Source organism: Pseudomonas sp. 2(2015) (assembly GCF_000955865.1).
GTDB lineage: Bacteria > Pseudomonadota > Gammaproteobacteria > Pseudomonadales > Pseudomonadaceae > Aquipseudomonas.
Window position 1 is genome coordinate 57,672 of record NZ_JYOF01000002.1, and the last position, 57,671, is coordinate 115,342.

General features: G+C 62.7%; 48 protein-coding genes and 1 riboswitch (2 of these 49 cut by a window edge). Of the genes, 24 read left to right on the forward strand and 24 right to left on the reverse strand.

From position 1 onward, the window contains the following. The 4 genes in view from UB48_RS01885 to UB48_RS01900 are tightly spaced (each overlapping or abutting the next) and all read right to left on the reverse strand, a layout consistent with a single transcriptional unit that may run on beyond the window. Positions 1–209: the start of a PIG-L deacetylase family protein gene (locus UB48_RS01885; RefSeq protein WP_045193783.1), read on the reverse strand. Its footprint begins 1,192 nt before the window's first position; 209 of the gene's 1,401 nt are visible here — the first part of the coding sequence; the start codon lies at positions 207–209; its stop codon lies off the left edge, out of view. Then, positions 206–1,102: an antimicrobial resistance protein Mig-14 gene (locus UB48_RS01890; RefSeq protein WP_045193784.1), complete on the reverse strand. Its 897-nt coding sequence runs from the start codon at positions 1,100–1,102 to the stop codon at positions 206–208. The genes UB48_RS01885 and UB48_RS01890 overlap by 4 nt, the downstream gene beginning before the upstream one ends. After that, positions 1,102–2,232, reverse strand: coding sequence for a glycosyltransferase (locus UB48_RS01895; protein WP_045193785.1), 1,131 nt, complete (start codon positions 2,230–2,232; stop codon positions 1,102–1,104). The genes UB48_RS01890 and UB48_RS01895 overlap by 1 nt, the downstream gene beginning before the upstream one ends. Beyond that, entirely contained in the window at positions 2,216–3,973 is a 1,758-nt protein-coding gene (locus UB48_RS01900) for a carbamoyltransferase (protein ID WP_038997493.1), read from the reverse strand. The genes UB48_RS01895 and UB48_RS01900 overlap by 17 nt, the downstream gene beginning before the upstream one ends. 125 nt (positions 3,974–4,098) lie before the next feature. Here UB48_RS01900 and UB48_RS28145 point away from each other — a divergent pair, with 125 nt between their 5' ends. Together UB48_RS28145 and UB48_RS27175 are read left to right on the forward strand one after the other, a co-directional pair. Then, positions 4,099–4,227 (forward strand): hypothetical protein, encoded by a 129-nt coding sequence (locus UB48_RS28145; RefSeq protein ID WP_275558623.1) that lies wholly within the window; start codon positions 4,099–4,101, stop codon positions 4,225–4,227. Between the two features lie 81 nt (positions 4,228–4,308). Beyond that, a complete protein-coding gene (locus tag UB48_RS27175; RefSeq protein ID WP_082075371.1) occupies positions 4,309–5,136 on the forward strand; it encodes a lipid II-degrading bacteriocin in 828 nt (275 codons plus the stop codon). A gap of 468 nt (positions 5,137–5,604) precedes the next feature. Here the strand turns inward: UB48_RS27175 and UB48_RS01905 are convergent, their stop codons facing one another. Together UB48_RS01905 and putP are read right to left on the reverse strand one after the other, a co-directional pair. Then, on the reverse strand, positions 5,605–6,441 hold the full coding sequence (locus tag UB48_RS01905) for a 23S rRNA (adenine(2030)-N(6))-methyltransferase RlmJ (protein WP_045193787.1): 837 nt from the start codon (positions 6,439–6,441) through the stop codon (positions 5,605–5,607). 262 nt (positions 6,442–6,703) lie between these two features. After that, positions 6,704–8,188: a sodium/proline symporter PutP gene (gene putP / locus UB48_RS01910; protein WP_045193789.1), complete on the reverse strand. Its 1,485-nt coding sequence runs from the start codon at positions 8,186–8,188 to the stop codon at positions 6,704–6,706. 352 nt (positions 8,189–8,540) lie between these two features. On the opposite strand from putP, the gene putA reads away from it, so the two are divergent. Continuing rightward, positions 8,541–12,494 (forward strand): trifunctional transcriptional regulator/proline dehydrogenase/L-glutamate gamma-semialdehyde dehydrogenase, encoded by a 3,954-nt coding sequence (putA, locus tag UB48_RS01915; RefSeq protein WP_045193790.1) that lies wholly within the window; start codon positions 8,541–8,543, stop codon positions 12,492–12,494. A 280-nt stretch (positions 12,495–12,774) separates the two neighbouring features. Here the strand turns inward: putA and UB48_RS01920 are convergent, their stop codons facing one another. Continuing rightward, positions 12,775–13,374, reverse strand: a complete 600-nt coding sequence (locus UB48_RS01920; protein WP_156160158.1) for a hypothetical protein — start codon at positions 13,372–13,374, stop codon at positions 12,775–12,777. A gap of 189 nt (positions 13,375–13,563) precedes the next feature. On the opposite strand from UB48_RS01920, the gene UB48_RS01925 reads away from it, so the two are divergent. The 7 genes from UB48_RS01925 to yccS all read left to right on the forward strand — a co-directional run bounded on the left by UB48_RS01925 (position 13,564) and on the right by yccS (position 24,731). Then, the gene (locus UB48_RS01925) at positions 13,564–15,366 is read left to right on the forward strand and encodes an acyl-CoA dehydrogenase (protein WP_045193791.1); all 1,803 of its coding nucleotides are present in this window, start codon (positions 13,564–13,566) and stop codon (positions 15,364–15,366) included. 32 nt (positions 15,367–15,398) lie between these two features. Continuing rightward, positions 15,399–16,841 carry a TldD/PmbA family protein gene (locus UB48_RS01930; protein WP_045193792.1) on the forward strand — a complete coding sequence of 481 codons (1,443 nt, stop codon included), beginning with the start codon at positions 15,399–15,401 and terminating at the stop codon, positions 16,839–16,841. Continuing rightward, the gene (locus UB48_RS01935; protein ID WP_045193793.1) at positions 16,841–18,172 is read left to right on the forward strand and encodes a TldD/PmbA family protein; all 1,332 of its coding nucleotides are present in this window, start codon (positions 16,841–16,843) and stop codon (positions 18,170–18,172) included. The genes UB48_RS01930 and UB48_RS01935 overlap by 1 nt, the downstream gene beginning before the upstream one ends. A gap of 105 nt (positions 18,173–18,277) precedes the next feature. Beyond that, positions 18,278–19,705: a multidrug transporter subunit MdtD gene (gene mdtD, locus UB48_RS01940; RefSeq protein ID WP_045193794.1), complete on the forward strand. Its 1,428-nt coding sequence runs from the start codon at positions 18,278–18,280 to the stop codon at positions 19,703–19,705. 105 nt (positions 19,706–19,810) lie between these two features. Then, positions 19,811–21,148 (forward strand): ATP-dependent RNA helicase DbpA, encoded by a 1,338-nt coding sequence (gene dbpA / locus UB48_RS01945; protein ID WP_249744453.1) that lies wholly within the window; start codon positions 19,811–19,813, stop codon positions 21,146–21,148. Between the two features lie 99 nt (positions 21,149–21,247). Beyond that, positions 21,248–22,429, forward strand: a complete 1,182-nt coding sequence (locus UB48_RS01950) for an NAD(P)/FAD-dependent oxidoreductase (RefSeq protein WP_045193795.1) — start codon at positions 21,248–21,250, stop codon at positions 22,427–22,429. 118 nt (positions 22,430–22,547) lie between these two features. Next, positions 22,548–24,731: a YccS family putative transporter gene (gene yccS / locus UB48_RS01955; RefSeq protein WP_045193797.1), complete on the forward strand. Its 2,184-nt coding sequence runs from the start codon at positions 22,548–22,550 to the stop codon at positions 24,729–24,731. Here the strand turns inward: yccS and UB48_RS01960 are convergent, their stop codons facing one another. Next, complete coding sequence (locus UB48_RS01960; protein ID WP_045193799.1) at positions 24,732–25,472, reverse strand: ABC transporter substrate-binding protein; 741 nt, start codon at positions 25,470–25,472, stop codon at positions 24,732–24,734. A 232-nt stretch (positions 25,473–25,704) separates the two neighbouring features. Between UB48_RS01960 and UB48_RS01965 the strand changes: the two genes are divergently transcribed. Then, positions 25,705–26,157, forward strand: a complete 453-nt coding sequence (locus UB48_RS01965) for a GNAT family N-acetyltransferase (protein ID WP_045193801.1) — start codon at positions 25,705–25,707, stop codon at positions 26,155–26,157. A gap of 95 nt (positions 26,158–26,252) precedes the next feature. Here the strand turns inward: UB48_RS01965 and UB48_RS01970 are convergent, their stop codons facing one another. From UB48_RS01970 to tkt, 9 genes are all read right to left on the reverse strand, one after another. Beyond that, positions 26,253–26,549, reverse strand: a complete 297-nt coding sequence (locus UB48_RS01970; protein ID WP_045193802.1) for a helix-turn-helix domain-containing protein — start codon at positions 26,547–26,549, stop codon at positions 26,253–26,255. Positions 26,550–26,566: 17 nt separating this feature from the next. Next, positions 26,567–27,067, reverse strand: a complete 501-nt coding sequence (locus UB48_RS01975) for a YgjP-like metallopeptidase domain-containing protein (protein ID WP_045193804.1) — start codon at positions 27,065–27,067, stop codon at positions 26,567–26,569. Positions 27,068–27,106: 39 nt separating this feature from the next. Continuing rightward, on the reverse strand, positions 27,107–29,227 hold the full coding sequence (locus UB48_RS01980) for a bifunctional diguanylate cyclase/phosphodiesterase (RefSeq protein WP_045193807.1): 2,121 nt from the start codon (positions 29,225–29,227) through the stop codon (positions 27,107–27,109). Between the two features lie 213 nt (positions 29,228–29,440). Continuing rightward, the gene (fba, locus tag UB48_RS01985; RefSeq protein ID WP_043863595.1) at positions 29,441–30,505 is read right to left on the reverse strand and encodes a class II fructose-bisphosphate aldolase; all 1,065 of its coding nucleotides are present in this window, start codon (positions 30,503–30,505) and stop codon (positions 29,441–29,443) included. 95 nt (positions 30,506–30,600) lie between these two features. Then, positions 30,601–30,927 (reverse strand): MliC family protein, encoded by a 327-nt coding sequence (locus UB48_RS01990; protein ID WP_045193810.1) that lies wholly within the window; start codon positions 30,925–30,927, stop codon positions 30,601–30,603. A 51-nt stretch (positions 30,928–30,978) separates the two neighbouring features. Continuing rightward, complete coding sequence (locus tag UB48_RS01995; protein ID WP_045193812.1) at positions 30,979–31,197, reverse strand: hypothetical protein; 219 nt, start codon at positions 31,195–31,197, stop codon at positions 30,979–30,981. A gap of 31 nt (positions 31,198–31,228) precedes the next feature. Further along, positions 31,229–32,392, reverse strand: a complete 1,164-nt coding sequence (locus tag UB48_RS02000) for a phosphoglycerate kinase (RefSeq protein WP_045193813.1) — start codon at positions 32,390–32,392, stop codon at positions 31,229–31,231. 12 nt (positions 32,393–32,404) lie between these two features. Next, the gene (gene epd / locus UB48_RS02005; RefSeq protein WP_045193814.1) at positions 32,405–33,472 is read right to left on the reverse strand and encodes an erythrose-4-phosphate dehydrogenase; all 1,068 of its coding nucleotides are present in this window, start codon (positions 33,470–33,472) and stop codon (positions 32,405–32,407) included. 154 nt (positions 33,473–33,626) lie between these two features. Continuing rightward, entirely contained in the window at positions 33,627–35,624 is a 1,998-nt protein-coding gene (gene tkt, locus UB48_RS02010) for a transketolase (RefSeq protein WP_045193816.1), read from the reverse strand. A 259-nt stretch (positions 35,625–35,883) separates the two neighbouring features. Between tkt and UB48_RS02015 the strand changes: the two genes are divergently transcribed. From UB48_RS02015 to UB48_RS02030, 4 genes are all read left to right on the forward strand, one after another. Further along, positions 35,884–36,885, forward strand: coding sequence for a metalloregulator ArsR/SmtB family transcription factor (locus UB48_RS02015; RefSeq protein ID WP_045193817.1), 1,002 nt, complete (start codon positions 35,884–35,886; stop codon positions 36,883–36,885). 12 nt (positions 36,886–36,897) lie between these two features. Continuing rightward, positions 36,898–38,088, forward strand: a complete 1,191-nt coding sequence (gene metK, locus UB48_RS02020; protein WP_038997515.1) for a methionine adenosyltransferase — start codon at positions 36,898–36,900, stop codon at positions 38,086–38,088. A gap of 170 nt (positions 38,089–38,258) precedes the next feature. Beyond that, on the forward strand, positions 38,259–39,938 hold the full coding sequence (ligB, locus tag UB48_RS02025; RefSeq protein ID WP_082075372.1) for an NAD-dependent DNA ligase LigB: 1,680 nt from the start codon (positions 38,259–38,261) through the stop codon (positions 39,936–39,938). A 59-nt stretch (positions 39,939–39,997) separates the two neighbouring features. Continuing rightward, complete coding sequence (locus UB48_RS02030) at positions 39,998–40,393, forward strand: DUF1090 domain-containing protein (RefSeq protein ID WP_045193820.1); 396 nt, start codon at positions 39,998–40,000, stop codon at positions 40,391–40,393. A 46-nt stretch (positions 40,394–40,439) separates the two neighbouring features. On the opposite strand, the gene UB48_RS02035 is transcribed toward UB48_RS02030, so the two are convergent. Next, positions 40,440–40,886, reverse strand: coding sequence for a cytochrome c (locus UB48_RS02035; protein WP_045193982.1), 447 nt, complete (start codon positions 40,884–40,886; stop codon positions 40,440–40,442). Positions 40,887–41,016: 130 nt separating this feature from the next. Between UB48_RS02035 and UB48_RS02040 the strand changes: the two genes are divergently transcribed. Beyond that, positions 41,017–42,168, forward strand: coding sequence for a murein transglycosylase A (locus UB48_RS02040; protein WP_045193821.1), 1,152 nt, complete (start codon positions 41,017–41,019; stop codon positions 42,166–42,168). A gap of 6 nt (positions 42,169–42,174) precedes the next feature. On the opposite strand, the gene UB48_RS02045 is transcribed toward UB48_RS02040, so the two are convergent. Beyond that, entirely contained in the window at positions 42,175–42,561 is a 387-nt protein-coding gene (locus tag UB48_RS02045) for an MAPEG family protein (RefSeq protein WP_045193822.1), read from the reverse strand. Positions 42,562–42,586: 25 nt separating this feature from the next. Beyond that, positions 42,587–43,420, reverse strand: coding sequence for an EamA family transporter (locus UB48_RS02050; RefSeq protein WP_045193824.1), 834 nt, complete (start codon positions 43,418–43,420; stop codon positions 42,587–42,589). 200 nt (positions 43,421–43,620) lie between these two features. Between UB48_RS02050 and UB48_RS02055 the strand changes: the two genes are divergently transcribed. Continuing rightward, positions 43,621–44,856: a sodium:proton antiporter gene (locus UB48_RS02055; protein WP_045193825.1), complete on the forward strand. Its 1,236-nt coding sequence runs from the start codon at positions 43,621–43,623 to the stop codon at positions 44,854–44,856. A 66-nt stretch (positions 44,857–44,922) separates the two neighbouring features. On the opposite strand, the gene UB48_RS02060 is transcribed toward UB48_RS02055, so the two are convergent. Next, positions 44,923–45,321, reverse strand: coding sequence for an acyl-CoA thioesterase (locus UB48_RS02060; protein WP_010221517.1), 399 nt, complete (start codon positions 45,319–45,321; stop codon positions 44,923–44,925). Between the two features lie 182 nt (positions 45,322–45,503). After that, positions 45,504–45,608, forward strand: a riboswitch (S-adenosyl-L-homocysteine riboswitch). 21 nt (positions 45,609–45,629) lie between these two features. Between UB48_RS02060 and ahcY the strand changes: the two genes are divergently transcribed. The 5 genes from ahcY (at position 45,630) to UB48_RS02085 (ending at position 52,126) form a co-directional block, all read left to right on the forward strand. Next, positions 45,630–47,039: an adenosylhomocysteinase gene (gene ahcY / locus UB48_RS02065; RefSeq protein ID WP_045193826.1), complete on the forward strand. Its 1,410-nt coding sequence runs from the start codon at positions 45,630–45,632 to the stop codon at positions 47,037–47,039. A gap of 93 nt (positions 47,040–47,132) precedes the next feature. After that, positions 47,133–47,978, forward strand: coding sequence for a methylenetetrahydrofolate reductase [NAD(P)H] (gene metF / locus UB48_RS02070; RefSeq protein WP_045193827.1), 846 nt, complete (start codon positions 47,133–47,135; stop codon positions 47,976–47,978). 109 nt (positions 47,979–48,087) lie between these two features. After that, on the forward strand, positions 48,088–49,170 hold the full coding sequence (locus UB48_RS02075) for a hypothetical protein (RefSeq protein WP_045193829.1): 1,083 nt from the start codon (positions 48,088–48,090) through the stop codon (positions 49,168–49,170). Positions 49,171–49,235: 65 nt separating this feature from the next. Next, entirely contained in the window at positions 49,236–50,021 is a 786-nt protein-coding gene (locus tag UB48_RS02080) for an ABC transporter substrate-binding protein (protein ID WP_045193830.1), read from the forward strand. A 221-nt stretch (positions 50,022–50,242) separates the two neighbouring features. Next, the gene (locus UB48_RS02085) at positions 50,243–52,126 is read left to right on the forward strand and encodes a DEAD/DEAH box helicase (RefSeq protein ID WP_045193831.1); all 1,884 of its coding nucleotides are present in this window, start codon (positions 50,243–50,245) and stop codon (positions 52,124–52,126) included. A 64-nt stretch (positions 52,127–52,190) separates the two neighbouring features. Here UB48_RS02085 and UB48_RS02090 read toward each other — a convergent pair whose 3' ends face one another. From UB48_RS02090 to UB48_RS02100, 3 genes are all read right to left on the reverse strand, one after another. After that, complete coding sequence (locus UB48_RS02090) at positions 52,191–52,769, reverse strand: YceI family protein (protein ID WP_045193832.1); 579 nt, start codon at positions 52,767–52,769, stop codon at positions 52,191–52,193. 34 nt (positions 52,770–52,803) lie between these two features. After that, a complete protein-coding gene (locus UB48_RS02095) occupies positions 52,804–53,355 on the reverse strand; it encodes a cytochrome b (RefSeq protein ID WP_045193834.1) in 552 nt (183 codons plus the stop codon). Positions 53,356–53,617: 262 nt separating this feature from the next. Then, positions 53,618–55,474: a flavin monoamine oxidase family protein gene (locus tag UB48_RS02100; protein WP_045193836.1), complete on the reverse strand. Its 1,857-nt coding sequence runs from the start codon at positions 55,472–55,474 to the stop codon at positions 53,618–53,620. A gap of 190 nt (positions 55,475–55,664) precedes the next feature. Here UB48_RS02100 and UB48_RS02105 point away from each other — a divergent pair, with 190 nt between their 5' ends. Continuing rightward, positions 55,665–57,071, forward strand: a complete 1,407-nt coding sequence (locus tag UB48_RS02105) for an adenosylmethionine--8-amino-7-oxononanoate transaminase (protein WP_045193839.1) — start codon at positions 55,665–55,667, stop codon at positions 57,069–57,071. A 112-nt stretch (positions 57,072–57,183) separates the two neighbouring features. Next, positions 57,184–57,671, forward strand: partial view of a 16S rRNA (uracil(1498)-N(3))-methyltransferase gene (locus UB48_RS02110; RefSeq protein ID WP_045193840.1) — the 5' portion only. The gene runs 232 nt beyond the window's last position; the window shows 488 of its 720 coding nt (coding positions 1–488); it begins with the start codon at positions 57,184–57,186; its stop codon lies off the right edge, out of view.

A 57,671-nucleotide genomic window follows, 5' to 3' on the forward strand; every position in this document is an offset into this window, starting at 1 on the left:
GGGAACTGATACTGATAGTCTTCAGCTGGTGAATAGAACAGGTGGTCGGCAAACCACGCCTCATGGGCCACCCACAACAACGGCACCAGCAGCAGCGGCAGCCACCACTGGACAAAAACGCCCAGGGCGAGCAGCACCAGCAGGCCAATCAGCAGCCCCAGGCGCTTATTGCGCCGGTGGCGCTTGAGCAACTGCTGCTTGCGGCTCACACCTGAAACACCGGCACGGGGTTGCACCAACGGTCCTTGTACTCGCGATCGGCACGGCCGAAGGAGAACCGCAGCGGTTTGTTACGCGCACGGGCATCTTCCCAGGCAGCCTGGGTATTGAGGAAGCTCAGCACGCTGCCCGGGCTGAAGGCTTTGGTTTGTGGGTCAACACCACCGTTGATGTATTCAACGCTGATCCACTCCGGCGCTTCGACCCGGTAAACCAGCTGGATGGCAATCGGCGCATCGTCGAGAAACAGCACCGAACCGATCAACAGCTCGCGCAGGCGCTCGATCACCTCGGCCATGCGCTCGGCTCCGGTGGCCGGGAACTCCCAGCGGCGCTGGAACAGGTCGCAGTAGATCGCCGCAAGTTCGCTACTGGAAAAATCCGTGACCGGCCGCACCTGGCCGCCCGCCTCTTCCAGCAGGCGCAGTTCGCGTCGCTGGTTGTAGCGAAACTTCTTCGACAGGTCTTCCGGCGTACGGGCCATGGCCAGCGATTCGGCCTGCGCCTTGAGGTTGGCAAAACGGCCCTGGTTGAGCTCGGACAGATAACGCCCGGCATGACGCAGCGGCGCCTGGGCATCGGTAGCGGCGGGCAGAATCAGCTCGGCATTGCCCAGGTCGTACAGGCCTTTTTTGCCCTGACGCTTAAGCACATCTTTGGACAGCGCCAGGTAGCGACCCCAGGTGGGAATCGCAGCCTTGAGCTCGCCGTTTTGCTCCCAGCCCAGGTAACGCACCGGGATCTGCGCCAGGTCAGCCAGCTGTTCAACAACCAGTGGATGGGTGGCGACACTGCCGCCAAATTTTTCCCAGGCCTGGGCGTAGGTTGGCGCATCGATCTGCGTCCAGCCGCGCTCGCGCCAGCCTTGAATATGGTTGAGCATCAAGCCTCCGCTGTCAGGGCACGAACGTGCGGCAGTTGCCAGAAGGCCTCGCGCACTGCGGCATCGGAGAAGCGCTCACGCAAACGCTCAAGCATGCGCCCGGCGCACTCCTGGCGCTGCCCGGCATCCAGTGCGGCCAGGTGCTGCAAACCTTGCCCAAGACGCTCGGCGTCGCCCAGCGGGAAGAGGATGCCGACACCCTCGACCACCTCGACCGCACCGCCGCAGGCCGTAGCCAGTAGCGGCACGCCGGCGACCATGGCTTCGAGCAGGACCATGCCGAACGGCTCATGGTCGGAGCTCAAGGCGAAGGCGTCAAAAGCACGAAAGTAGCGACGAGCGTCAGGCACCTGACCGAGAAAATCCACGTGCGCGGCGATTCCCAGTTCGGCGGCCTGCTCTTTGAGTTGCTGCTCCAGGCGACCCTTGCCAAGAATGGCCAGGCGAGCGCCGGCCGGCAGTTGCGGCAAGGCCTGGGCGAAACCACGCAGCAAGGTGGCCTGGTCTTTGTCTGGATGCAGGCGGCCGACGTTGCCGACGATCCACGCTTGCGGGTCCAGGCCCAGGGCCTCGCGCGCCTGCGCGGCGGACACCTGGCTGGCCTGCAGCGCCTCGATGTCGATGCGGTTATAGAGGGTCTGGATACGCTCGGCCGGCCACTTGCGCAGGCATTTGCGCATGTCGTCGCGCACTGCGTCAGAAACACCGAGCAGGCTCAAGCGTTTGCTGAACAAGTTGGCGAACAGCTGGCGGCTGCCACGCAGGTAGTCACCGAAGGCGTGGTGCACGCCAATCACCGGCAAGTTGCTGCCGAGCAAGGCGATATAGATCGGCTTGAAGCGGTGCGCGATGCAGAAGCTGAACTGGCGGCTGGCGACGATCCGCCGCAAGGCGCGGATCGCCCCCAGCTTAAGGCCACGAATGGCCTTGGAGCTGAACTCGAGGAAGATCACCTCGTCCGAGGCGCAGCCGGCCGCGACCTGAGGGTCGGCAGCGCCGGTCAGGAACACCGTGGTGACCTTGTAGCCGCTACCGTCGAACAGGCTGGCGTACTGGCGCGCACAGTCCAGGAACGGACCGTCATAACCATGACAGAACTGCAGGACGCGTTTTTCAGCCCTGGACGTCATAAGTGTCCGCGCCGTCCTTGACCACCAGGATGTCTTCCATGATCAGGTACTGCAGGTCCGAGCCGAAGAACATGTTCAGCGCATCGGTCGGCGAGCAGATCATCGGCTCGCCACGACGGTTGAGCGAAGTATTCAGCGACACGCCGTTGCCAGTCAGGGTCTCCAGCGCCTTCATCATGTCGTAGTAGCGCGGGTTGTACTCGCGCTTGAGCACCTGGGCGCGCGAGGTGCCGTCTTCGTGGACGACTTCCGGCACGCGGGTCTTCCACTCTTCAGCCACTTCGAAGGTGAAGGTCATGAACGGCGCCGGGTGATCGATCTTGATCATCTGCGGCGCGACGGTGTCGAGCATCGACGGGCAGAAAGGCCTCCAGCGCTCGCGGAACTTGATCTGGTGGTTGATGCGGTCGGCAACGCCTTCCACGCTCGGGCAACCGATGATCGAACGACCGCCGAGGGCACGCGGGCCGAACTCCATGCGGCCCTGGAACCAGGCCACCGGGTTGCCGTCGACCATGATCTTGGCGATCTGCTCGGGCATGTTCTCCAGCTTGCGCCATTTTGGCTGGCTCGGATGACGGGCACAGGCGGCGATCACGTCTTCGTTGGAGTACGCAGGGCCGAGGTAGACGTGCTCCATCTTCTCGACCGGTACACCACGGGCGTGGGACACATAAGCAGCAGCTCCGACCGCGGTGCCGGCGTCGCCGGAAGCCGGCTGGACGAACAGTTCCTTGAGGTCAGGGCGGGCAATGATCTTCTGGTTGAGCTTGACGTTCAGCGCGCAGCCGCCAGCGAAGGCCAGTTTGCCGGTCTCCTTGAGGATGTCGCCCAGGTAGTGGTCGATCATCTGCAGGGCGAGCTTCTCAAACAGCGCCTGCATGCTCGCGGCGTAGTGGATGTACGGCTCGTCGGCGATGTCGCCTTCGCGTTTCGGGCCCAGCCACTCGATCAGTTTTGGCGAGAAGTAGAAACCCTTGCCCTTCTCTTTATAACGACGCAGGCCGATGACATTGGCGTAGTCGGTGTTGATCACCAGCTCGCCGTTTTCGAACGAGGCCAGGCGCGAGAAATCGTACTTGCTGGCGTCGCCGTAAGGCGCCATGCCCATGACCTTGAACTCGCCATCGAGCATTTCGAAACCGAGGAACTCGGTGATCGCGCCGTACAGGCCACCGAGGGAGTCCGGATCGAAGAATTCCTTGATCTTGTGGATCTTGCCGTTTTCGCCGTAGCCAAAGAAGGTCGTGGCGTATTCGCCCTTACCGTCGATACCGAGGATCGCGGTTTTCTCTTTGAAACCGGAGCAGTGGTAGGCACTGGAGGCGTGGGCCAGGTGGTGCTCGACCGGCTCGATCTTGACCTTTTTCGGGTCGAAGCCCAGTTGCTCCAGGCACCAGACGATCTTCTTGCGGTAGCGCTTGTAGCGACGGTTGCCCATCAGGATCGCGTCAAGGGCGCGGTCCGGGGCGTACCAGTAACGCTTGGCGTAGTGCCAGCGAGCCTCGCCGAACAGGCTGATCGGGGCGAACGGAATCGCCACCACATCAACGTCGGACGGCTTGATACCGGCCTGTTCCAGGCAGAACTTCGCCGATTCGTAGGGCATGCGGTTCTTTGCATGTTTATCGCGCACGAAGCGCTCTTCTTCAGCGGCGGCAATCAGCTTGCCGTCGATGTACAGGGCCGCGGAAGGGTCATGACTAAGGGCGCCGGACAGGCCAAGAATCGTCAATGCCAAGGGTCTAGCCTCTTCAATCTGTAAAAGTGCGCCTCGGCCCGGAGGGCGGATGGCAGCGAAAGGGCGGGATTATAGCGCATTCACCTGCAACGCGGCACCGGGTGGAATTGGACAGATCGCAGGTGATGAATGAAGGCACCGCGCGGTCATTGCCCGAACGAAAGCCCCACAACGGCATGCACTCATACGACTTCAGCGAAAAGAAAAAGAAAAAGAAAAAGAAAAAGAAAAAGAAACAACTTACATTGCCGTGAGAAGTTTCTATATATACACAAAAGCCCGATAAGAATTAGATAGTCAACACCAGACGACCATCAACAAACAAGGGCACACACATGCAAATTGAACTTGCACCCACAATTGTTTACCCAGATGACTATGGAACCCCTACTTCAAAAGGCGGACAAACACCGCCAGGGCACCCCCTGGTTATTGCCAGAATGTGGAGCCAGCGAAACGAGGCTTATCTATCTGGCAATTGGTGGTCAATGCTTTGCCTCGACCTAAAAAGAGCGCAATACAACAAGCCTCCTTTCTCCCCCGGCCTAATGACCCTGGATCTTATTTGCGCCCACCACGCCGACCAACTAAAAGCGCTCGACCCGACACTAGAAAACAAAGTGGCATGGCATAAGGGGCGCATCAGGGCTAATACTTACGGAGCAGACAAATCACCATCCCTGACAACCGAAGTGCAATTTTCCGGAGGAATTTTTACCGCCACAAAAGCCATCGCGCATGCCATCTATGGCAAAGGGGCAAAAGCCACAGTCTCACTGAAAGACATCGGAATCTCTCCCAGCGTCGAAAAAATCCCAGAACTCAAGAGTCTAATCGAGGCTGCAGAAATCGGCTCAACACAAATTGACATCAATGTACCGTATTACACAGGCCAAGACTCGTTCGCAGCCAGGACCTATCTCGGCAATATAACATTGCGAATTATTGGCACAATAACTCGAGACAGCGAGGGAAACGTCAGCTTCTCGGGACAGGCAAAAGCGTACAACGATCTATACGATGCAGAAGCAAGCGATCACAGAATACCTCTCGACGAATCAGCTACTACGGCATTGAGAAGCATGTTCAAAGTCACCAATGCAGTGAGCTACGAAATTGAAATGCCGGGCTCATTGCCAATCAACTATTCAACGACCCCATGAAAGCGCCAACCCTTATAACGACGGCAACTCTACTTCTACCCTCATTACTTCTGACACTAGCATGGATCAGCCTTACATTGGCCGTTCAAGGCATCCCTGAAAACCTGGACGATCCACTCGACACCAGAGGGGTGCCGGCCTCCGCAATCTGGACGGTTATTATCGCCATGCTTGGAGCACCTAGCATCGCGCTCTCAAGCATTGCAAATTTTTTAGCCAATAAGACAAGACACAAAGAGATAGGCCGATCAGTGAGCCTGCTGGCAAACCTTCCGACAATAGCGACTTCATTACTTGGGTTATTTGTTACGACAAGCTATGGCAGCGTGTCTATCGCCACAATACTTCCCGGAGCCTTGTTCCTGGCAAGCGCTGCAGCATCGAGCATCCTGATCCGGGCCCGCTTCAAAGCACCTAGCCAGTAACTGTGGGCAATCAAAGTCTGATTGCCTACCGCCCCTGCCGCGCTTATTCGGCGATCAGCCAATCCATCCGCCAGCTGCCCTGAGTCTGCGCCAGCACCTGCGACAGCCATGGCAACAGCGTGCGCAGTTCTTCTTCCAGGCCCCATGGCGGGTTGGCGATGGCCAGGCCCGAGCCGTTGAGGCCCTGCGGGCTGTCCTGCGGGTGCACATACAGCTCGACCCGCAGCAGTTTAGGCGCGCCGGTGCTGGTCAGGTCCTGGTAGAAGCGCACCAGCTGGCGCTGGTCCTTGATCGGGTACCAGATGGCCGCGACAGTCTGGCGCATGCGACTGATGGTCTCTTTCATCGCCTGGGTGCAACGCTTGAGCTCGTCGGCCTGCTCGAACGGCGGGTCGATCAGCATCACCGCACGCTTTTCCTGCACCGGCAGCAAGGCCCGCGGCACATGCCAGCCCTCGCCCAGGTGCACGGCAACGCGCGGGTCCTTCTTCATGTTGTCTTTGAGCAGGCGACCGTCTTCGGGGTGCTTCTCGTTGAGCAGCACGCGATCCTGCTGACGGGCCAGGCGTCGGGCCAGTTCCGGGGAGCCCGGGTAATAGCGCAGCTCGCCATCGGGGTTCATCTTGCGCAGGATGCGCAGGTAGTCCGCGGTGATTTCCGGCAGGTCGTCGCGCCCCCAGAGGCGGCCGATACCTTCCAGCCACTCGCCGGTACGTGTCGCCTGATCGCCCTGCAGGTCGTAAAGACCCAGGCCTGCGTGGGTGTCGAGGTAGGCAAACGGCTGTTCCTTGCGCGACATCAAGGCGATGAGGCGGGTCAGCACAAGGTGTTTGAAGACGTCGGCGTGGTTGCCGGCGTGGAAGGCGTGACGATAGTTCATGGCAACTCCTGCAAGACCGCGCAGTTTACCTTGTCATGCACAACAGGGGGAGCGGCGATGCGCAGATGCGGCTTGACCCGCGATGTCAGCCATCGCGGGTCAAGCCCAGTGGGGGCGGGCTTGCCCCGCGATGAGACCAATGCCGCCAGCCCACCTGCTGCTACCTGAATTGCGACCGCTTCGCGCTCGATCGCGGGACAAGGCCCGCTCCCACAAGACTCTTGCGAGGCCGGGCCGTGGTCAGGCGAAGCTCAACAGTCGATCAATGACCGGCCTTGAACGCCTCGTCGGCGGCTTCGAAGCGCGAAACCATCGCCTTCGACGGGCTGCCGGCCCGGCTGACGAAGTAGATCGCCAGGGCGCCGAGGATGAAGCCCGGGATGATTTCGTACAGGCCCCAGATGGAGAAGTGCTTCCACACCACCACGGTGATCGCACCGACCAGGATACCGGCCAGTGCGCCGTCACGGGTCATGCCTTTCCACAGTACCGAGATCAGTACCACCGGACCGAAGGCAGCACCGAAGCCGGCCCAGGCGTAGCTGACCAGGCCCAGCACGCGGTTCTCAGGATTGGAGGCGATCAGGATGGCGACCACGGCCACCAGCAGCACCATGGCGCGACCGACCCAGACCAGCTCCAGCTGCGAGGCACCCTTGCGCAGGAAGGTCTTGTAGAAGTCTTCGGTCAGGGCGCTGGAGCACACCAGCAGCTGGCAGCTCAGGGTACTCATGACAGCCGCCAGGATGGCCGACAGCAGGACACCGGCAATCCATGGGTTGAAGAGGATCTTGGCCAGCTCGATGAACACACGCTCGTGGTTCTCGGTGACCGGGCCTGCGACTTCAGGGTGCGCCGAGAAGTAGGCGATACCGAAGAAGCCCACAGCGCAAGTACCTACCAGGCAGAGGATCATCCAGGTCATGGAGATGCGACGGGCCTTGGCGATCGACTTGACCGAGTCAGCGGCCATGAAGCGCGCCAGGATGTGCGGCTGGCCGAAGTAGCCCAGACCCCAGCCCATCAGCGAGATAATGCCGATGAAAGTGGTGCCCTTGAGCATGTCGAAGTTGCCCGCGTCCTTCAGCTCGATGGCAGCGAAGGTGGTGTCAAGACCGCCGGTTGCGATCAACACGATAACCGGGGTCAGGATCAGGGCGAAGATCATCAGCGTAGCCTGGACGGTGTCGGTCCAGCTCACTGCCAGGAAACCACCAACGAAGGTGTAGGCAATGGTTGCCGCCGCACCAGCCCACAGCGCTGTCTCGTAGGACATGCCGAAGGTGCTTTCGAACAGACGGGCGCCGGCAACGATGCCGGAGGCGCAATAGATGGTGAAGAACACCAGGATCACCACGGCGGAGATGATCCGCAGCAGCCCGCTGTTATCTTCGAAGCGGCTGGAGAAGTAATCCGGCAGGGTCAGCGCATCACCGTTGTGCTCGGTCTGCACCCGCAGGCGGCCGGCAACAAACAGCCAGTTCAGATAGGCACCGATGATCAGGCCGATGGCGATCCAGCTTTCCGACAGGCCCGACATGTAGATAGCGCCCGGCAGGCCCATCAACAGCCAGCCACTCATGTCCGAAGCACCGGCCGAAAGCGCGGTAACCACGCTGCCGAGGCTGCGACCGCCAAGAATATAGTCGGAAAGGTTGTTGGTAGAGCGATAGGCCATGAAGCCGATCAGCACCATTGCCGCGATATAGATCACGAACGTGATCAAGGTTGGATTGCTTACACTCATTGTTGCGCCCTGGCGTTTGTTTTTATGTAGCGACAGCCTCGAAGAGGTTGCACCCAGGCCGCGAATCCTATGCAACAACGCAAAGAGGGTGCAACCTGTTTTTACAATCAAGTTGCACCTCGTCGGAAATTTTGCGTAACAGCGGGTTTTTGCTCCCTTTTGGAGCAAGAAGACCTGTTTTCAGAAGAAAACGCACCACAAACAGCCATTTTTGCTGTGTGGTTTTACCCTCCGGACGAGTAGCACTTTTTTCCTGCATATTTTGGGTTGCACTAGGTTGCACCCAAAATCGCGCACGGCTAATCTTGGCGCCAGCTTAAGCCACAGCCTGTGGCAATAATGAGGATAAGAAATGGCGACGACCACCCTTGGGGTCAAACTCGACGACCCTACCCGTGAGCGACTCAAAGCAGCTGCGACCTCTATCGATCGCACGCCGCACTGGTTGATCAAACAAGCGATCTTCAATTACCTGGAGAAGCTCGAGGGTGGCGCCACCCTGACCGAACTCAACGGTCAGCCCGGCATTCATGCCGACGATGCCGGTGAAGTACAGGCCGACCACGCCCACCAGTGCTTCCTCGAATTTGCCGAAAGCATCCTGCCGCAATCGGTCTTGCGCTCGGCCATCACCGCCGCCTACCGCCGCCCTGAGCCGGAAGTGGTACCGATGCTGCTGGAGCAGGCGCGCCTGCCGGCCGCCATGGCCGAGGCCACCAACAAGCTGGCCGCCGGCATCGCCGAAAAACTGCGTAACCAGAAGAGCGCTGGCGGCCGTGCCGGCATCGTTCAGGGCCTGCTGCAGGAATTCTCCCTGTCGTCGCAGGAAGGCGTGGCGCTGATGTGCCTGGCCGAAGCCCTGCTGCGCATCCCCGACAAAGGCACCCGCGACGCCCTGATCCGCGACAAGATCAGCACCGGCAACTGGCAGCCGCACCTGGGCAACAGCCCGTCGCTGTTCGTCAACGCCGCCACCTGGGGCTTGCTGCTGACCGGCAAGCTGGTCTCGACCCACAACGAATCCGGCCTCACCTCTTCGCTCAGCCGCATCATCGGCAAGAGCGGCGAGCCGATGATCCGCAAGGGCGTCGACATGGCCATGCGCCTGATGGGCGAGCAGTTCGTGACCGGCGAAACCATCGCCGAAGCCCTGGCCAACGCCAGCAAGTTCGAAGCCAAAGGCTTCCGTTATTCCTACGACATGCTCGGCGAAGCGGCGCTGACCGAACATGACGCGCAGAAATACCTGGCGTCCTACGAGCAGGCTATCCATTCGATCGGCAAGGCTTCCCACGGTCGCGGCATCTATGAAGGCCCGGGCATCTCGATCAAGCTCTCGGCCCTGCACCCACGCTACAGCCGCGCCCAGTACGAGCGCGTCATGGATGAGCTGTACCCGCGCCTGCTGTCGCTGACCCTGCTGGCCAAGCAATACGACATCGGCCTGAACATCGACGCCGAGGAAGCCGACCGCCTGGAGCTGTCCCTGGACCTGCTCGAGCGCCTGTGCTTCGAGCCGCAACTGACCGGCTGGAACGGTATCGGTTTCGTCATCCAGGCTTACCAGAAGCGCTGCCCGTATGTGATCGACTACGTCATCGACCTGGCCCGCCGCAGCCGCCATCGCCTGATGATCCGCCTGGTAAAAGGTGCTTACTGGGACAGCGAGATCAAGCGCGCCCAGGTCGAAGGCCTGGAAGGCTACCCGGTGTATACCCGCAAGGTGTACACCGACGTTTCCTACATTGCTTGTGCACGCAAACTGCTGTCGGTGCCGGAAGTCATCTACCCGCAGTTCGCCACCCACAACGCCCACACCCTGTCGGCCATCTACCATATCGCCGGCCAGAACTATTACCCGGGCCAGTACGAATTCCAGTGCCTGCACGGTATGGGCGAGCCGCTGTACGAGCAGGTTGTCGGCAAGGTCGCCGATGGCAAGCTGAACCGTCCGTGCCGCGTGTATGCCCCGGTCGGTACCCACGAAACCCTGCTGGCCTACCTGGTTCGCCGCCTGCTGGAAAACGGCGCCAACACCTCGTTCGTCAACCGTATTGCCGACCAGTCGATCTCGATCCAGGAACTGGTCGCCGACCCGGTCGCCACCATCGAGCAAATGGCCACCCAGGAAGGCAATACCGGCCTGCCGCACCCGCGCATTCCGCTGCCGCGTGACCTGTATGGCACCGAGCGGGCCAACTCCGCCGGTATCGACCTGGCCAACGAACACCGCCTGGCTTCGCTGTCCTGCGCCCTGCTGGCCAGCGCCCACAACGACTGGAAAGCCGCGCCGATGCTCGGTTGCGCTTCCAGCACCGAAGCAGCTGCGCCGGTGCTGAACCCGGCTGACCTGCGCGATGTGGTGGGTCATGTCCAGGAAGCCAACGTCACTGACGTCGACAACGCCATCCAGTGCGCGCTCAATGCCGCGCCGATCTGGCAGGCCACCCCGCCGGCCGAACGCGCCGCGATCCTGGAGCGTGCCGCCGACCTGATGGAAGCCGAGATCCAGCCGCTGATGGGCCTGCTCGCCCGCGAAGCCGGCAAGACCTTCGCCAACGCCATCGCCGAAGTGCGTGAAGCCGTCGACTTCCTGCGTTACTACGCCGTCCAGGCGCGCAACGATTTCAGCAACGACGCTCACCGCCCGCTGGGTCCGGTAGTGTGCATCAGCCCATGGAACTTCCCCCTGGCGATCTTCAGTGGCCAGGTTGCCGCGGCACTTGCCGCCGGTAACTCGGTGCTGGCCAAGCCGGCCGAACAGACCCCGCTGGTTGCCGCCCAGGCCGTGCGCCTGCTGCTCGAAGCCGGTATCCCCGAAGGCGTAGTGCAACTGCTGCCGGGCCGCGGCGAAACCGTCGGCGCCCGTCTGGTCGGTGACGATCGGGTCAAAGGCGTGATGTTTACCGGTTCTACCGAAGTCGCCCGCCTGCTGCAACGCAACATCGCCGGCCGCCTGGATGCCCAGGGCCGTCCGATCCCGCTGATCGCCGAAACCGGCGGCCAGAACGCGATGATCGTCGACTCCTCGGCGCTCACCGAACAGGTGGTCATCGACGTCGTATCTTCTGCCTTCGACAGCGCTGGCCAGCGTTGCTCGGCCCTGCGCGTACTGTGCCTGCAGGAAGATTCTGCCGACCGCGTCATCGAAATGCTCAAGGGCGCCATGGCAGAAAGCCGCCTGGGCAACCCCGAGCGCCTGGCCGTGGACATTGGCCCGGTGATCGACGCCGAAGCCAAGGCCGGTATCGAGAAACACATCCAGGGTATGCGCGACAAAGGCCGTACCGTGTACCAGATGGCAATCGCCGATGGTGAAGAGATCAAGCGCGGCACCTTCGTGATGCCAACCTTGATCGAACTGGAAAGCTTCGACGAACTGCAGCGCGAGATCTTCGGCCCGGTACTGCACGTGGTGCGCTACAACCGCAAGAACCTCGACCAGCTGATCGAGCAGATCAACGCCTCCGGCTACGGCCTGACCCTGGGTGTCCACACCCGGATCGACGAAACCATTGCCAAGGTCATCGACAACGTCAATGCCGGTAACGTCTACGTCAACCGCAACATCGTCGGCGCCGTGGTCGGCGTGCAGCCATTCGGCGGTGAAGGCCTGTCCGGTACCGGCCCGAAAGCCGGTGGCCCGCTATACCTGTACCGCCTGCTGTCGACCCGCCCGGCGGGCGCCATCGAGCAGTCGTTCCAGCGCACCGATGGCGAAAACGCCCCGGACACCCGCCTGCGCGACAGCCTGAGCAAACCGCTGCAAGCCCTCAAAGCCTGGGCGGCGAGCAATCAGCTGAACGACCTGAGCGGCCTGTGCGAGCAGTTCGCCCAGCAATCGCAAAGCGGTATCAGCCGCCTGCTGGCGGGCCCGACCGGCGAGCGCAACAGCTACACCATCCTGCCGCGCGAGCACGTGCTGTGCCTGGCCGAGGTCGAAGCTGACCTGCTGACCCAACTGGCGGCGGTACTGGCCGTGGGCAGCTCGGCGGTGTGGCCGGAAGGCGAGCTGAGCAAGACCCTGCGCAATCGCCTGCCGAAGGAAGTGCAAGCGCGCATCCAACTGGTGGCCGACTGGAACAAGGATGACGTGATATTCGACGCCGTCCTCCACCATGGCGACTCCGACCAACTGCGCGCCGTGTGCGAGCAGGTGGCCAAGCGCGCCGGCGCCATCGTCGGTGTTCACGGCCTGTCGTCGGGTGAAACCGCGATTGCCCTGGAGCGCCTGGTAATCGAGCGCGCACTGAGCGTCAACACTGCTGCTGCCGGTGGTAACGCGAGCCTGATGACTATCGGCTGATAGCCAGCAGCGCCTCTATCGCGGGTCAAGCCCGCTCCTACAGCGTAGGAGCGGGCTTGACCCGCGATGCTTTCTAGCCCAGAAACTTCGCACGTTGATGACGCACCAGCCACCCCAGGCTACCCGCCTTCACGACCTCGGAAGCAATGACGAAAACCAGGGGATCTGACCGCCACGAATACTACCCTGGACATAAAAGACTATAAAAAATGCATCCATCCCACCCCACCAAAACCGGGTCATACGTGGGAGCTGATTCATAGGCTGACGACCGAAGGCCTCAGACATCAACAAAGATCCCGATGAAAAAACCTGCCAGCAAAACCACGAGAAAAGACACCAGCACTATCCAAACCAGAATCCCGACCGACATCCAGGCCCAATTCAGGAGTGACAAGCGGGAATTAGACTGGCCTTTCGGGTCGCCTACGCAGGTGTTTATCGCCCTCTGAATCCTGGCCATTACCCAAAGAATCACGACATCCATAGCCAATACCGCACTCAACAACGGCAGCGGCGCCAGCTCCATCATCTGGTTTGCCCACAACGAGAGCGCTGTCAGCAGGATCAAGGCGCATACCAACCAGAACGGTGACCACCTGTAGCTACGACCAGACAGGTGTAATTGCCGATCGACCCTGCTCAGCAGGCTGTAAAGAAACAGAATGCCGAAGATGCTTCTTACCAGCGGTAACACTCGCTCCCCGGTTTCCCGCCGGTAGAGCGCCCAGCTTTGGTAATGGCAAAAAGCCCAATAAAAGCCAAAGGTGAACAGGTTCATCACGATCATCTTTCTGATCGATACGACGAAGAACATTGGCCCCCTGCCTGGAACATCAGAGAGATCAGGGCTCATCGAAGCGGTGCTGTTAGTGGTCATGGCTACGGCCTTCGGTAATGGGCCGACTATCTAAGCCTGCTCGTGCATCACAGATCTGCCCTCTGGCTCCGAAGCAAGGGTACGAACATTCCCAAACGCCTTGTGCCTTGCCATCACCCGCATCTATTTCACTGTGCAGTAGCAACGTCACTACCTAGACTCGGCCCATCCCCAGACAGGAATGCCGCCATGTCCGAGACTCTGCTCAGTGCCCGCAACCTGGCCTTCGAACTCTACGAAGTGCTCGATGCCGAGGCCCTGACCCAACGCCCGCGCTTTGCCGAGCACAACCGCGAAACCTTCGATGCCGCTCTGAGCACTGCGCGGACCATCGCCGAGAAGTATTTCGCCCCGCATAATCGCAAGGGCGATGAGCACGAGCCACGCTATGAAAATGGCGAAGCGCTGTTGATCCCCGAGGTCAAGCCTGCGGTCGATGCCTTCCTTGAAGCCGGCTTTCTCAACGCCAGCCGCGACTTCGAAGCCGGTGGCATGCAGTTGCCGACCTTGCTCTCGCAAGCCTGTTTCGCCCACTTCCAGGCAGCCAACGCCGGTACCACGGCCTATCCGTTCCTGACCATGGGCGCCGCCAACCTGATTGAGAGCTTTGGCAGCGACGAGCAGAAGCGCCTGTTCCTGCAACCGATGATCGAAGGCCGCTTCTTCGGCACCATGGCCTTGACCGAGCCGCACGCTGGCTCGTCCCTGGCCGATATTCGCAGCCGCGCCGAGCCAGCCGGCGATGGCAGCTATCGGCTGCGCGGCAACAAGATATTCATTTCCGGCGGCGACCATCCATTGTCGGAGAACATCGTGCATATGGTCCTGGCCAAGCTGCCCGATGCGCCGCCCGGGGTGAAGGGCATTTCGCTGTTTATCGTGCCCAAGTTCCTGGTCAACGCCGACGGCAGCCTCGGCCCGCGCAACGATGTGTTGCTGGCCGGGTTGTTCCACAAGATGGGCTGGCGCGGCACCACCTCGACGGCGCTGAACTTCGGCGACAACGGCCAGTGCGTCGGCTACCTGGTGGGCAAGCCACACCAGGGCCTGGCCTGCATGTTCCAGATGATGAACGAGGCGCGTATCGGCGTCGGCATGGGCGCGGTGATGCTTGGTTATGCCGGCTATCTGTACTCGCTGGAGTACGCCCGCCAGCGTCCGCAAGGGCGCCTGCCAGACAACAAGGATCCGGCCACCGCTGCCGTGCCGATCATCAATCACAGCGACGTCAAGCGCATGCTGCTGACCCAGAAGGCCTACGTCGAAGGCGCCTTCGACCTGGGCCTGTACGCCGCGCGGCTGTTCGATGACACCCAGAGCGGCGAAAGCGATACGGTTTGCCAGCAGGCCCATGAACTGCTCGACCTGCTGACGCCGATCGTCAAGTCCTGGCCTTCGGAGTTTTGCCTCAAGGCCAACGAGCTGGCCATCCAGATTCTCGGCGGTCATGGCTACACCCGCGAGTACCCGGTCGAACAGTACTACCGCGACAACCGCCTGAATCCGATTCACGAAGGCACCCACGGCATCCAGTCGCTGGACCTGCTCGGGCGCAAGCTGGCGCAGAACGGTGGTGCCGGGCTCAAGCAACTGGTCCGCCTGATCGCCAGCACCTGCGCGCAAGCCCATCCGCACAGCAGCCTGGATCGTCTGCGGGTACCGCTGGAGCAATTGCTCAATCGCCTGCAGGAAGTGACCCTCGGCCTGCTCGGCGATCTGGCCCAGGGCCAGGTCAATGCCGCCCTGGCCAACTCGGCGCTGTATCTAAAGGCTTTCGGTCACTGCGTGATCGGCTGGCGCTGGCTGGAGCAGGCAATCCACGCCGAACAAGGCCTGGCCCGGGGCAACCCGGCCGATCGCGACTTCTACCTGGGCAAATTGCAGGCCGCGCGTTATTTCCTGACCTGGGAAGTGCCGGGCTGCCATAATGAGCTGGCATTGCTCGCGGCCCGTGACGATACCTGCCTGAGCATGCACGACGAGTGGTTCTGAGGGGGAACCACCGCGCACACGGAGGTTCCCGCATGTTCGAGTTGACCGCATTGCTGCGCCAGCGCTTCGCCGCCCTGCGCAGCAGTGGCGAATTTTTCTCCCTGCGTTATGTGCAACAAAGCCAGCAACACCTGTCGGTGCGCAAGAATATCGCCGAGCCGCCGTTTCTCAGCCGCGACGAAGGCGCGATGCTCACCGTGCGCGTCAATGGCGTAGAAACCTACGCCGCCACCGCCGACCTCTCGCAAGCCGGCTTGCAGCGTGCCTTGGAGCAGGCTGAGGCACTGGCCCGGCAAATCGCCGGGCGCGCCCTGCTCGACCTGCGCGAGCAACCACTGGCCACCGGCCGCGCCGATTACTGCTCGCCCAACCTTGAGCAAGCCTTCCCGTCCCTGGCCGACTGCTACGCCCTGCTTGCCCAGGAATCTGCCAGCGTGCCGGACGACAGCCGCCTGGTGAACTGGCAGGCAAGCCTTGGCATCAGCACTATCGAGCAGATCTACCTGAACACCGCCGGCGCCGAACTGCGCCAGGCCCAGCGCTTTATCTACCCGGGCTTCAGCACCACCGCCTTCGACGGCCAGGACAGCCAGACCCGCACCCTGGGCCGGGAGAACTTCGGCCAGCAGGGCGGCCTCGACGTCATCGAGCGCTGCGGCCTGGTGGGTGCCGGGGCCAAAGTCGCCGAGCAGGCCCTGCAACTGCTGCTGGCGCCGAACACCCCCAGTGGTGTGCGCGACCTGCTGCTGATGCCCGACCAGATGATGCTGCAGATCCACGAATCGATCGGCCACCCGCTGGAAATGGACCGTATCCTCGGCGACGAGCGTAATTACGCCGGCACCAGCTTTGTCAAAGCCAGCGACTTCGGCAGCCTGCAGTACGGCTCGAAATTGCTCAACGTGACCTTCGACCCGTCGATCCGCGAAGAGCTTGCCAGCTACAGCCACGACGATGACGGCAGCGCTGCGCACAAGCAGTACCTGATCAAGGACGGTTTGCTGGTCCGCCCGCTCGGTGGTGCCCTGTCGCAGTTCCGTTCCGGCCTTGAAGGGGTGGCCAACAGCCGCGCCTGCGGCTGGAACCGCGCACCGATCGACCGCATGGCCAACCTCAACATCGAGCCGGGGGACAAGACCCTGGCGCAACTGATCGGCGGTATCGAGCAGGGCATCCTGATGCGCACCAACCGCTCGTGGTCGATTGATGATGCGCGCAACAAGTTCCAGTTCGGCTGCGAATGGGGCCAACTGATCGAAAACGGCGAGCTCAAGGGCGTGGTCAAGAACCCCAACTACCGCGGCATCTCCGCCCGGTTCTGGGGCAATCTCAGCGCCGTCGGTGACGCCAGCACCTTGCAGGTACTGGGCACGCCAAACTGCGGCAAGGGCGAGCCGAACCAGGTGGTACGCGTGGGCCACGCCTCCCCCGCCTGCGTATTCAGCCAGATCGACGTATTCGGAGGAGACGCCTGATGGCTGCCACCCCACTGCAAAGTTTCCAGCACCTGGTCGCCAGCCTGCGCGACGCGGTGTGCGCGCCAGAGCATTTCACCTTGAGCTACAGCGGCGAGCACTCGCAGTTCATCCGCTTCAACCACGCCAGGGTGCGCCAGGCCGGCGAAGTGCAACAGGCCAGTTGCGTGCTCAAGCTGGTCGCCGACGGGCGCCAGGCCGAGCTGCAGTTCACCCTCGGCAACGACGCCGAGGTCGATCAGTTGCGCCTGCAACAAGCCCTGGAGCAACTGCGCCAGACCCTGCCGCTGCTTGAGCCCGATCCTTACCTGCAACTCAACGACAGCGCCTGGCACAGCCACAGCGTGCAGGATCAAGTGCTGCCGGACAGCGCTGCGGTGCTGGCGCAGATCGAACAAGGCGCGGGTGATCTGGACCTGGTTGGCATCTACGCCGCGGGCCCGATCTGCCGGGGTTTTGCCAGCTCGTTCGGGGCCTTTGGCTGGCACCAGGCCAACAGTTTCAACTTCGACTGGAGCCTGTTCCACAGCAACGGCGAGGCGGTCAAAGCCAACTATGCCGGCCAGTCCTGGGACGGCGAAGCCTTCGCCCTGCGCCTGCAGCAGGCCCGCGAACAGCTCGACTACCTCGGCCGCCCGCTGAAAAAACTCGCCCCCGGCCAATACCGCGCCTACCTGGCACCGGCAGCGCTGGACGAGATCATGGGCATGCTCTGCTGGGGCGGCTTCTCGGCCCAGGCCATCGCCACCAAGAACAGCCCGCTGCAACGCCTGTCCAGCACCGATGCCAGCCTCAGCCCGATGGTCCACATTAGCGAACAAGTCAGCGGTTCTCTGAGCCCGTCGTTCTCGGACGAGGGCCTGGTGCGCAGCGACCTGCGCCTGATTGACCAGGGCCGGGCCCACGATCGGCTGATCTGCGCCCGTAGCGCCGCCGAGTTCGAACTGACGGCCAACGGTGCCGATAGCTACGAGTCGCCATGCGCGCTGAGCATGGCCGGCGGCGAGCTTGCGCAGAGCGAAGTCCTCGCCCGCCTGGGCACCGGCCTGTACATCAGCAACCTCTGGTACCTGAACTACTCGGACCTGCCCGCTGCGCGCATGACCGGCCTGACCCGCTTCGCCACCTTCTGGGTCGAGAACGGCGAGATCCAGGCACCGGTGAGCACCATGCGCTTTGACGACAGCGTCTACAGTTTGCTGGGTTCGCAACTGGAGGCATTGACGACCGAACGCGAGCTGATTCTGTCGACCAGCACCTACGGCCAGCGCCAGACCAGTTCGAGCCATTTGCCGGGAGCTTTGGTCCAACGCCTGACGTTGACGTTGTGATAACCCCGATCGCTGGCAAGCCAGCTCCCACAAGGGTCTGTGTGAACTTGTCCCTGTGGGAGCCGGCTTGCCGGCGATGAGGCCCTCGACCTTGTAGAGATGCCCATGCCCAACCGCGCCCCGCTGGACCCGACCACCGCCCGCTGGATTCCCTGGGTGGTGGCCATCGCCTTTTTCATGCAGTCGCTCGACGGCACCATCCTCAACACCGCCCTGCCGGCCATGGCCCGCGACCTGGCCGAAGACCCGCTGCGCATGCAGTCGGTGATCATCGCCTACATGCTCACCGTGGCCCTGCTGATCCCGGCCTCGGGCTGGATTGCCGACCGCTTTGGCACCAAGCGCATCTTCTTCGGCGCCATCCTCCTGTTCAGCCTAGGTTCGCTGCTCTGCGCCCTGGCCAGCAGCCTCGGCATGCTGGTAGCGGCACGGGTGATCCAGGGCCTGGGCGGTGCCTTGATGCTGCCGGTCGGGCGCCTGGTGGTGCTGCGTGCCTATCCGCGCTCGGAGCTGGTGCGGATCATGAGCTTCATCACCATCCCCGGCCTGCTCGGGCCGTTGCTGGGCCCGACCATGGGCGGCTGGCTGGTGGAAATTCTCAGCTGGCACTGGATTTTCCTGCTCAACCTGCCGGTTGGCGCCATCGGCTGTTATGCGGTGTGGAAGTTCATCCCCGACCTGCGCGGCTCTGAGCGTACCCGCTTCGACGGCATCGGCTTCGTGCTGTTCGGCGCGGCAATGGTGTTGATCACCATTGCCATGGAAGGCCTGGGCGAGCTGCACCTGCCGCACCTGCGGGTAATGCTGCTGCTATTTGCCGGCATGGCCTGCCTGGCCGCCTACTGGCTGCGCGCCGGCAGCGTCGACAACCCGCTGTTTTCGCCAAAACTGTTCCGCACCCGGACCTTTTCAGTGGGTATCCTCGGCAACCTGTTTGCCCGCCTGGGCAGCGGCGCCCTGCCGTTCCTGGTACCGCTGCTGCTGCAGGTGGCGCTGGGTTACTCACCGTCCCAGGCCGGCATGAGCATGATCCCCCTGGCCGCGGCGGCGATGGTCGCCAAGTCGATTGCCCGGCCGCTGATCGAGCGCTTCGGCTATCGCAACATTCTCACCGGCAATACCCTGCTGCTGGGCCTGCTGCTGGCAAGCCTGGGGCTGGTCGACGAACATACGCCCTACGCCCTGTTGCTGTTGCAGTTAGGCCTGCTCGGCGCGGTCAACTCGATGCAGTTCACGGCAATGAACACCGTGACCCTGATCGATCTCGACGACAACAGCGCCAGCAGCGGCAACAGCCTGCTGTCGGTGGTCGCGCAATTGTCGCTGAGCCTCGGTGTGGCCTGTGCCGGCGCCCTGCTTGGCGGTTTTACCGCAGCGGGCAGTGCCGAAGGCGTCGAGAGCACCCTCGGGGCGTTCCAGCTGACCTTTGTGACCATCGGCCTGATGGCCATGCTGGCGGCGGCGATCTTCATGCAGCTGTCCAGGGCGGACGGAAGGCGTGCCCCTCGTCCGGAACCGGAGATCGAGCCTTAGGGCTAAAGGCCATGAGGCTGGTACACTGCGCGACATTTTGTTTTGCAGGCCAGTCTCGTGACCACCATTGCCACCGCCTTCGCCACTTTGCCGCTGTCCGCCGCCATGCTGGCCAACCTGGACGCCCTCGGCTACGCCCAGATGACCCCGATCCAGGCCCAGAGCCTGCCGGTGATGCTCAAGGGCATGGACTTGATCGCCCAGGCCAAGACCGGCAGCGGCAAGACCGCCGCCTTCGGCATCGGCCTGCTCAACCCGCTCAACCCGCGTTACTTCGGCTGCCAGGCGCTGGTGTTGTGCCCGACCCGCGAGCTGGCCGACCAGGTGGCCAAAGAGCTGCGCCGCCTGGCCCGCAGCGAAGACAACATCAAGATCCTGACCCTCTGCGGTGGCGTTTCCCTGGGCCCGCAGATCGCTTCGCTGGAGCACGGCGCGCACATCATCGTTGGCACCCCGGGCCGCGTGCAGCAGCACCTGAGCAAAGGCACCCTGGTGCTCGATGGCCTCAACACCCTGGTGCTCGATGAGGCCGACCGGATGCTCGACATGGGCTTCTACGACGCCATCGCCGACATCATCGGCCAGACCCCGAAGCGCCGCCAGACCCTGCTGTTCTCCGCCACCTACCCGGCCGGCATCAAGCAACTGGCCTCGGCGTTCATGCGCGACCCGCAAACCGTCAAGGTCGAGTCGCAGCACGCCGACAGCCAGATCGAGCAGCGCTTCTACGAGATCACCCCGGAACAGCGCATGGACGCGGTGAGCAAGCTGCTCGGGCACTTCCGCCCGCAGTCGTGCGTAGCGTTCTGCTTCACCAAGCAGCAGTGCCAGGAGCTGGTCGAGCACCTGCAGGCCAAGGGTATCGCCGCCCAGGCCCTGCATGGCGACCTGGAGCAGCGTGACCGCGACCAGGTCCTGACCCTGTTCGCCAACCGCAGCCTGTCGGTGCTGGTAGCCACCGATGTCGCCGCCCGCGGCCTGGATATCGACGCCCTGGACATGGTCATCAACGTCGAGCTGGCCCGCGATGCCGAGATCCACGTGCACCGCGTCGGCCGTACCGGCCGTGCCGGCGAGAAAGGCCTGGCGGTGAGCCTGGTGGCCCCGGCCGAAGGCCATCGCGCCCAGGCCATCGAAGACATGCAGAAGGCCGCCCTGCGCTGGGAACAGCTGGACAGCCTCAAGGCCCAGAATGGTGCACCGCTGCTGCCGACCATGAGCACCCTGTGCATCGCTGCCGGGCGCAAGGACAAGCTGCGCCCTGGCGACATTCTTGGCGCCCTGACCGGCGATGCCGGACTGCCGGGCACCCAGGTCGGCAAAATTGCCATCTTCGACTTCCAGGCCTTCGTCGCCGTCGAACGCGCGGTGGCCAAGCAGGCGCTGCAGCGACTCAACAGCGGCAAGATCAAGGGCCGCTCGTTGCGGGTGCGGATCGTCTGATTACTTTTTTCGCGGGGCAAGCCCGCTCCTACACACCCTCCCTGTAGGAGCGGGCTTGCCCCGCGATCGCTTCACCACCGAATTCTCGAGGATTTTGCAGTGCGTTCCACCGAAGTGATCATCATCGGCGCTGGCGCCGCCGGCCTGATGTGCGCCCTGAGCGCCGCCAAACGCGGCCGTCAGGTGCTGCTGCTCGACCACGCCAACAAACCGGGCAAGAAGATCCTCATGTCCGGCGGTGGCCGCTGCAACTTCACCAACATGTACACCGAGCCGAGCAATTTCCTCTCGCACAACCCGCACTTCTGCAAATCGGCCCTGGCCCGCTACACCCAGTGGGACTTCATCGAGATGGTCGGCAAGCACGGCGTGCCCTACCACGAGAAAAAGCTCGGCCAACTGTTCTGCGATAACAAGTCCAGCGACATCCTCGGCATGCTTCTGGACGAGTGCGACAACGCTGGCGCCGAGCTGCGCATGGACACCCGCATCGAGCAGATCGAAAAACTCGACAGCGGCTACCTGCTGGAAACCAGCGCCGGCCAGTTCCAGTGCCAGTCGCTGGTCATCGCCACCGGCGGCCTGTCGATCCCGACCCTGGGCGCCACCGGCTTCGGCTACCAGGTGGCCCGCCAGTTCGGTCACACCCTGCTGCCGACCCGTGCAGGCCTTGTGCCGTTCACCATCACCGAGCCGCAGCTCAAGGCGATCTGCACTGAACTGTCGGGCACCTCGGTGGATTGCGTGGCCAGCTGCAACGCCAGCAGCTTCCGCGAAAACCTGCTGTTTACCCACCGCGGCCTGAGCGGCCCGGCGATCCTGCAGATTTCTTCGTTCTGGCAGGCCGGCGACACGGTTGAGATCAACCTGCTGCCCGAGCACGACGCCCTGAGCTGGCTGCAACAGCAGCAAGCCGAGCGCCCCAACAGCGAGCTCAAGACCCTGCTCGGCGAGATCTTCACCAAGAAGATGGCCAACCTGCTGGCCGAGCACTGGTTCGTCTCCAAACCGATGAAGCAGTACACCCCGGCAGAACTGGCCCAGGTCAGCGACAAGCTCGGGGCCTGGCAGGTGGTGCCGGCCGGTACCGAGGGCTACCGCACCGCCGAGGTAACCCTGGGCGGCGTCGATACCCGCGAGGTTTCGTCGAAAACCATGGAGTCGCTGAAAAGCCCGGGGTTGTACTTCATCGGTGAAGTGCTCGACGTCAGCGGCCACCTGGGCGGCTTCAACTTCCAGTGGGCCTGGGCCTCGGCGTACGCGGCCGCGCAGTTCGTCTAACCTTCGCGGTAGAATCAGCGCATCAAGGAACAAATTTTGCTGGTCAGATGGCGGCGGTAACACCGCTGCCATCTGACTGGCTCAATTTCGATCATCGCCCAAGGCCTGCCGACCCGACATGTCATCTTCCTCGTTCAGCCAATCGTTGCGCCGCCTCTGGGCCCTGGACAAGTTCAGCTACGCCATCCGCGTTCTCATCGCCCTGACCGGCAGCATGCTGCTGTGCTGGTACAAGGACGAGATGAGCCTGCTGATCCCGCTGTTTCTGGGGATTATCGCCAGCGCCCTGGCCGAGACCGACGACAGCTGGCAGGGGCGCCTGAATGCCCTGGCGGTGACCCTGGTGTGCTTCACGGTTGCCGCGCTGTCGGTGGAGTTGCTGTTCCCCTACCCGATCATCTTCGGCTGCGCCCTGGCCCTGGCCAGCTTTGCCCTGACCATGCTCGGTGCGCTCGGCGAGCGCTACGGCGCGATTGCCTCGGCGACGCTGATTTTGTCGGTGTACACCATGATCGGCGTCGACCAGCGCGGCGGCGAAGTCACTGACTTCTGGCACGAGCCGTTGCTGTTGGTGGCCGGCGCCGCCTGGTACGGCCTACTTTCAGTGCTATGGCAGGCGCTGTTTTCCAACCAGCCGGTGCAGCAGAGCCTGGCCCGGCTGTTCCGCGAACTGGGTCGCTACCTCAAGCTCAAGGCCACCCTGTTCGAGCCGATCCGCCAGCTGGATGTCGAAGCCCGGCGCCTGGAACTGGCGCAGCAGAACGGCCGGGTGGTGGCCGCACTGAATGCGGCCAAGGAGATCATCCTGCACCGGGTCGGCAATGGCCGGCCTGGCTCGAAGGTCAGCCGCTACCTGAAGCTGTACTTCCTGGCCCAGGACATCCATGAGCGTGCCAGTTCTTCGCACTACCCCTACAACGCCCTGACCGAAGCCTTTTTCCACAGCGACGTGCTGTTCCGCTGCCAGCGCCTGCTGCGCCAGCAGGGCGTTGCGTGCCAGCAGTTGTCCGAATCCATCCAGCTGCGCCAGCCGTTCACCTATGACACCAGCTTCGCCCAGGCCCTGGAAGACCTGCACGCCTCGCTCGAACACCTGCGCATCCAGAGCAACCCGGCCTGGCGTGGCCTGCTGCGTTCGCTGCGGGCGCTGGCGGCAAACCTGGCGACCCTCGACCGCCTGCTCAGCGATGCCAGCAACCCCGACAACCTTGCCGATGCCAGCGACAGCAGCCTGCTCGACCGTTCGCCGCGTAACTTCAAGGACGTCTGGAGCCGCCTGCGTCAGCAACTGACGCCGACCTCGTTGCTGTTTCGCCACGCCCTGCGCCTGCCTCTGGCGCTGTCGATCGGCTATGGCATGGTGCACCTGATTCACCCGACCCAGGGCTACTGGATCATCCTCACCACCCTGTTCGTCTGCCAGCCCAACTACGGCGCCACGCGGCGCAAGCTGGTGCAACGGATCATCGGTACGGGCATCGGCCTGACCGTCGGCTGGGCGTTGTTCGACCTGTTCCCCAGCCCGATCATCCAGTCACTGTTCGCCGTGGCCGCCGGGGTGGTGTTCTTCGTCAACCGCACCACCCGCTACACCCTGGCAACCGCAGCGATCACCCTGATGGTGCTGTTCTGCTTCAACCAGATCGGCGATGGCTACGGGCTGTTCCTGCCGCGCCTGTTCGATACCCTGGTGGGCAGCCTGATCGCCATCCTCGCGGTATTCCTGTTCCTCCCGGACTGGCAGGGCCGGCGCCTGAACAAGGTGCTGGCCAATACCCTGAGCTGCAACAGCACCTACCTGCGCCAGATCATGCAGCAGTACGCCCAGGGCAAGAGCGACGACCTCGCCTACCGCCTGGCCCGGCGCAACGCCCACAACGCCGACGCAGCGCTGTCGACCACCCTGGCCAACATGCTCATGGAACCGGGGCATTTTCGTAAGGAGGCCGACGTCGGTTTCCGTTTTTTGGTGCTGTCGCACACCCTGCTCAGTTATCTGTCGGGCCTCGGCGCGCACCGCGATAGCACGCTGGATGCCGAGGTTCGCCAGCAATTGATCGATGGCGCCGGGGCCAGCCTGGCCAGCAGCCTGGATGAAATCGCCGAAGGCCTGGCCAGCAAGTTGCCGGTGGCGATCCACAGTGATGCCGAAGAGGCCCTGGCCAATGAGCTTGAGCAGATGCCCGAAGAGCTCGACGAAAACCAGCGCCTGGTGCAAACCCAGCTGGCGCTGATCTGCCGGCAACTGGCGCCACTGCGCACCCTCGCCGCACACCTGATCAAGGACAGCGCGCCGGCCTGATTACAGGCCGTGCTGCTTGAGCAGCCGGGCATAACTGCCATCGGCTTTCATCTGGGCAATGGCGCGGTCGAAACCGGCGACGATCTGCTGGTGCTCGGGATTCTTCAGGCTGACGAGGATATGCAGGCTGTTCTCGCTGACCGGCTTGTCGAAGAACTCCACCGCCTCACGCACCTCTTTCGGTTCGCGCTTGAGGTAATAACCGGCAACGAACTCATCCTCCAGCGCCAGGCGTACACGCCCGGCGGCGAGCATGCCGACAGCAACGGAAAAACTGCGCACCGGAACCTTCTGCAACTGGGTGTCGCTGTCGAACTCGGGCGAGTAGGCGTAATCGCGCACCACGGCGACAGGGAACGGATGGAGGTCGCTCAAGGCATTGAAGCGCAGCGCATCGCCTTTGCGCTTGAGCAGGCGGATCCGGTTGGTCAGGTAGCTGGCGGAGAACTGGCCAATTTGTGTACGCGAGTCGTTGTACCAGGCGTTGACCAGCACATCGTAGCGGCCTTCCCCCACCCCCAGCAGCGCCCGGGCCCAGGGCACCTGCTCGTACTGGCTGGTATAGCCGGCACGGGTCAGGGCGGTGGTGACGATGGCCGTGGCCAGGCCGCCGTTGGCCATGCTGGCATCGGTGAACGGTGGCCAGCTGTCGGCCACCAGCCGCAGCCGGGTGGCCTGCGCCGATGTGCTCAGCAGTAGCAGTATTCCCATTGAAGCCAAGACTCGAAGCAATGGCCGCATGCTCAAATCCTTTAGCGAACCCCTGGTTCGCGCCGTTGATTTCAACTGCTTGAGAATGTTCAGTGCCTATCAGCCATCGCAGGTTACACAAAGAAGAAGTAATCGGGCAGAGGCAAATGATATCAAATGGCCTCTATTCCGGTCGACTTCGAGCCTGTATTGACCTGGCGCAATTAGACCCTCGCCGCGCAGTCTGCCATGATCAGGGCTATCAACCGCTTGAGAGACGCCCATGGCCATCGACTGGATCTGCAAACACCACAGTGACATTGGCAAGGAACAACTCTATGCCATTCTGCGACTGCGTACCGAAGTGTTCGTGGTCGAACAGAAATGTGCCTACCAGGAAGTCGATGGCCAGGACCTGGAAGGCGACACCTGCCACCTGATGGCCTGGGAAGGTGACCAGTTGCTGGCGTACCTGCGTTTGCTCGATCCACAGTCCCAGGGCGGTGACGTGGTCATAGGCCGGGTGCTGATCGCCCCCCAGGCACGTGGTCGTGGACTGGGCCATGAACTGATGGAGCATGGGCTCAAGTACGCAGAGCATTACTGGCCTGAAGTGCCGGTGTACCTGTCAGCCCAGGCGCACTTGCAGGGCTACTATGCACGCCATGGTTTCAAGGTGGCGGGAGAGGAATACCTGGAAGACGATATCCCGCATATCGGTATGCGTCGCGGCTGAAATTCAGGGCTGCTGCGCAGCCCATCGCTGGCAAGCCAGCTCCCACAGGAGTCACTCAGAACCTTGTGGGAGCTGGCTTGCCAGCGATGGGGCCCTCAGGGATACCCCAGCACCTCGCGAACACTGCGCAAATGCTGGGTGATCCACTGCTTGTCGATCGCCCCCCAGTCGCGAATCCGGTAGTGCCCGGCATGATTGCGCGCGCCTGCCTGCTGCTCGAACTCACAGACGATGTCCAGGTCGGCCAGGGCGGCAATGGTGTCCTGGGCGGTGCGCCGCGGCATGCCGGTGGCTTCCATCAAGGCCGGGACGGTGCTGGCAGTCTGGCTGTCGATCAGCCAGGCGACATACAGCCGGCGGTAGAAACTGCTCTTGGTCTTGCTCACTTCCATTGGCAAATCCTCAGGGCCTACAGGCTGGCGGGCAGCTCGCGGTAGGTCAGGTAAACGCGCAAGTCGAATTCCAGTTGATGGTAGCCCGGCTGCATATATTCACAGAGCTGGTAGAACGCCTTGTTGTGATCGGACTCTTTCAGGTGCGCCAGTTCGTGCACGACGATCATCTTCAGAAACTGCGGCGCCGCCTCCTTGAACAACGAAGCGATGCGGATTTCCTTCTTGGCCTTGAGCTTGCCGCCCTGCACCCGCGACACCGCCGTGTGCAGGCCGAGCGCGCGGTGGGTGAGGTCAAGGCGGTTGTCGAACAGCACCTTGTCGAGGTTCGGCGCGTTGCGCAGGTGCTCCTGCTTGAGCGCCTGGGCATAGCTGTACAGCGCCTTGTCGCTTTGTACCGCGTGCCGGTCCGGGTAGCGCTGCTGCAAGTAGTCGCCCAGGCGATTGCTGGCAATCAACTGGCGGACCTGGTCTTGCAGGGCGGGCGGATAGGCTTGCAGGTACTTGAGCACGGTCATGGGCAAAACGGCTGACGGTAAAGGCGCCAGTGTACCCAACTACAGCTGCTGCCAGGCAAAAAAGCCCGGAAACGCCCCGGCATCACTGGCAGTCATCGGTCGCGCCACCAAAAAGCCCTGCACATATTCGCAGCCGTTGGCCTGCAGCCAGTGCGCCTGATCGAGGGTTTCGACACCTTCGGCGATCACGCTGATTGCATACTGGCGACACAGGTCGATGACGCAACGCACCAGCGCCGCGTCCGCTTGCGAGCCGGGCAAGCGTGCGACCAGGTGGCGGTCGAGTTTAAGCGTGTCGATTGGCAGGTCGCGCAGCAGCCGCAGCGAACAATCGCCCGCACCAAAATCGTCGAGGGCGATGCGCACGCCCAGCTCGCGCAACTTGTGCAACTGTTTCAAAGCCACGTCGTTATTGACCATCAACGACGTCTCGGCCACCTCGACCTCCAACTGCGCCGGATCAAGGCCCTGGATGGCGATCACCCGGCCCAGTTCCTCGGCCAGGTTGGGCATGGCGAACTGCACGCGACTCAGGCTGATGCCCAGCACCAGTGTCGGCTCGAAGCATTCCTGCCAGTCACGCCGCTGCGCCGCGCCCTGGGCGTATATCCAGCTGGCCAGGCGCGAAATCAGCCGCGCCTCTTCCAGCAAGGGCAGGAACAACCCCGGCGGCACGTCGCCGACACTGGGGTGCTGCCAACGCAGCAGCGCCTCGAAGCCGCGTAGACGGCCGTCGGCAAATGCCACCTGGGGCTGGTAGACCAGGCTGAAATCCTTGTGCTCGATGGCGCTGCGCACCGAATCTTCGAGCATCAGCCGCGAGCGCGCCCGGCCATTGAGGTCCTGGTCGTAGTAGCGATACTGCTGGCGCCCGGCCTGCTTGGCCGCATACATCGCAGCGTCGGCCGCGCGCAGCAGGCCGTCGAGGTTGGCGCCGCAATCGGGGTAGGTGGCAATGCCGATGCTCACGCCGAGGGTCACTTCCATGCCCTCTATCTGCTGGCAGATCGACATGCGCTCGATCACCCCCTCGGCGAAACGCGCCGCCTGCTCGGGGTATTCCAGGGCATCGAACAAGGCGGTGAACTCATCGCCGCCCATGCGCGCCAGGATCGCATTGGCGCCCAGGCAATCCTTGAGCTGCTCGGCGACCCAATGCAGCACTCGGTCGCCGGCCTCATGGCCGAGAAAATCATTGATACGTTTGAAACCGTCCAGGTCCAGGTACATCAGCGCCTGGGTCTTGTCGCTGCGCTCATTACGCACCAGGGCGCTTTCAGCGGCCTGGTAGAAGCCACGGCGGTTGAGCAGCCCGGTCAAGGGGTCGGTAACCGCCTGAAACTCCAGTTGCTGGTGCAGGTGGCGCACCACCGACATGTCCAGCACCGTCACCACCATGGCGCGCTGGCCGTCGGTCAATGGCGAGCACGACAGCGCTACCGGCACCGGCTGGCCGCCGGCGGTACGCAGCAGGGCATCGTGGATACGGAAGATCTGCCGCTCCAGGTAGGCCTGGTAGAACGCCGATTCGGCCCACAAGGTCATCCCCGGCGACTGCACGAAATCCAGCAGGTTGGCACCTTGCAGCAGCTCGACCGGGGCTTGGAGCAATTGCGAAATGGCCGGGTTGGCAAAGCTGATCTCACCCTTTTCGCCCACCACCAGGATGCCTTCGGCGGCATTGTTGAGCACCGAGGCGTTGAACGCCCGCGCCGCTTCCAGGTCGCGGCTCAAGCGCTGCAGCGAGCGCCGGTTGCGCTGCTGCTCGAGCAGGGCCTGAACCTTGGGCTTGAGGATCTGCGGATCGAAGGGTTTGAACAGGTAATCCACCGCACCACTGGCATAGCCCTTGAGCACAGCGGCCTGGGACTGTTCGTTGGCGGTGAGGAAGATGATCGGCGTCAACCGCGTACGCTGGCTACCGCGCATCAGGCGGGCAACCTCGAAACCGTCCATGCCCGGCATCTGCACATCGAGCAGCACCAGGTCCACTTCATGTTCGAGCAGCGCGCTCAGGGCTTCCGTCCCCGAGCTCGCGGTGAGTACTTGCCAGTCCTGGCGGGCCAGCAAGGCCCGCATGCTGATCAGGTTTTCCGGATAATCGTCAACGACCAGCAGTACTGAGCCGCTATCGTGTGACTGAGGTTGCGCGCAATCCATGCTGCTTCTCTTAAGGCACCAATGCCGGGCTTCGGCTGAAATCTGTGCGTAACTCTAGACCCGGCTGCCATAAATCTGAAGTCAGCACATTGCCATCATGGGCGGAATGGCCTGTTAGCCGACTAACGGTCTGTCCGTCCGGGCCATGCGCATTGCCTTCCTGGCGCGCAGGCACAAAAAAGCCCGCATCGCTGCGGGCTTTTCTGTTCAGGCTTAATTGACCTTGGCGGCCAGCTCACCTTTGGCGTAGCGCTGGAACATCGCTTCGAGGGAGATCGGCTTGATCTTCGAGGCGTTACCAGCAGTGCCGAAGGCTTCGTAACGGGCGATGCAGACGTCGCGCATGGCCTTGACGGTTTCGCCGAAGAACTTGCGTGGGTCGAATTCGCTCGGGTTGGTGGCCATCAAGCGACGCATGGCACCGGTGGACGCCAGGCGCAGGTCGGTGTCGATGTTGACCTTGCGCACGCCGTACTTGATGCCTTCGACGATTTCTTCAACCGGCACGCCGTAGGTTTCCTTGATGTCGCCGCCGTACTGGTTGATGATCGCCAGCCACTCTTGCGGTACCGAGGACGAACCGTGCATCACCAGGTGGGTGTTGGGGATGCGCTTGTGGATTTCCTTGATGCGGTCGATCGCCAGCACGTCGCCAGTAGGCGGCTTGGTGAACTTGTAAGCACCGTGGCTGGTACCGATGGCGATGGCCAGGGCATCGACCTGAGTGCGTTTGACGAAGTCGGCAGCTTCTTCCGGATCGGTCAGCATCTGGCTGTGATCCAGTACGCCTTCGGCGCCGATACCGTCTTCTTCACCGGCCATGCCGGTTTCCAGCGAACCCAGGCAGCCCAGCTCGCCTTCAACCGAAACGCCGCAGGCGTGAGCCATGGCAACGGTTTGCTGGGTAACACGGACGTTGTAGTCGTAGTCAGTCGGGGTCTTGCCGTCTTCGCCCAGCGAGCCGTCCATCATCACCGAGCTGAAGCCCAGCTGGATCGAGCGCTGGCAGACGTCAGGGCTGGTGCCGTGGTCCTGGTGCATGCACACCGGGATGTGCGGGAATTCTTCGATCGCAGCCAGGATCAGGTGGCGCAGGAACGGCGCGCCGGCGTATTTGCGGGCACCGGCCGAGGCCTGGACAATCACCGGGGAGTCGGTCTTGTCAGCGGCTTCCATGATGGCGCGCATCTGCTCGAGGTTGTTGACGTTGAAAGCTGGAACGCCGTAGCCGAATTCAGCGGCGTGGTCCAGCATCTGGCGCATGCTAATGAGTGCCATTGTGTATCTCTCTCCCGACAAGCGTCGTTTTTCGTGCAAGCCTGCCGCAGCGGCGGTTGCTATTCAAGTAGTGTGGGCCTTCGAGGCCCGGCCAGTCACGGCGCCTTGCAGCCCCGCCCTATCAAATCGTTGGTGGCGACCCAGTACACCAGGCCTTCGTCACCCTTGCTGTGGAACGCCAGCACTCCATCGCTGTACAACGCACCCGAGCCACTGGGCTCCGGCTTGAGCCGGTAGACCTGGTCGCCGCCACCCAGGCGAACATCCACCTCCTGCTGGCTGCTGTCGGCAAAGCGCCAGAGCACTTCAACCTGGCTGTCGCAGACCCAGCGGGTCCAGTTGTCGGCCGGTGCCGGCGCAGGCTTGAGGCTTGCGCAACCACCGAGTACTGCCAGGGCCATCAAGGCCGCAACCGCTTTCATCCAATATCCTCTAGCAGACCACAAACCGGCCGGTAGGTTGCCGTGAACCGATCAAGGGCAACCCTGGGCCCGGCGCTGATGTTCGTCGTCGTATTTTTCCAGGCCATCCGGGCCCAGCCTTTTGTTGATCACCGGTGCCGTTTCAGCCTGCCATTCAGACTGATAGCAGCCGCCTTTCGGCGCGCCGGGCTTTGCCGGCGCCTGCTCCGGGTTACTGGAGCAAGCGCCGAGCAGACCGGCCAGGATAATCACAGGCAATTGCTTGACCATGCAGGTCGCTCCCTTTGCCAGGCCGAATGGATCAGGCCTTGGCTCGCTGTTCCAGCACTTCAACGGCCGGCAGCACTTTACCTTCGACGAACTCGAGGAAAGCACCGCCACCGGTAGAAATGTAGGAGATTTGCTCGGCAACGCCATATTTGTCGATGGCCGCCAGGGTATCGCCACCACCGGCAATGGAGAACGCCGCGCTCTCGGCGATGGCCTGGGCCAGGACCTTGGTGCCATTACCGAACTGGTCGAATTCAAACACGCCGACCGGGCCGTTCCAGAGGATGGTCTTCGACGACTTCAGCAGCTCGGCGAAGTTGGCCGCGGTTTGCGGGCCGATGTCGAGGATCATGTCGTCTTCGGCAACGTCGGCAACCAGTTTGACGGTCGCGGCGGCGCTTTCGGCGAATTCCTTGGCAACCACGACGTCCACTGGCAGCGGTACGTTGACCTTGGCAGCGATGGCCTTGGCGGTGTCGATCAGGTCAGGCTCGTACAGCGACTTGCCGACCGGGTGACCGGCCGCGGCCAGGAAGGTGTTGGCGATGCCGCCGCCGACGATCAGCAGGTCGCAGATCTGGCTCAGGCTGTTGAGCACGTCCAGCTTGGTCGACACCTTGGAGCCGGCAACGATCGCCGCCATCGGCTTGGCCGGGGCTTTCAGGGCCTTGCCCAGGGCATCCAGCTCGGCCGCCAGCAGCGGGCCGGCAGCAGCGACCTTGGCGAACTTGGCTACGCCGTGGGTCGAGCCTTCGGCGCGGTGAGCGGTACCGAAGGCGTCCATCACGAACACGTCGCACAGGGCAGCGTACTTCTGCGCCAGCTCGTCGGCGTTCTTCTTCTCGCCCTTGTTGAAGCGCACGTTCTCGAACAGGACGATGTCACCGGCCTTGATTTCGACACCGTCGAGGTAGTCGGCAACCAGCGGCACGTCGCGGCCCAGGGCCTTGCTCAGGTACTCGGCGACCGGCTTGAGGCTGTTCTCGGCAGAGAACTCGCCTTCGCTCGGGCGGCCCAGGTGCGAGCAGACCATCACGGCCGCGCCCTTTTCCAGGGCCAGCTTGATGGTCGGCAGCGAAGCGAGGATGCGCGCATCGCTGGCAACCACACCGTCCTTCACAGGCACGTTGAGGTCTTCGCGGATCAGTACGCGCTTACCTTGCAGATCGAGGTCGGTCATCTTCAACACGGTCATGAATGCAGTCCTTCAGGGCTGTTTACAAGTGGAGCGGGTTTGATTGACGACGTGCAGAAAGTGATCGGCAACGTCGAGCATACGGTTGGCAAAACCCCATTCGTTGTCGAACCAGGCCAGCAGGTTGACCAGCCGGGGGCCGGAAACGCGGGTCTGGCTGGCATCGACAATCGCCGAATGCGGGTCATGGTTGAAATCACAACTGGCGTGCGGCAGTTCAGTGTAGGCCAGCAGCCCCTGCAGCGGGCCGCTCAGGGCGGCTTCGCGCAGCACCCGGTTGACCTCGCCGGCGGTGGTGTCGCGGGCGGTCTGCAGGGTGATGTCCAGGCACGACACATTGACGGTCGGCACGCGTACGGCTTTGGCCTGAATTCGCCCGGCAAGTTCCGGCAGCAGCCGTTCGATACCACGGGCAAGGCCCGTGGACACCGGGATCACCGACTGGAACGCCGAACGGGTACGGCGCAAGTCTTCGTGGTGATAGGCGTCGATGACCGGCTGGTCGTTCATCGCCGAGTGGATGGTGGTAATCGACACGTACTCCAGGCCAAAAGCCTGGTCCAGCACCCGCAACAGCGGCACGCCGCAGTTGGTGGTGCAGGAGGCGTTGGACACCAGCTTCTCGCTGCCGTCCAGGCAATCCTGGTTGATTCCGTAGACCACCGTGGCGTCGACATCCGCCTCGCTGGCCATGGGCTGGGAAAACAGCACCCGCGGCGCGCCGGCGTCGAGAAAACGCATGGCATCGGCGCGGGTGTTGTAGGCGCCGGAGCACTCCAGCACCAGGTCGACGCCCAGCGCCGCCCAGTCGATCCCTTCCGGGGTGGCACTGCGCAAGACTTTCACGCAGTCGCCATTGATATGCAGACAATCGCCGTCGACCTTCACCTCTCCGGGGAAACGCCCGTGGGTGGAGTCGAAGCGTGTCAGGTATTCGATACTGGCCTGGTCGGCCAGGTCGTTCAGCGCAACGATCTCGAAGCCCGCCTTCGCCCCCCGCTCAAAGAGTGCGCGCAAGACGCAACGACCAATACGGCCGTAGCCGTTGAGTGCAACTTTGTAAGGACGCGATTGGGGCATGGGATGCTCACGGAACAGAAGCGTTATCTGCAACCTGCGGGAATCGAGTTGACTTCAATCGCTGGCAAGCCAGCTCCCACAGGGATCACCGCAGCCCCTGTGGGAGCTGGCTTGCCAGCGATGAAGCCGACGCCAGTCCCACAGGGAAACGGGATCAGTCTTCCAGCAGCTCTTCAGCAGTACCCAGGATGTTTTCCAGGGTGAAACCGAACTCTTCGAACAGGGCCGACGCAGGTGCCGACTCGCCGTAGGTGGTCATGCCGATGACGCGGCCTTCGAGGCCGACGTACTTGTACCAGAAGTCGGCGTGGGCCGCTTCGATGGCGATCCGCGCGCCGACTTGCAGTGGCAGTACCGACTGCTTGTAGCCAGCATCCTGGGCATCGAACACGCTGGTCGACGGCATCGACACGACGCGGACCTTGCGGCCTTGCTCGGTCAGCTTGTCGAACGCCTGAACCGCCAGGCCGACTTCGGAACCGGTGGCGATCAGGATCAGCTCAGGCTCGCCGGCGCAGTCCTTGAGGACGTAGCCGCCGCGGCTGATGTTGGCGATCTGCCCGGCATCACGCTCTTGGTGCTGCAGGTTCTGACGCGAGAAGATCAGCGCCGACGGGCCGTCTTTACGCTCCAGGGCAAACTTCCAGGAGACCGCCGACTCGACGGCATCGGCTGGGCGCCAGGTGTCCAGGTTCGGGGTGCTGCGCAGGCTGGTCAGTTGCTCGATCGGCTGGTGGGTCGGGCCGTCTTCGCCAAGACCAATGGAGTCGTGGGTGTAGACGTGGATGACCCGCTGTTTCATCAGCGCCGACATGCGCACCGCGTTGCGGGCGTATTCCATGAACATCAGGAAGGTCGCGCCGTAAGGCACCAGGCCGCCGTGCAGGGCGACGCCGTTCATGATCGCGGTCATGCCGAACTCGCGCACGCCGTAGAACATGTAGTTGCCGCTGGCGTCTTCAGCGCTGACGCCTTTGCAGCCTTTCCACAGGGTCAGGTTGGAACCGGCCAGGTCAGCCGAGCCGCCGAGCAGTTCAGGCAGCAGCGGGCCGAAGGCGTTCAAGGCGTTCTGGCTGGCTTTACGGCTGGCGATGGTCTCGCCCTTGGCCGCGACTTCAGCGATGTAGGCTGCTGCTTTCTCGGCGAAATCGGCCGGCAGGTCACCGCTCAGGCGACGCACCAGTTCGTTGGCCAGCTCCGGGTGAGCGGCGGAGTAGGCAGCGAAACGCTGGTCCCACTCGGCTTCAACGGCCTTGCCGGCTTCCTTGGCATCCCACTCGGCGTAGATCTCAGCCGGGACTTCGAACGGGCCGTGGTTCCAGTTCAGCTCTTTGCGCGCCAGGGCGATTTCGTCGTTGCCCAGCGGAGCACCGTGGCAATCTTCCTTGCCCTGCTTGTTCGGCGAGCCGAAACCGATGATGGTCTTGCAGCAGATCAGGGTCGGCTGCTCGCTCTTGCGCGCGGTGTCGATGGCGGTGCGGATTTCGTCGGCGTCATGGCCGTCGACATTGCGGATCACCTGCCAGTTGTAGGCTTCGAAACGCTTAGGGGTGTCATCGGTGAACCAGCCTTCGACTTCGCCGTCGATGGAGATGCCGTTGTCGTCGTAGAAGGCGATCAGCTTGCCCAGGCCCAGGGTACCGGCCAGGGAAGCGACTTCGTGGGAAATACCTTCCATCATGCAACCGTCACCCAGGAACACATAGGTGTGGTGGTCGACGACGTTGTGGCCTGCGCGGTTGAACTGGCCAGCCAGGACTTTTTCCGCCAGGGCGAAACCGACGGCGTTGGCCAGGCCCTGGCCCAGCGGGCCAGTGGTGGTCTCGACGCCCGGGGTGTAACCGAACTCTGGGTGGCCCGGGGTACGGCTGTGCAGTTGACGGAAGCTTTTCAGGTCGTCGATCGACAGGTCGTAGCCAGTCAGGTGCAGCAGCGAGTAGATCAGCATCGAACCGTGGCCGTTGGACAGCACGAAGCGGTCGCGGTCGGCGAAGTTCGGGTTGGTCGGGTTGTGCTTCAGGTAGTCACGCCACAGAACCTCGGCGATATCCGCCATGCCCATAGGGGCACCGGGGTGGCCGCTGTTGGCCTTTTGCACGGCATCCATGCTGAGGGCACGAATGGCGTTGGCACGCTCACGACGGCTGGGCATCGCTTATCTCCTGGGTGTTGAATTAGTTACGAAACGAAAAAAGGCGGCCATTTTCGCCCAGGCACGTGTCCGGGGGCAATGACGGATGGTCGATGCAGCATGATTTTCCTGTGATTGAGCAAAGAATCAGGCGTTAACCCGGGCAAACAGCCGGATCGGTCGCTTGGCCTGCGACGAATTGCCCCGCCTATCGAGCAATATCAAAACTTTTTGATATTGGCCTTGCGAGGCAATCGTTGCCTGACTAGACTGCCGCTCCATGAACCTACCCGTGCCGTCGATCCGCCAAGAGCAAAGCGATGCGCTGGCTGCCCTGTGCAAAGCCGGCGGCGATCCGCTGCGCCTTAACGTATTGCGCGCCCTGGCCAGCGATTCGTTCGGCGTACTGGAACTGGCGCAGATCTTCGCCATTGGCCAGTCGGGCATGAGCCATCACCTCAAGGTGCTGGCCCAGGCAGGCCTGGTCGCGACCCGCCGCGAAGGCAATGCGATCTTTTACCGCCGCGCCCTGCCCGATGGCCTGAGCCTGGGCGGCAAGCTGCATGCGGCATTACTTGAAGAAGTCGACGGGCTGAGTCTGGCCGATGAGGTCCAGGCCCGTATCGCCCAGGTGCAACAACGCCGGGCTGCCACCAGCCAGGACTTTTTCCTGCGTGTCGAAGAGAAATTTCGCGCCCAGCAGGATTTGATTGCCGGCTTGCCGCAGTACCGCGAAAGCTTGCTGGCCCTGCTCGACAAGCTCAGTTTTGAAGCCGGCGCCGAGGCCCTTGAAGTGGGCCCCGGCGATGGCGAGTTTCTTCCCGAGCTGGCCCGGCGCTTTGCCCGGGTCACCGCCCTGGACAACAGCCCGACCATGCTCGACCTGGCCCGTAGGGTCTGCGAGCGTGAAGGTCTGGCTAATGTGAACCTGCAGTTGGCCGATGCACTCAGTGCAACGGATGTGGAAGCCGACTGCGTAGTGCTGAACATGGTCCTGCACCATTTCAGCGCCCCGGCCGAAGCCCTGCGGCAGCTGGCCAACCGCGTGAAACCAGGCGGAAGCCTGTTGGTAACAGAGTTGTGCAGCCACGACCAGAGCTGGGCCAGAGAGGCCTGTGGCGATATCTGGCTGGGCTTCGAGCAGGACGACCTGGCCCGTTGGGCCAGCGCTGCGGGACTGGCTCCCGGGGACAGCCTCTATGTGGGCTTACGTAATGGTTTCCAGATTCAGGTCCGCCATTTTCAGCGACCGGCTGGCGACATCACCATCGGTAAATTTTAGGAACCCGTCGAGATGAGCGAATACTCCCTTTTCACCTCCGAGTCCGTGTCTGAAGGGCATCCGGACAAAATCGCCGACCAGATTTCGGATGCGGTGCTGGACGCCATCATCACCCAGGACAAATTCGCCCGCGTGGCGTGCGAAACCCTGGTAAAAACCGGCGTCGCGATCATCGCTGGCGAAGTCACCACCTCGGCCTGGGTCGATCTGGAAGACATCGTTCGCAAAGTCATCGTCGATATTGGTTACAACAGCTCCGACGTCGGCTTCGATGGCGCGACCTGCGCGGTCATGAACATCATCGGCAAGCAATCGGTAGACATCGCCCAGGGCGTTGACCGCAGCAAGCCTGAAGACCAGGGCGCCGGCGACCAGGGCCTGATGTTCGGCTACGCCAGCAACGAAACCGACGTGCTGATGCCAGCACCGATCTGCTTCTCGCACCGTCTGGTCGAGCGCCAGGCCGAAGCGCGCAAGTCCGGCCTGCTGCCGTGGCTGCGCCCGGACGCCAAATCGCAGGTTACCTGCCGTTACGAAGGCGGCAAGGTAGTGGGTATCGACGCCGTGGTGCTGTCGACCCAGCACAACCCTGAAGTGTCGCAAAAAGACCTGCAGGAAGCGGTGATGGAGCTGATCGTCAAGCACACCCTGCCGGCCGAACTGCTGCACAAGGACACCCAGTTCCACATCAACCCGACCGGCCAGTTCATCATCGGTGGCCCGGTAGGCGACTGCGGCCTGACCGGTCGCAAGATCATCGTCGACAGCTACGGTGGCATGGCCCGTCACGGCGGTGGCGCGTTCTCCGGCAAGGACCCGTCCAAGGTTGACCGCTCCGCCGCCTACGCCGGGCGCTACGTGGCCAAGAACATCGTCGCCGCCGGCCTCGCCGAGCGTTGCGAGATCCAGGTTTCCTACGCCATCGGTGTCGCTCAGCCGACGTCGATCTCGCTGAACACCTTCGGCACCGGCAAGATCTCCGACGACAAGATCGTCCAGCTGGTGCGCGAGTGCTTCGACCTGCGTCCGTACGCGATCACCACCATGCTCGACCTGCTGCACCCGATGTACCAGGAAACCGCTGCCTACGGTCACTTCGGCCGTATCCCGCAGCAGAAGACTGTCGGCGACGACACCTTCACCACCTTCACCTGGGAACGCACCGACCGCGTCGACGCCCTGCGCGCTGCTGCCGGTCTGTAAGGGCTGAAGCTACAAGCTGCAAGCTGCAAGCTGCAAGCAAAGCCCCGGCCGGGTGACTGGTCGGGGCTTTTTCATTGGCCTAGACACATGACCTGACATGTTGAACACCTTCAAGGCGCTCAATCTTTCCTAGGCTTGGTATTCCACCCCGCCGAGCAAGGATGCTCGCCATGCTGCACACGTCCCTGCTGTCCCTTCTGCTCTTCTTCTGGCTGCTTCCGGCACACGCGCAGACTTGCCCCGACTGGCCGCCTGTTCAGGCCCGGGCTGAAATCCGCCAGCTCCAGCAGACGCTTGCCGACTGGGACGATCACTATCACCGTCAGGGTGTCTCGCTGGTCGCTGACGAACTCTATGACCAGAGCCGCACACGCCTGGGCCATCTGCAAAGCTGCTTCCCGACGCCAGCCAGGCCGCAGGACAGCCCGTTGAAAACCGCTGTCGGCCCCTTGCGCCACCCGATTGCCCATACCGGCCTTGGCAAGCTGGCCGACGATGCGGCGGTCAAAGCCTGGATGCACGGCAAGCAAGAGCTGTGGATTCAGCCCAAGGTCGATGGCGTGGCCGCTACCCTGGTTTATCGCGACGGCAAGCTGGTGCAACTGATCAGCCGCGGCGACGGCGTCCATGGCCACGACTGGAGCCGGCACATCCCGGCCCTGGGCACACTCAACCAGCAGTTGCCCGAGTCCCTCGACCTGGTGCTCCAGGGCGAACTGTTCTGGCGCCTGGACGGCCACGTACAGGCCAATGCCGGCAGCCTCAACGCCCGCGGCAATGTCGCCGGCCTGCTGGCGCGCAAACGTATCAGTGCCGAACAGGGCGCGGTGGTCGGCTTGTTTGTCTGGGCCTGGCCACTGGGGCCGGCCGATCAGCGCGAGCGGCTCAAGGGCTTGAGCGCGTTGGGTTTTGAGCATAGCGAGCGTTACAGCGAGCCCTTGGGCAGCTTCGCCGAAGCTGCCCGCTGGCGCGAACACTGGTACCGCAGCCCGCTGCCCTTCGCCAGCGACGGCGTGGTGCTGCGCCAGGGCCAGCGCCCGCACGGCAGTCGCTGGCAAGCGCGCGACCCGTACTGGGCAACCGCGTGGAAATACCCCTTTGCCCAGGCGCTGGCGCAAGTCCGGGGCGTACACTTCAACATCGGCCGTACCGGGCGTATCACCCCGGTGCTGAAGATCGAGCCGGTGCAACTGGATGACCGGCAGATCCGCCAGGTCAGCCTCGGCTCCTTCCAACGCTGGCAGCAGCTGGACATCCGCCCCGGCGACCAGGTGGCCATCAGCCTCGCCGGGCTGACCATTCCACGCCTGGATGAGGTGGTGCACCGCAGTGTTCAACGCATGGACATCGCAACCCCTGACCCTGCCCACTACCACTCGCTAAGTTGCTGGCAACCCGACGCTGGCTGCCGTAGCCAATTCGTCGCCCGCCTCAATTGGCTCAGTTCCAAGCAAGGCCTGAACATGCCCCGTTTGGGCCCAGGCACCTGGGAAAAACTCATCGACAGTGGCCATGTGCAAGGCCTGGGCGACTGGCTCGACCTGCAGGATGAAGACTTGCAATCGGTGCCAGGGCTTGGCGAACGCAGCCGCCAGCAGTTACTGCAAGCCTTCGACCAGGCCCGCCGGCAACCCTTTGTTCGCTGGCTCAGTGCCCTCGGCGTTCCAGCCGCGACGCCCTTGGCAGCGGACACCACCTGGGCAGACCTGCGCCAGCGCGATGCCGGGCAATGGCTGGCCGAGCCGGGTGTTGGCCCAGGCCGCAGCGCGCAATTGCTGGCGTTTTTCCGCTCACCGCAGGTGCAGATAGTGGCCGAACAATTGCGCAGACACACAATCGAGGGTTTCTAATTTCGCCGGATCAGGGCAGCATCATGGATTCTGCCAAGCCCGCGACAACGGAGCCCCTAATGAAACTGCTTTCCCCGCTTGCCCTGTTCACCGTCTGTTCACTCCTGGCCACGCCCCTGCTGGCTGCCGAACAACAGCCAGGCCTGACCGGTTGCGCAGCCAAGAAGCAAGCCATCAGCGAACAGATCGAACAGGCTCGCGCCCATGGCAACAGCAATCAGCAAGCCGGCCTGGAAAAAGCCCTCAGCGAAGTGACCGAGCATTGCACCGATGCCAGCCTGCGCAAAGAGCGCGAACAGAAAGTCCTCGATGCCCGTCACGAAGTGAACCAGCGCACCAAGGACCTGGACAAGGCCATGAAAAAAGGTGACGCCGAGAAGATCAACAAGCGCAAGGACAAGCTGGCAGAGTCCAAGCAGGAGCTGCAAGACGCTCTGAAAGAGCTGGAGAAGTAACTGACAGCGTTATTGTCGGAGCGGATTTATCCGCTCCCGCAGCCACTCAGTGATTTCGAAACTCGGTATGACAGGCTTTGCACGCCGCCTCGACCTTGTCCATCGGCGCAGCCAGGTCAGCCGCCTTGAGCGGCTGGGTGCGGGTCACCGCGACCAGTTCGGCGGTACTGGCCTCCATCTGCCGAGCCAGGTCCTGGAAGCGTGCCTGCTTCTCCCAGACATCGGCGCGGGCGCTGGTATCATCCTCTTCGCGAACCTGTGGAAAGTGCTTCCAGGGCTCGCGGGACAGGCTGTCGAGCTTGACCGCGCCATCGGCGAACTTCTGCCCATCGAAGGCCAGGCGCCCACGCAACATGCCGCCGAGGTCTTCACTGGTCTTGAGCATTTGCTTGAAGATCGTCTTGCGCTGGCCCAGTGGCGAGTTGGGATCGACCCCGCCACAGGCACTCAGGGTCAAACACGCCAGCAGTACAACAGAAAGTCGCTTGAGCATCTTGATCACTTCGGCTCACGGAAAAAGGCGGCCAGTATCCTCGCCTCACCGGCAAAGACCAATACCCTTATTAAAACTACGGTTTGCGAAAACGGCTGCAAGCCACGCCAACCGTCGAGGAACCCCGTTGATGAAACTTCCTTTGCGCCACCTCGGCTGGACCCTGTCAGTGCTGGCCCTGCTGGCCGGCTGCAACGGCAGCGCGCCGGAAAAACCCAAGCCACACCCGCTGGCTACCTACGTCGGCGCCACCTGGGAAGACCTGCCACAGGTCAGCGACAGCGACCTGGTCGCCGGTTTCGAGTCCTGGCGCAGTGCCTGCGAGCGGCTCAAGCGCGATGCGATCTGGGCCAACACCTGCAGCGCAGCGGCAGCCATTGCTGCCAGCCCGGCTGAAGTACGCAGCTTTCTTCAGGCGCAGCTGGACGTCTACAGCATGCGTTCGGCCGAGAACAACGCCAACGGCTTGATCACGGGTTACTACGAGCCGGTCTACCCCGGCAGCCTGACCCAGACCGACAGCGCCACTGTGCCGGTCTATGGCGTACCGGACGACATGATCGTGGTGGCGCTGGACAGCGTCTATCCCGAACTCAAGGGCAAGCGTCTGCGTGGCCGCCTCGAAGGCCGGGTACTCAAACCCTACGACACCGCAGAAACCATCAATGCCCAGGGCGCCAAGGCACCGGTACTGGCCTGGCTGACCGACCCGATGGACCTGCAGTTCCTGCAGATCCAGGGTTCTGGCCGCATCCAGCTGGAAGACGGCCGCCAACTGCGCATCGGCTATGCCGACCAGAATGGCCACCCCTATCGCCCGATCGGCCGCTGGCTGGTGGAACAAGGGCAATTGAAGAAAGAAGAAGTGACCATGGGCAGCATCCATGCCTGGGCCCAGAGCAATCCGGCGCGGGTGCCGGAACTGCTGGCGAGCAACCCCAGCTATGTGTTCTTCAGCACCCGCCCGGACAGCAACGAAGGCCCGCGCGGCTCGCTTAATGTACCGTTGACCGCCGGCTACAGCGTGGCCATCGACCGCAAGGTGATTCCGCTGGGCAGCCTGCTGTGGCTCTCGACCACGCGCCCTGATGGCGCGCCGGTGGTGCGTCCGGTGGCCGCCCAGGATACCGGCGGGGCGATCACCGGCGAAGTGCGCGCCGACCTGTTCTGGGGCACTGGCACTGAAGCCGGCAAACTGGCCGGCGACATGAAGCAGCAAGGCCAGATCTGGCTGCTGTGGCCCAAGGGCGCAGCCTTGCCGGCCGTGCCCCAGGTGCCGTGACGCGGCTCAGATCGAGACGAAGAAGAACGACGCAATCAGGCCCAGGCCGACGAACCACACCAGCGAACGCAGGGCGGCCCAGTCGGCCAGGTAGCAGATGATGTAGAGCAGGCGGCTGGTGATGTACAGCACCGCCAGCACGTCCTGGGTCACCTGCTCGGCATTGCCGACAATGTCGGCGATGATCACTGCCGCGGCGAACGCGGGGAAGGCTTCGAAGCTGTTCATCTGCGCTGCGTTAGCCCGGCGCGGCAAGCCTTCGAGTTTGTCGAGGAAGGCCCGCGGGTCGTGGTTCTGGCGCAGGCTGAAGCGCCCGCTGGCAACCTTGGCGATGCTGGTACAGACAATGGGCAAAAACAACGCAATCAGTACACACCAGAAGGCAACGGTCATGGCCAAGTCCTTGTCAGTAGAATTATCAGAGTTTCATGATCAGCATGCCGATCAGCACCAGGGCACAGGCTAAGAGCCTCGGCCCGCCAAAAGGTTCTTTGAGGTAGCGCATGCCGAACAGCACCACCAGAATCACGCTGACCTCGCGCAGCGCCGCCGCCTCGGCCACCGACCCCAGTTGCATGGCCCAGAGCACCAGGGCATAGCTGAACAACACGCAAAAACCCACCGCCAGGCCCAAGCGCCACTGCAGCCGCCAGAACAGCATGAACGGCGCGCGCCGGGCCACCCCGGCCAGCAGCGGAAACGGCCAGGCACTGATCAGCGTCAGCCATACAAGATAGTCCAGCGGCTGCGACCACAGGCGGATCGCCTGGCCGTCGAGCCAGGTGTAGCAACCGATGCACAGGCCGATCAAGGCCACCACCGGCAGCATCGACCAGGGCAGCCGGTCACCGCCGCCGCCCTGCCAGAGCAGGCAGGCCATGCCACAGGGAATGAGCAGGATGCCGATGATCTGCTGGCTGCTCAGGGCTTCGCCGGCAAAGGTCAGGGTCAGCGCCAGCACCACCAGCGGCGACAGGCCGCGCATCAACGGATAGACCAGCCCCAGGTCACCGACCCGATAGGCCTGTATCAGCAGGAACCGGTAGAAGAGTTCAAACACTGCCGAGGCCAGCATCCACGGCCAGACCTCGGCCGGCGGCACCTGGACGAACGCGACCATGGCGAGGGCAAATACCAGCGCCACCACGTCCATGCTGGCAATCACCAGCAGGCGTTCGCCGCTGAATTTGATCAGGGTGTTCCAGGTCGCGTGCAGCAGCGCCGCGACCAATACCAATGAGGTGGCTAACACGCAATGGTCCTTGGCAAGGCAGGTGAGGTCATCAATGGCCAGGCGCTATATAACCACTTCAGCACAGGCGGCTGGAAACGAAATCGAAAGAACGCGGTCAACGAAACCAGTCAAAAGTGTGTCCCGAAGCCCTCGGCAGGTCATCAAAGAAATGCCCGAGGCTATCGGGTGTCGACTTGGAAGCCACTACAGGACCTAGGATGCTTGAGCTCGTTGCTGCGTTTATCTGTTTGACCACCCTCCTCACCTATGTAAATTACCGTTTCATCGGCCTGCCCCCAACCATCGGCGTGATGGTCACCGCCTTGCTGTTCTCGCTGCTGCTGCAAGGCTTGAGCGTGATCGGCTACCCCGGCCTGGAAGAGCGCGTGCAGGGCTTGATGAACCAGATCGACTTCAACGATCTGCTGATGCACTGGATGCTGTCGTTCCTGCTGTTCGCCGGCGCCTTGCACGTGAACCTTGCCGACCTGCGCAGCTACCGCTGGCCGATCGGCCTGCTGGCGACCGTCGGCGTGCTGATCGCCACCGTGGTCATCGGTTTTCTCGCCCACTGGATTTTCGCCCTGTTCGGCTGGCATGTGAGCCTGCTCTACTGCCTGCTGTTCGGTGCCTTGATCTCGCCGACCGACCCGATCGCGGTTCTCGGCGCACTGCGTACCGCCAATGCCTCCAAGCCACTGAAGACCACCATCGTTGGCGAGTCGCTGTTCAACGACGGCACTGCAGTCGTGGTGTTCACCGTATTGCTGGGCATCGCCCAGCTTGGCGAAACACCGACGGTGGCCGACACCGCGATCCTGTTCGCCCGCGAAGCCATTGGCGGCATTCTGTTCGGCGGCCTGGTGGGCTACATCACCTACCGCATGATCAAAAGCATCGAGCAGTACCAGGTCGAGGTCATGCTGACCCTGGCACTGGTGATCGGCGGTTCGGCCATGGCCTATGAGCTGCACGTTTCGGCGCCGATCGCCATGGTCGTGGCCGGCCTGATCATCGGCAACCTGGGCCGCAACCTGGCAATGAACGACATGACCCGCCGCTACCTGGACGGTTTCTGGGAACTGATCGACGACATGCTCAACGCCCTGCTGTTCGCCCTGATCGGCCTGGAGCTGTTGCTGCTGCCATTCTCGTGGATGCACCTGGCGGCGGCCGGCGTGCTGGCAGTGGCGATCCTGCTGTCGCGGCTGCTGACCGTGGCACCGGCCATCCTGATGCTGCGCCGTTGGCGCACCGTTCCGCGCGGTACCGTGCGGGTGCTGACCTGGGGTGGCCTGCGTGGCGGTGTGTCGGTGGCCCTGGCGCTGTCGCTGCCATCGGGCACCGAGCGTGATCTGCTGCTGAGCATCACCTACATCGTGGTGCTGTCGTCGATCCTGTTGCAGGGCCTGACGATCGGCCGGGTGGTGCGCGGGGTTACCGAGCAGCCTTGACACCGCTATCGCTGGCAAGCCTGCTCCCACAGGGATATATGGGAGCCGGCTTGCCGGCGGCGCCTATCACTCCACCGCGGTATCGAACTGATCCTTGATGTACTTGATCTCAGTGCGCCCGTGCGGCGCCGGCAAGCCGTCTTCACCGAGGTTGACGAAGACCATGCGGTCGACGGTGAGGATGCTCTTGCGGGTGATCTTGTTGCGCACTTCGCACTTGAGGGTGATCGAGGTGCGGCCGAATTCAGTGGCGGTGATGCCCAGTTCGATGATGTCGCCCTGACGCGAAGCGCTGACGAAGTTGATCTCCGAAATGTACTTGGTCACCACGCGCTGGTTGCCCAGCTGGACGATCGCATAGATCGCCGCCTCTTCGTCGATCCAGCGCAGCAGGCTGCCGCCGAACAGGGTGCCGTTGGGGTTGAGGTCTTCGGGTTTTACCCATTTGCGGGTGTGGAAATTCATATCTGCTCCTGACCGTCTTGCCAATCGATGTGGGTAATGATGGCAGAGCCTGACCCCCTCCTCCATTTAACATCGACTATGGTCTCGATTAATCGACAGAAAACCTTGGGCAGTTGCGCTGGCGCAGCTATAATCGCCAACGCTTCAATACGGTCATCGTCATCCACGACCGTTCCCGCCACCTGTCCGAGGGGCGCTGCAGCAGGTTCAACCTGTCAGGCTCGGATGGGGCGTTGTCCCGCCAGGCCTGCCTGCGGACACTAAACGCACAACGGCGCCCATTCGCACACTACGAATGGAGGCTCTCAATGAGCGCTGTAAACACGCCTGCTGGTTTTACCGATTACAAAGTCGCCGACATCTCCCTGGCTGCCTGGGGCCGTCGCGAGACCATCATTGCCGAATCGGAAATGCCTGCGCTGATGGGCCTGCGCCGCAAGTACCTTGAAGAGCAACCGCTCAAGGGTGCGAAAATCCTCGGCTGCATCCACATGACCATTCAGACCGCCGTGCTGATCGAAACCCTGGTCGCCCTGGGTGCCGAAGTACGCTGGTCGTCCTGCAACATCTTCTCGACCCAGGACCAGGCCGCTGCCTCCATCGCCGCTGCCGGCATCCCTGTGTTCGCCTGGAAAGGCGAGACCGAGCAAGAGTACGAGTGGTGCCTGGAGCAGACCATCCTCAAGGATGGCCAGCCATGGGACGCCAATATGATCCTCGACGACGGCGGCGACCTCACCGAACTGCTGCACAAGAAATACCCGGCGGTACTGGAGCGCGTCCACGGCGTCACCGAAGAGACCACCACCGGTGTGCACCGCCTGCTCGACATGCTGGCCAAGGGCGAGCTGAAAGTCCCGGCGATCAACGTCAACGACTCGGTCACCAAGAGCAAGAACGACAACAAGTACGGCTGCCGTCACAGCCTCAACGATGCCATCAAGCGCGGCACCGACCACCTGCTGTCGGGCAAGCAGGCGCTGGTCATCGGTTACGGTGACGTGGGCAAGGGCTCGGCCCAGTCGCTGCGTCAGGAAGGCATGATCGTCAAGGTTTCCGAAGTTGACCCGATCTGCGCCATGCAGGCCTGCATGGACGGCTTCGAGCTGGTCTCGCCGTTCATCGACGGTATCAACAACGGCACCGAAGCGAGCATCGACAAGGCCCTGCTGGGCAAGATCGACCTGATCGTGACCACCACCGGTAACGTCAACGTTTGCGATGCCAACATGCTCAAGGCCCTGAAAAAGCGCGCCGTGGTCTGCAACATCGGCCACTTCGACAATGAAATCGACACCGCTTTCATGCGCAAGAACTGGGCCTGGGAAGAAGTCAAACCACAGGTACACAAGATCCACCGTACCGGCCACGGCGACTTCGACCCACAGAACGATGACTACCTGATCCTGCTGGCCGAAGGCCGCCTGGTGAACCTGGGCAACGCTACCGGTCACCCAAGCCGGATCATGGACGGCTCGTTCGCCAACCAGGTCCTGGCACAGATCTTCCTGTTCGAACAGAAGTACGCCGACCTGCCAGCCGCTCAGAAAGCCGAGCGCCTGACCGTTGAAGTCCTGCCGAAGAAACTCGACGAAGAAGTGGCCCTGGAAATGGTCCGCGGCTTCGGTGGTGTAGTGACCCAACTGACCCCGCAACAGGCCGAATACATCGGCGTGACTGTTGAAGGGCCATTCAAGCCACACGCCTACCGTTACTGAAAGTTGGTAGCTGCAAGCTGCAAGCTGCAAGCGGTTCGCGCCGCTTCTGCTTGTCGCTTGCGGCTTGTAGCTTGCCGCTGAAGAGAACCTTCTATGTCTCAGGAACGTCGTTACAGCTTCGAGTTCTTCCCGACCAAGACCGATGCTGGACATGAAAAACTGCTCGCCACTGCCCGCCAGCTGGCCAGCTACAACCCGGATTTCTTCTCCTGCACCTACGGTGCCGGTGGCTCGACCCGCGACCGCACGTTGAACACCGTGCTGCAGCTGGAAAGCGAAGTGAAAGTCCCCGCCGCCCCGCACCTGTCGTGCGTCGGCGACAGCAAGGACGACCTGCGCTCGCTGCTGACCCAGTACAAGGCAGCCGGCATCCAGCGCATCGTCGCCTTGCGCGGCGACCTGCCGTCGGGCATGGGCATGGCCAGCGGTGAGCTGCGCTACGCCAACGAACTGGTGGAGTTCATCCGCCAGGAAAGCGGCGATCACTTCCATATCGAAATCGCCGCCTACCCGGAGATGCATCCCCAGGCGCGCAACTTCGAGGATGACCTGAAGAACTTCGTGCGCAAGGCCAACGCCGGCGCCGACAGCGCCATCACCCAGTACTTCTTCAACGCCGACAGCTACTTCTATTTCGTCGAGCGCGTGCAGCAGCTGGGTGTGGATATTCCGGTAGTACCGGGGATCATGCCGATCACCAACTACAGCAAGCTGGCGCGCTTCTCCGACGCTTGCGGCGCCGAGATCCCACGCTGGATCCGCAAGCAGCTGGAAGCCTACGGCGACGATGTGAAGAGCATCCAGGCCTTCGGTGAAGACGTCATCACCCGCATGTGCGAGCAACTGCTGCAAGGCGGCGCTCCAGGGTTGCACTTCTACACCCTGAACCAGGCCGACCCGAGCCTGGCGATCTGGAACAACCTCAAGTTGCCCCGCTGATCGAACCGCTACACCGCAGGTAACAATTGCGTCAGAATACTGAAAAGGCCTTTAGCTTACGCTAAGGGCCTTTCTGCATTCCTGCCCCCAGACGGATTTTCGTGCCTTCATGCGCCAAGGACTTACCCCTGCTCGACCGCAACTCGTTTACCTGGTCTTCGGGCCGCCCACCTACCACCAGGAAGCCCAGTTCAGCATCGTCAGCGCCCTGGCCAACCTGCGCAAGACACCCGGGGAAGCACTTGATATCCAGGTCTACAGCGACAATCCCGAACCCTACCAGCACCTGCCGGTAAGCGTTCATTCACTCGACGCCGCCACCCGTGAAGCCTGGAACCAGCCCTACGGCTACCACTTTCGCAGCAAGCACGTGGTGCTGCGTCAGGTGCTGGCCAGCGCGCCCATGGCCGTGCTGATCGATACCGACACGTTCTTCCATCAGTCGCCCATCGAGCTGTTTCGCCGGGTCAAGCCGGGCACCCTGCTGTGCAATGCCATCGGCAGTACCTATGGCAATGATCCTCAGTGCCCGCTGTTCCAGAGCCTGGCAGCAATGCTCGAAGAACGCGGGCTGGCCGACCGGCACATGGCGCTGCTGAACTCCGGCGTCATCGGCCTGATGCAGGAAGATGCGCCATTGCTGGACCGCTCCATCGCCTTGATGGACGAGTACTACCCCCACGCCAACGGCGCCTACACCCTGGAGGAGTTCTGCCTGGGCGTGGCCGCCTACCGGCAGATGCAGGTTAACCAGTGCACCGACCTGATCCATCACTACTGGAGCCGCAAGCAGCTGTTCCGGGCCAAGGTCCAGGCCTGGCTGGCCAAGCACCAGCACGCGCCCCTGAGCGAAGAGGCGTTGGCGGATGTCACCCGCGTCAACGCCCAGTTGCCCAAACCGCCGACCTTGCAACGCCTGGGCTACAAGGCGCTGAGCCTGGCCCTGCCGAGCGAACAGCGCCAGTTCATGCGCGAGTTGCTCAATGGCTGCTATGACTACCCCAACGAGTTCGACCGCGCCTGCGCTACGGCCTGGTGGGACAAGGCCCTGGACAACGCCAGGGCCCGCCATCCGCGGCCGATCTGCGCCGATACCCTGCAGCGATGGTTCGAGCACCCAGGCATGCGCCTGTCGCTGGGCCGCAAGCACCGCACGGTGCGTGATTCACTGTTAAAGCGATCACAGCGCTGACACCCAGGCTGGCTCGACATGCACGGCTACTAGCCATAGCCGTGCACACGTCGTAATCTCCAGCCATGCCCGATTTCACCCGCCTGTTGACCGCGCTGATTCTCACTTGCCTGAGTGCCTTTGCCCACGGCGAGAAGCTGCGTATCGTCACCGAACCCTGGGCCCCCTACGTCTATCTCGAAGACGGCCAGGCCAAAGGCATCGACTATGAGGTCACCGCCGAGGTATTCAAGCGCCTGGGGGTCGAGGTGGAATGGCAGTTCCTGCCCTGGAAGCGCTGCCTGGCGATGATCGAGCAGGGCCTGGCCGATGGCGTGCTGGACATCTTCCAGACCGAACAGCGCGACAGCCAGTTGTTCTACCCCAGCGAGCCGCTGTCCGACGTCGAATTCACCCTGTTCTATGCCAACGCCCGCCCGCACAAGGTCAAGCACCTGGAAGACCTGCGCGGCCTTACCGTCGGCACTTCGCCCGGTTACAGCTATGGTGGCGCGTTTATCGACTCACCACTGTTCACCCGCGAGCCGGCCCCCACTCACGAGGCCAACTTCGGCAAGCTCCAGCGCGGACGTATCGACCTGTTGATTACCGACCGCCGTGTGGGCCGCTATATGATCAAGACATTGGGCCTGGAACAGCAGATCAGCGAACTGCCTCTGGTGATCAGCCGCCACAGCCAGTACCTGGCGGTGCGCCGCAATGTCGGCATGGACCTGCTGGCCCAGCGCTTTGCCGCCGAGCTGCGGCGCTTCAAGCGCGAGCCGGCCTATGCCGCGCTGCATGCACGCTACGCCGGCACTGCGGAAAACTTTCCAACCGCCGTTGAGCAGCAGGAAAGCAGCATGCGCTGAATGCTCTGTTATACTCGGGCCTTCCCGCCAGGCTTACGCCCGGACGCTCGGCCTTGCAAAAGGCATCCCGACCGGCAGGACAGCGCGGCCCAGAGCCCGCCCGCCGCCCCGGATGCGCATTGAAGACCCTGCTGGACCGGACGCGATAGCATCAGCTGATGCCCGTCGCGCCAGGCAAGATTATCCCATCGGGCTCAGCCCCCATTAAAACAGGATTACTCATGTCCTTTGCTTCCCTCGGTCTCTCCGAGGCTCTAGTTCGCGCCATCGAGGCTGCGGGCTACACCCAGCCCACTCCGGTGCAACAGCGGGCCATTCCCGCCGTGTTGCAAGGCCGCGACCTGATGGTTGCCGCCCAGACAGGTACTGGTAAAACCGGCGGTTTCGCCCTGCCGATCCTTGAACGCCTGTTCCCCGGTGGTCACCCGGACAAATCCCAGCGCCATGGCCCACGCCAGCCGCGGGTACTGGTGCTGACCCCGACGCGCGAACTGGCCGCCCAGGTTCACGACAGCTTCAAGGTTTACGCCCGCGACCTCAAATTCGTCAGCGCCTGCATCTTTGGTGGCGTCGGCATGAACCCACAGGTTCAGGCCATGGCCAAGGGTGTCGACGTGCTGGTGGCCTGCCCCGGCCGTCTGCTGGATCTCGCCGGCCAGGGCAGCGTTGACCTGTCCCACGTCGAGACCCTGGTGCTCGACGAAGCCGACCGCATGCTCGACATGGGCTTCATCCATGATGTGAAGAAGGTCCTTGCCCGCCTGCCGGCCAAGCGTCAGAACCTGCTGTTCTCGGCGACCTTCTCCAAAGACATTACTGACCTTGCCGACAAGCTGCTGCACAACCCCGAGCGCATCGAGGTCACGCCGCCGAACACCACGGTCGAGCGTATCGAGCAGCGCGTCTACCGCCTGCCGGCCAGCCACAAGCGCGCCTTGCTGGCACACCTGATCACCACCGGTGCGTGGGAACAGGTGCTGGTGTTCACCCGTACCAAGCATGGCGCCAACCGCCTGGCCGAGTACCTGGAAAAACACGGCCTGACCGCCGCCGCGATCCACGGCAACAAGAGCCAGAACGCGCGCACCAAGGCCCTGGCCGACTTCAAGGCCGGCAGCGTGCGCATCATGGTTGCCACCGATATCGCCGCCCGTGGCCTGGACATCGACCAGTTGCCGCACGTGGTCAACTTCGAACTGCCCAACGTTGAAGAAGACTACGTTCACCGTATCGGCCGTACCGGTCGTGCCGGTCGTTCGGGCGAGGCCATCTCGCTGGTCGCGCCGGATGAAGAAAAACTGCTCAAGAGCATCGAGCGCGTTACCCGCCAGAAGATCCCGGATGGCGACCTGATGGGCTTTGATGCCTCCAAGGTCGAAGCCGAGAAACCCGAGACCCGTGAGCGTCCGCAAAACAATCCGCGTGGTGGCCGTGGCCAGCGTGCCGATGGCAGCAATGCCGGCAGCGGCGGTCGCAAGGACAAGGGCAAGGATCAGGGCAAAGACAAAGGCCGCGACAAGGACAAGGAAAAAACCGCGGAGAAATCCGCCGGTGGTCGCCAGGAGCGCAAGCCCCGCGACAACAAACCGCGTCAGGCCCAGTCGGGCCAGCCAGGTGTTCCGCAAGTTCCGGCCAATCGTGATCCGGAAGAGTTCCTGGATGACGAAGTCGACAACTTCGGCAACCGCGCCGACTACGTCAGCCCTTACCAGAACAAGGGCAACCAGGGCCGTAACCGTCGTCCGGGCGCACCTGCCCAGACCGGCACCGGCGCCAGCACCGGTGGCCAGCCACGTGGCGGCCAGCCGCGCAGCAACAACGGTCCGCGCAGCGGTGGTGGTGCTTCGGCCAATGGCGAGAAGCGCGGCGGCGGTGCCCGTAATGGTGGCGGCAGCCGCGACGGTGGCGGTCGCAATCGCCGCCCGGCGCGCGACGATCAAGCGAGCAAAGAGCCGGCCGTGCGCAATCCGCGTGAAGGCCAGCCGCAGCCGAAGATCGTCCACAAGGAGTCGAAGGTCGACCGCTTCCCGACTGCCGAACAGCTCGAGCAGCTGCCAAGCCGTCCACGTGGCGAGAAGCCTGCGCTGCTGACGCGTAACCGCTGATTCAGCGACCGTGCCAACAAAAACGCCGCCCCTAGGGGCGGCGTTTTCGTTTATGCAGCAAGCATTACTTCTGCTTGATACCTTCGATCGAGATGTCCAGATCCAGGGTCTGCGAAGACGGGCCTGGGCCTTTGATGCCGAAGTCGTTCAGGTTCAGCGTGGTCTTGGCGTTGAAGCCGGCGCGTTCGCCACCCCATGGATCCTTGCCTTCACCGTTGAAGGTGGCCTTGAAGGTCACTGGCTTGGTAACGCCGTGCAGGGTCAGGTCGCCAGTCACGTCAGCAGTTTTCTCGCCGGTCGATTTGACAGCGGTGGAGACGAACTTGGCCTCTGGGAACTTGCTCACATCGAGGAAATCTTTGCTGGCGATGTGCTTGTCACGCTCGGCGTGGTTGGACCACAGGCTGGCGGTTTTCAGGTCGACGGCGATCTTGCTGGCTTCAGGCTTGGCGGCGTCCCAGCTGAAGGAGCCATCGAAGTCCTTGAAGGTGCCGTGGATGAAGCTGTAGCCCAGGTGGCTGATCTTCCAGTCAACGAAGGCGTGCTGGCCTTCCTTGTCGATCTTGTAGTCTGCTGCCATTGCCTGACCGGCCGAGAACAGTGCGGTACCGAGCGCCAGAGCGGCAAAAGTCTTTTTCAACATGCGTCTATATCCCTTTTGGAGTTGAGGTTGAACATCAAGCTTTGCGGCCCAGCATGCGGATCAGGGTCGCGTCACGGTCGATAAAGTGGTGTTTCAGGGCTGCCAGGCCGTGCAGCCCGGCAAAGATCACCAGGCCCCAGGCCAGGTAGAAATGGATCTCGCCGGCGACATCGGCCTGATCGGGCAGGTTGCTGACCAGCGCCGGCACTTCAAACAGGCCGAACACCGGGATGCCAACGCCGTCGGCGGTAGAAATCATGTAGCCGGCGAACATCACCGCGAACAGCCCCAGGTACAGCAGGCCATGGCCGGCCTTGGAGGCGAGGCGGGTGAGTTTGCCGTGGTTGGGCAGCGCTGGCGGCGGTGGGCTGAGAAAGCGCCAGAGCACGCGCAGGAGCATCACACCAAGCAGCACCAGGCCGATACTTTTGTGCAGGTCGGGGGCGTCTTTGCGCCATGGGCTGTAGTAGTCCAGGCCCATCATCCACAGGCCCAGGCCGAACAGGCCGAATACAGCCAGTGCAACACCCCAGTGCAGGACGATGCTGACAAAGCCATAACGAGAAGGTGAGTTGCGCAGTTGCATTGCCGTGTTTCCCTGTAAGAACTGTGCTCAGACTAACGATTTATTAATCGAATAAAAGCAGAAAAACTTGCTCTGAAATATCGAGAAATATGATCTTTAGTATGAAACGAAGCTATTAAGGAAACATTAACTACGTGGGAAGGGAAGACCCTGCGGGCCTTGGGGTCGCTGCGCGGCCCATCGCCGGCAAGGCTGGCTCCCACAGGTTCGGTGTGTACTTGCCCCTGTAGGAGCCGGCGTTGCCGGCGATGAAGTCAGCGCATTACTGCGCCTTGGCCTGGGTATTGGCTACCGGCTTTTTCACTGGTTCCGCCTTGGCGGCGGCTTTTTTCGCAGGTGCCGCCTTGGCTGCGGTTTTCTTCGGCTGTTGCGCCTTGGCTGCCGGCTTTTTCGCCGGTGCCTGCTTGGCCGCTGGTTTGGCCGGAGCGGCTTTCACCGGCGCCTTGGCTGGCTCTTCCTTGGCAACCGGGGCGACCGCAGGTGCTGGCGCAGCCGCCGGCGCAGGGGTCGGAGCCACCTCGGCCTGCTTGGCCGCTGGCTGCTCGGCAGGCTTGTCATCGCTACCGAACATGCGCTTGAAGAAGCCTGGCTTGCCCTCATCCTTCTTCACCGGCTCTTCGGCCTTGGCCGGCTTGTCGGACGAGCCGCCAAACAGGTTGCTGAAGAAATTGCCTTTGCTCGCCGCTGCAGCTGCGGTGCCGGCAGCGGCCGTGGCGGCAACCGCCTTGACCGGCTCGAATGACTTGCCCGCGGCCAGGTCCTGGACCTGGCTGGCAGCGCGCTGGCCGCTGCGCAGGGCGCCTTCGAGGGTGCCTGGGTACATCGCATCGGTGTGCTCGCCAGCAAAGGCAACCCGCTGCACCGGACGCTCCCACAGGCGCCAGTACTTGCTGATCTGCCCAGGACCATAGGCCAGGTAGGCGCCACCGGTACCCACGTCAGTGCTGTAACGGCGTACTTCGTAGCCGGTGAAGGCGCCACGGGCTTGCGGGTAGAAGGCGTGCAGGCGGATCAACACCTGGTCGACCATCTGCTTGTCGCCAAAAGCCTGCAGCAGGCGCGCGTTGTCACCGGAGAGGTTGATCACCACGTTAGCGCCGCCCTTGAGCGCAGGCTCGATCCAGAGCATGCCCAGGCCGGTGTTGCTGTAGATCTCGCCAGACATCCGCGCGCGGCTTTCCCACACCGGGGTCTTGAACTTGAGCATCAGCTGGTCGCGCCAGCCGTAGTTGGTGCCCTTGAGGGCGGCCAGGTGCTTGGTGTCCAGGCCCGGAGTCATCTGGATCTTCGACAGCGCGCGCAGCGGTACGGCCAGCACGACGTAGTCGGCCTGGTAACCGACGCTGCCAACCTTGACGGTGACGCCGTCCTTGTCCTGGATGATGGCGCTGACCGGCGACTGGGTCTTGATGGTTTTCAATTGCTTGACGAAGGCCTGGGCCAGCACCGGGCTACCGCCTGGCAGGCGTGCGGCGCGCAGGTCACGGTCGCTGACGCCGCGGTAGACGCGGGTCTGCTGGGCGAAATAGAGCAGCGACAGGCGCGACGGCTCGTCATAGCGGGTACGGATCTGCTGGTTGACCAGCTGGCGCGCGGTGGCCGGCAGTTGCAGCTTGTCGAGCCAGCCGGAAACGTTGAGCTGGTCGAGGGCGAACAGGGTGCTGTTGGCCGCCGGGTTCAGCGGATCGTCGATCGAGCGTGCGAGGTCGTCGAGGGTCTTCTCGTAACGCTTGAGCGCTTCGGCGGTGGCCGGTTGCTTGGTGCTGAGGTCGGCGGCGCTGAAATACTCGCCATCGATCAGGTAACCCGGGGTACGCACGAACTCAGGTGCCGGCAAGGTGCTGAGCTTGAAGGCATCCAGGTACTGGTTGAGCACCGGCTGGGCCTTGCTGTTGCCGATCCATTCACTGGTGGCCAGGCCCGAGCGCCCGCCCATACCGGTCTTGGCTTCCAGCAGGGTCACCTGCCAGCCCTTGTTCTGCAACTCATAGGCGGCTGTCAGGCCGGCCAGACCGCCACCGACGACGATTGCCGTCGGGGCCTTGTCCTTGGCCAGCGCAGTGCCGCTGAACAGTCCTATCATTACCAGCGCACAGGCGCGCAGCCAACCAGCAGACATTCGGCGAACTCCGGATCAAAGCAGAAGTGTTTGGGGGGATCCCCCAGAAAGAGTAGCCGAAGGATACGCCACGCCAAGCGCCCCCGCCAGCAACGCCAGCACCCTGATTGCAGCGCACGGGTTGTTCTCGACCGGCGCATTGCATAGGCTTGCGCGGCATGTCCGAGCCGCCGTCGCCAGGAGAATCGAAATGGGCCTCAACCAACAGTGGATGCAACGTGACCTCAAGGTCCTGTGGCACCCCTGCACCCAGATGAAAGATCACGAACAACTGCCGCTGATTCCGATCAAGCGCGGCGAAGGCGTGTGGCTGGAAGACTTTGAAGGCAAGCGCTACCTCGACGCCGTCAGCTCCTGGTGGGTCAACGCCTTCGGCCATGCCAACCCGCGCATCAACCAGCGCATCAAGGACCAGGTCGACCAGCTTGAGCACGTGATTCTCGCAGGCTTCAGCCACCAGCCGGTGATCGAGCTGTCCGAGCGCCTGGTGCAGATCACCCCCGAAGGCCTGGACCGGGTGTTCTACGCCGATAATGGTTCGTCCTGCATCGAAGTGGCGCTGAAAATGAGCTTTCACTACTGGCTGAACAAAGGCCAGCCAGAGAAGAAGCGCTTCGTCACCCTGAGCAACAGCTATCACGGCGAGACCATCGCGGCGATGTCGGTCGGCGACGTGCCGTTGTTCACCGAGACCTACAAGGCGCTGCTGCTCGACACCATCAAGGTGCCAAGCCCCGATTGCTACCTGCGCCCCGAGGGCATGGGCTGGGAAGAGCACTCGCGCAACATGTTTGCGGCCATGGAGCAGACCCTGGCTGAACACCACGCCACGGTCGCCGCGGTGATCGTCGAACCGCTGATCCAGGGCGCCGGTGGCATGCGCATGTACCACCCGGTATACCTCAAGCTGCTGCGCGAGGCCTGTGACCGCTATGGCGTGCACCTGATCCACGACGAGATCGCCGTGGGCTTTGGCCGCACCGGGACGATGTTCGCCTGCGAACAGGCCGGCATCCGCCCGGATTTCCTGTGCCTGTCCAAGGCCCTGACCGGCGGCTACCTGCCGCTGGCCGCGTGCCTGACCACCAACGAGGTGTACAGCGCCTTCTACGACGATTACCCGACCCTGCGCGCCTTCCTCCACTCGCACAGCTACACCGGCAACCCACTGGCCTGTGCCGCGGCGCTGGCGACCCTGGATATCTTCGCGCAGGACAATGTCATCGAGGCCAACAAGGCCCTGGCCCAGCGCATGGCCAGCGCCACCGAGCACCTGGTCGACCACCCGCAAGTTGGCGAAGTGCGCCAGACCGGCATGGCCCTGGCCATCGAGATGGTCCAGGACAAGGCCAGCAAGACCGCCTACCCGTGGCAGGAACGCCGTGGCCTGAAGGTCTTCGAGCACGCCCTGAGCCGTGGCGCCCTGCTGCGCCCGCTGGGCAGCGTGGTGTACTTCCTGCCGCCATACGTGATCACCCCGGAGCAGATCGACTTCCTCGCCGAGGTGGCCACCGAGGGTATCGACATTGCCACCAGCAGCCGCGTCAGCGTGGCAGTGCCGGCTGATTTTCACCCTGATTTCCGCGATCCGGGCTAAAAAAGCATCGCTGGCAAGCCAGCTCCCACAGGGACTGCATGCACCGATCCTGTGGGAGCTGGCTTGCCAGCGATAGCGCCCGCACTGCCAACATATTTTTTAGAGCTAGCCCATGAGACTGTCCCGCTTTTTCATCGACGCCCCCCTGAGCCTCGGCGCCCACGACCTGCCCGAAGCCCAGGCCCACTACATCGGCCGCGTGCTGCGCATGGCGGTTGGCGATGCCGTGCAACTGTTCGACGGCAGCGGCCAGGAGTTTCGCGGCCAATTGCTGGAAGTCGGCAAGAAAACCGTCCGCGTGCAGCTCGACGAAGCCTTCGCCGGGCAAGCCGACTCCAGCCTGCAAGTTCACCTCGGCCAGGGCCTGTCGCGCGGCGAGCGCATGGACTGGGCAATCCAGAAGGCCACCGAACTGGGCGTCAGCGCTATCACCCCGATCGTCAGCGAGCGCTGCGAAGTACGCCTCAAGGATGAACGCGCCGACAAGCGCATGGCTCATTGGCGCCAGGTGGCGATCAGCGCCTGCGAGCAATGCGGGCGCTCCAGCGTACCGGTCATCCACCCGCCACAGCCGCTGGCAGACTGGCTCAAGGCCTGCGA

Bases quoted from the DNA above. Each gene is read 5' to 3' on its own strand.
- UB48_RS01935 (WP_045193793.1), top strand. From the start codon at position 16,841: ATGGCTGCCACCCCACTGCAAAGTTTCCAGCACCTGGTCGCCAGCCTG.
- dbpA (WP_249744453.1), top strand. From the start codon at position 19,811: ATGCTGGCCAACCTGGACGCCCTCGGCTACGCCCAGATGACCCCGATC.
- UB48_RS01920 (WP_156160158.1), bottom strand. From the start codon at position 13,374: ATGACCACTAACAGCACCGCTTCGATGAGCCCTGATCTCTCTGATGTT.
- yccS (WP_045193797.1), top strand. From the start codon at position 22,548: ATGTCATCTTCCTCGTTCAGCCAATCGTTGCGCCGCCTCTGGGCCCTG.
- UB48_RS01890 (WP_045193784.1), bottom strand. From the start codon at position 1,102: ATGCTCAACCATATTCAAGGCTGGCGCGAGCGCGGCTGGACGCAGATC.
- UB48_RS02095 (WP_045193834.1), bottom strand. From the start codon at position 53,355: ATGCAACTGCGCAACTCACCTTCTCGTTATGGCTTTGTCAGCATCGTC.
- UB48_RS02000 (WP_045193813.1), bottom strand. From the start codon at position 32,392: ATGACCGTGTTGAAGATGACCGACCTCGATCTGCAAGGTAAGCGCGTA.
- putA (WP_045193790.1), top strand. From the start codon at position 8,541: ATGGCGACGACCACCCTTGGGGTCAAACTCGACGACCCTACCCGTGAG.
- UB48_RS02055 (WP_045193825.1), top strand. From the start codon at position 43,621: ATGCTTGAGCTCGTTGCTGCGTTTATCTGTTTGACCACCCTCCTCACC.
- UB48_RS01925 (WP_045193791.1), top strand. From the start codon at position 13,564: ATGTCCGAGACTCTGCTCAGTGCCCGCAACCTGGCCTTCGAACTCTAC.
- UB48_RS02080 (WP_045193830.1), top strand. From the start codon at position 49,236: ATGCCCGATTTCACCCGCCTGTTGACCGCGCTGATTCTCACTTGCCTG.
- UB48_RS02060 (WP_010221517.1), bottom strand. From the start codon at position 45,321: ATGAATTTCCACACCCGCAAATGGGTAAAACCCGAAGACCTCAACCCC.
- ahcY (WP_045193826.1), top strand. From the start codon at position 45,630: ATGAGCGCTGTAAACACGCCTGCTGGTTTTACCGATTACAAAGTCGCC.
- UB48_RS02045 (WP_045193822.1), bottom strand. From the start codon at position 42,561: ATGACCGTTGCCTTCTGGTGTGTACTGATTGCGTTGTTTTTGCCCATT.
- metF (WP_045193827.1), top strand. From the start codon at position 47,133: ATGTCTCAGGAACGTCGTTACAGCTTCGAGTTCTTCCCGACCAAGACC.
- UB48_RS01980 (WP_045193807.1), bottom strand. From the start codon at position 29,227: ATGGATTGCGCGCAACCTCAGTCACACGATAGCGGCTCAGTACTGCTG.
- epd (WP_045193814.1), bottom strand. From the start codon at position 33,472: ATGCCCCAATCGCGTCCTTACAAAGTTGCACTCAACGGCTACGGCCGT.
- putP (WP_045193789.1), bottom strand. From the start codon at position 8,188: ATGAGTGTAAGCAATCCAACCTTGATCACGTTCGTGATCTATATCGCG.
- UB48_RS01970 (WP_045193802.1), bottom strand. From the start codon at position 26,549: ATGGAAGTGAGCAAGACCAAGAGCAGTTTCTACCGCCGGCTGTATGTC.
- UB48_RS27175 (WP_082075371.1), top strand. From the start codon at position 4,309: ATGCAAATTGAACTTGCACCCACAATTGTTTACCCAGATGACTATGGA.
- UB48_RS02100 (WP_045193836.1), bottom strand. From the start codon at position 55,474: ATGTCTGCTGGTTGGCTGCGCGCCTGTGCGCTGGTAATGATAGGACTG.
- mdtD (WP_045193794.1), top strand. From the start codon at position 18,278: ATGCCCAACCGCGCCCCGCTGGACCCGACCACCGCCCGCTGGATTCCC.
- UB48_RS02015 (WP_045193817.1), top strand. From the start codon at position 35,884: ATGAACCTACCCGTGCCGTCGATCCGCCAAGAGCAAAGCGATGCGCTG.
- ligB (WP_082075372.1), top strand. From the start codon at position 38,259: ATGCTGCACACGTCCCTGCTGTCCCTTCTGCTCTTCTTCTGGCTGCTT.
- UB48_RS02040 (WP_045193821.1), top strand. From the start codon at position 41,017: ATGAAACTTCCTTTGCGCCACCTCGGCTGGACCCTGTCAGTGCTGGCC.
- UB48_RS01965 (WP_045193801.1), top strand. From the start codon at position 25,705: ATGGCCATCGACTGGATCTGCAAACACCACAGTGACATTGGCAAGGAA.
- tkt (WP_045193816.1), bottom strand. From the start codon at position 35,624: ATGCCCAGCCGTCGTGAGCGTGCCAACGCCATTCGTGCCCTCAGCATG.
- UB48_RS01895 (WP_045193785.1), bottom strand. From the start codon at position 2,232: ATGACGTCCAGGGCTGAAAAACGCGTCCTGCAGTTCTGTCATGGTTAT.
- UB48_RS01995 (WP_045193812.1), bottom strand. From the start codon at position 31,197: ATGGTCAAGCAATTGCCTGTGATTATCCTGGCCGGTCTGCTCGGCGCT.
- UB48_RS01930 (WP_045193792.1), top strand. From the start codon at position 15,399: ATGTTCGAGTTGACCGCATTGCTGCGCCAGCGCTTCGCCGCCCTGCGC.
- metK (WP_038997515.1), top strand. From the start codon at position 36,898: ATGAGCGAATACTCCCTTTTCACCTCCGAGTCCGTGTCTGAAGGGCAT.
- UB48_RS01975 (WP_045193804.1), bottom strand. From the start codon at position 27,067: ATGACCGTGCTCAAGTACCTGCAAGCCTATCCGCCCGCCCTGCAAGAC.
- UB48_RS02085 (WP_045193831.1), top strand. From the start codon at position 50,243: ATGTCCTTTGCTTCCCTCGGTCTCTCCGAGGCTCTAGTTCGCGCCATC.
- UB48_RS02105 (WP_045193839.1), top strand. From the start codon at position 55,665: ATGGGCCTCAACCAACAGTGGATGCAACGTGACCTCAAGGTCCTGTGG.
- UB48_RS01905 (WP_045193787.1), bottom strand. From the start codon at position 6,441: ATGAACTATCGTCACGCCTTCCACGCCGGCAACCACGCCGACGTCTTC.
- UB48_RS02090 (WP_045193832.1), bottom strand. From the start codon at position 52,769: ATGTTGAAAAAGACTTTTGCCGCTCTGGCGCTCGGTACCGCACTGTTC.
- fba (WP_043863595.1), bottom strand. From the start codon at position 30,505: ATGGCACTCATTAGCATGCGCCAGATGCTGGACCACGCCGCTGAATTC.
- UB48_RS02075 (WP_045193829.1), top strand. From the start codon at position 48,088: ATGCGCCAAGGACTTACCCCTGCTCGACCGCAACTCGTTTACCTGGTC.
- UB48_RS01960 (WP_045193799.1), bottom strand. From the start codon at position 25,472: ATGCGGCCATTGCTTCGAGTCTTGGCTTCAATGGGAATACTGCTACTG.
- UB48_RS01990 (WP_045193810.1), bottom strand. From the start codon at position 30,927: ATGAAAGCGGTTGCGGCCTTGATGGCCCTGGCAGTACTCGGTGGTTGC.
- UB48_RS02030 (WP_045193820.1), top strand. From the start codon at position 39,998: ATGAAACTGCTTTCCCCGCTTGCCCTGTTCACCGTCTGTTCACTCCTG.
- UB48_RS02035 (WP_045193982.1), bottom strand. From the start codon at position 40,886: ATGCTCAAGCGACTTTCTGTTGTACTGCTGGCGTGTTTGACCCTGAGT.
- UB48_RS28145 (WP_275558623.1), top strand. From the start codon at position 4,099: ATGAATGAAGGCACCGCGCGGTCATTGCCCGAACGAAAGCCCCACAAC.